We start from the raw sequence: 55,762 nt of genomic DNA on the forward strand, positions 1-55,762 counted from the left end.
GGCATGGAGCACAACCTCGGCCTGACCTGCGACCCGGTCGGCGGCCTGGTGCAGATCCCGTGCATCGAACGCAACGGCATGGCCGCGGTCAAGGCCGTGACCGCCTCCCGGATGGCCTTGCGCGGCGACGGCCGCCACCACGTCTCCCTGGACAAGGTCATCAAGACGATGAAGGACACCGGCGCCGACATGAAGGTCAAGTACAAGGAGACGGCGCGCGGTGGACTCGCCGTCAAGGTCATCGAGTGCTGACCTTCGTTGAGCCCGGTCGGCCGGGAAGCGCGGCCGGCAGTGCGGGAGTGCCCCGGAGCGGCACGCCCTCGCTCACCAGGAACCCGGCCCGACCGCCGCTCGTCGGCTTCCCCCGGGGCGGCCTGATGAGCGTGCGCACGGGCGAGGAGCGCATCGACATGACGGCCGAGGCCGTCGCGTGACCCGGCTCACGCCCCCCGGCGCCGGCACCGTCGGCCCGCCCCCTGCCCGGCCGCCGGGTGCCCACGGCCGCCCCCGCCGGGTGGCGATGCTCTCCGTGCACACCTCGCCGCTGCACCAGCCCGGCACGGGCGACGCGGGCGGCATGAACGTCTACATCGTCGAGCTCGCGCAGCGCCTGGCCGCGATCAACATCGAGGTGGAGATCTTCACGCGGGCCACCGCCGCCGCCCTCCCCCCGGCCGTGGAGCTCGCGCCCGGCGTACTGGTGCGCCATGTCGACGCCGGCCCCTACGAGGGCCTGGCCAAGGAGGAGCTGCCCGCCCAGCTCTGCGCCTTCACCCACGGTGTGCTGCGGGCCTGGGCCGGTCACCGCCCCGGCCACTACGACCTGGTCCACTCCCACTACTGGCTCTCCGGGCACGTCGGCCGGGTCACCGCGGAGCGCTGGGGCGTCCCGCTGGTGCACGCCATGCACACCATGGCCAAGGTCAAGAACGCCAGCCTCGCCGACGGCGACACCCCCGAACCCGCGGCCCGCGTCGTCGGCGAGACGCAAGTCGCCCGTGCCGCCGACCGGTTGATGGCGAACACGGAGAAGGAGGCCGACGAGCTCCTGCACCACTACGCCGCCCACCGGGGACGCGTCGCCGTCGTCCACCCCGGCGTCAACCTGGAGCGGTTCCGGCCCGCCGACGGCCGGGCGGCGGCCCGCGCCCGGCTGGGGCTGCCGCAGGACGCGCTGATCCCGCTCTTCGCGGGCCGCATCCAGCCGCTGAAGGCCCCGGACGTCCTGCTGCGCGCCGTCGCCGTCCTCCTCGACCGCCGCCCGGAGCTGCGCTCCCGCATCCTGGTGCCCGTCGTCGGCGGCCCCAGCGGCAGCGGTCTGGCCCGGCCGGAGGGCCTGCAGAAGCTGGCGGCCGAGCTCGGCATCTCCGACGTCGTACGGTTTCGGCCGCCGGTCGGCCAGGACCGGCTGGCCGACTGGTTCCGGGCGGCGTCCGTCCTGGTCATGCCCTCCCGCAGCGAGTCCTTCGGCCTGGTCGCCGTCGAGGCACAGGCCTGCGGCACCCCGGTGATCGCGGCCAAGGTCGGCGGCCTGCCGGTGGCCGTACGGGACGGCGCGAGCGGCATCCTCGTATCCGGCCACGACCCGGCGGACTACGCCCGCGCCCTGCTCGCCTTCGCCGGCGACCCGCACGTCGGCGCCCGGATGGGCCGCGCCGCCGCCCGCCACGCCCGCTCGTTCGGCTGGGACAGGGCCGCGGCGGCGACGGCGGACGTGTACGGGGCGGCGATGCGCGAACGCCGCCTGCGCCTCTCCTAGCGCTGTGGCCGGGACAGCCACGCGTCGCCGGGCTCTTGCCGGCTTTCAAAAATCCTCGGGGTGGGCGGCGGCTTCCTCGCCGTACCGGCCCTGGTGAACGTCCTCGGGCCGCGGATGCGGGCGGCGGTGGGGACGAGCCTGCTGGTCATCACCGTCAACTCCGTCGCCGCGCTCGCCCTGCGCGCGGGCACGGCCGACGGAATCGACTGGGCCGTCGTCGGACCGTTCGCCGGGGCCCGCGGTCCTCGCCGCCTGGGACGGCCGGCGCCTCGCCGCGAAGATCTCGGGGCGCTCGCTCCAGCGGATCTTCGCCGTCGCGCTGCTGGGCGTGGCGGTGCTCATGCTGATCGGTTCGGTGGTGTGAGCGCGGCCACCACGGCCCTGCGGCTCACGCCAGTGAGAGGAACAGCTTCTCCAGCCGGGTGCGCATCTGCTCCACGTCCTCGCCGTTCTTCCGGCCGGACTCGACATCGGTCAGGCACTGCTGAAGGCCGGTGGCGATGATGGCGAACCCGGCACGGTCCAGGGCCCGCGAGGCCGCGGCGAGCTGAGTGATGACGTCCTCGCAGTCGCGCCCCTCCTCGATCATCCGGATCACTCCGGCGATCTGGCCCTGAGCGCGACGCAGCCGGTTCAGCACGGCCTTCAGTTCCGCGCCCGCGAGCTCCATGTCCACGACTACTCCTCGATCCACTCATACCCCGAGGGGTACTGTACGTCCCGTTTCGGGCCGGCGTCGAACTTCCGACGAACCACCTCTCGACCCTCCTGAGGTATGGCAGAGGAACACCACTGCCATGACCACTTCTTCCACCCCCTCCGCCCTCGGCACCGGCCAGGCCCGCCCTCGGCTCCACGAGCTGACGATCACCGACGTGCGCACGCCGGGCGAGTACGCGAGCGGCCATCTGCCCGGTGCCGTCAACCTTCCGCTGGACCAGGTGAACGGCGGCCTGCCCGAGATACGGCAGGCCGCCGAACGCGGCGACCTCCTGGTCGGGTGCGCCTCCGGGGCACGCTCCGAGAACGCCCGCAAGCTCCTCGCCGAGCGGGGCGTCACCGTCGCCAGCCTCACCGGCGGCACCGGTGCCCGGGCCGCCGCGGGGCACGAACTGGACCGGCCGGCGGTCTGCGCGACCCGGGCCACCTGGGGCCTGTGCCGGGTCTGGAACGACCAAGGGTTCTCCCACTGGCCGACCCGCACACTCCACGACGCGGGCGACGACTCCGGCAGTGGCCCCTTCCAGCGCGGCCTGGCCCGCGGCCGCCTCGACCGGCTCTTCACCTCCCCGCACGCGGCCCGGGCCTTCGCCGAACTCATGACCGGAATCGACCCGGCGTAGACCCGTCACTCCGTCCCGTCACACACGGGCGCCGGGTTCCGTCAGCGAAGTGACCTGTCACCGCATCGGATCGGACACCACCATGCTGACCAACGTCATGTTCGTGACCATCTACGTCACCGACCAGGACCGCGCGCTGCGCTTCTACACCGATCAACTCGGCCTGGAGAAGCGCGTCGACGTCACGGGACCCGACGGGCGCTTCCTCACCGTGGCCGTCCCCGGCAACCCGCTGCAGTTCGTGCTCTGGGCGCACCCCGCGGCGGCGGGGCAGCCGGCCGACGTCCGGCCGGGCGCCACCCCCGGCATCGTCTTCCTCGAATCGGACGACCTGCGCAAGGACTTCACCGTCCTGCGCGACCGCGGCGTCCCCTTCGACAGGCCCGAACCCGAGGACTACGCCTTCGGCATCCGTATCGAGGCCACGGACCCGGACGGCAACCGCATCTCGCTCCGCCAGCGCAACCGGGCCACCGCTGACGGGAGTTGACGGCTCCCGGTTGTCACCTCGAGGTGCAGCGGGCACCGTCCGCCCACGTGATCACCCGCCGGACCGGTCCTCCCCGTCGAAGCGCGCCGCGCGTGCCGGCGCGGCGCGCAGCGCGAGGATCAGGTCCAGGCGGGTTCCGGGGTCGTGCAGACGGTCCCCGAAGAGCTTCTCGAGCCGGCGCAGGCGGTAGCGGACCGTCTGCGGGTGGACGTGCAGGCGGGCGGCGACGTCGGGCACGTTGCCGCCGCCGAGCAGCCAGGCCAGCAGCGTCTCGGCAAGCCGCGCCCGCTGCCCCTCGGACGCGGCGTCCAGCGGAGCGAGGACGTGCGCGGCGAGATGGGCGAGCAGCGGTTCGTCGCCGTGGAGCAGCAGGGTGGAGAGGTGGTCGGCGCAGCGGACGACGCCCTGGCGGGGCAGGACTCCGCGGCCCATCAGGGCCAGGGCCCGTGTCGCCCACCGCAGCGACCGTGCGGCCTCCGCGAGCGGGACCGTGGGGCCGATGGCCGCCGGGCGTCCGCCCAGGCCCAGGACGAACGCCCGCCCACCGAACCGTCCTGTGCCCTCCGGGTCCGGCACCAGCACGCGCGGCGGCCGGGCCTCCAGGTCCGCCAACGCCCCCGGTACGGCCGGCAGCCGGTCCTCGACGCGCGCGTCCGCACAGGACGCCAGCGCCACGACGGCCACCTGCGCGGGCACCCGCCACCGTGCCCCGTGCGCCAGGTCCCGCACCGTCTCCGGGGACACCGGCCCGTCGTCCAGCAGCAGATCGAGCAGCCGTCTGCGGCGCCGGTCCAGCTCGTGCGCGCTGCGCGCCTGTGCCTGCGCGTATCCGGCGGCGGCCGCCTCGGCGACCTCGTGCACCGTCCGGAACGCCAGTTCGCCCAGCGCCGCCACGGCGGCCGTGTCCAGGCCGAGTTCCTCCGCGGTGCGGGCCATCAGCCGCCAGGCGTGCAGACCTCCCACCCGCAGCGCCGACTGCAGCGCGTCCAGGCTGCGGCCCTCCAGGGCCTCGCCGCGCCCCAGTCCGTAGTACGTCGCCGCGATCGACGCCCCCTGGCCGCACGGATCGGCGATGCGGTCGACGAACAGGGTGAGCGCCTGCACCACCCCGGCCCGCAGATTGCGGCGGTAGGCGCCGTCGGCGGGCCGCGCGTACTCGGGAACCTGGCGGCGCACCTCCTCCTCCACCTCGTCGGCGACGCGCTCGAGCTGGGCGTACAGCAGCTCGGCCAGCTCGGGCGGGACCGCTGGGGTGCCCGGACCGCCGGGCGTACCGCGTGGGGTGGGGACGGCCACGACGGACACTCCTTTCCCCCGGAGACGGCTCCTCCACGGACCGGTGCCCATGGGCAGGGGGGAACGTCCCGTGTTCGACGCAAGCCCCCTGCGCTGCGTTCCGTGCCCCGGCTGCACCGGCCTCACTCCGGCAGTCCCAACGCACCGGCGAGCATCGGCCACGAGGCGGTGAACTCCCTTTTCCAGTACGCCCAGCTGTGCCCTCCTCCCGCGTAGTAGTGGGTGGTGACCGGGATGCCGAGCAGGGCGAGGGCGCCGGTGAAGCGGTGTGCGGAGGGCCACAGCAGGCTCTCCAGCGCTTCGGGCAGCCAGTCGCCGAGGCCGCCCGCGACACCGCTGCCGCTGGAGACGTACAGCGGGGTGCCGCGCAGCCCGGTGGCGCGGGCCCGCGGGTTGAAGTCGTGCCAGACGCGCAGATCGAGCAACGGGCTGCCCCACAGCGAGTGGGGCGCCAGGTTCTCGCGGGCCACGATCGCGTCCACCAGGGCGGGCACGCCGACGGCCGTCGTGTCGAGGATGCCGCTGTAGGAGGCCGCGGCGGCGAACGCCCCGGGATGGCGGGCCGCGTGCGCCATCGCGCCGTAGCCCCCGGTGGACACGCCCGCCACGGCCCGCACCCCGGAGGCCCGGTAGTCGCGGGCCAGCAGCGCCGGCACCTCCTGGACCTGGAACGTCTCGTAGTCGGCGCCGCTGCGCCAGGCGGTGGGAATGCCGGTGGGGCCCGCCTCCGGCATGGCCACGATCAGGTCGCGGCCCTCGGTGAAGGCTTCGATGTCCGTCTCCCGGGTCCACGACGTGTAGTCGTCGTGGGCGCCGTGCAGCAGATACAGCACGGGATAGGTGCGGCCGGGCCGCGTGCCGAAGCCGGACGGCAGGATCAGCCGTACCGGCGCGCTGCGGCCCAGCGCGGCGGAGGCCACGGACACGTCGAAGGTGCGGGTGCCGACCTGGGCCGCGGCCCGGGCGCGTCCGGCGGCCGTGACGCCGAACAGGGCGGCCAGTCCGGTGGCGGCCGCGGCTCTGGTGAGGCAGCGTCGGGAGATTCCGGGGGTGCTGTACGGCATGGCGGCTCCTCAGTCCGGTTGAGCGTCCGGCCGGGCGGTTGGGTCCGGCGGGGCGAGCACCCGCCGCAGGTGTGCGGCGATCTGGTCGACGTGCGGCGGGTCGAGCAGCGACAGGTGGTGCCCCGGGACCGGTACGACGGTCAGCCGTGGACACACCTCGTCCCAGCCGAGCGCGTCGTCGTCCCGCTCGTACGCCGGGTCGTGCACGGTGTGCGGAGCCGGTGCGGTGGCCCGGTACAGGACCACCGCCCCCTGGTAGGCGCCCGGCCGGTGCGCCTCACCGGTTCTCAGGTCCACGTAGGAGGCCCGCTGGTGCTCCAGCGCGGCGGCCGGCACCTCGACGGCTGCGCGCAGGACCCGCAGCACCCGTTCGATGCGCTCGTGGTCGTCGTCCGTCGCCACGAGTTCGTCGTAGGGCAGCCGCAGTTCGACTCCGTAGGTGTCGGCGACGTGTCCGGCGAAGCCCGTGAGGTGCGCGCGGATGCGGTCGGCCCGGGTACGGCCCGGCAGGGGCAGGGGCCGCACGGAGTCGATGAGCGCGACCAGCTCCACCACCCGTCCGGCGGTGGTCAGTTGCCGTGCCGTCTCCTGGGCGAGGAAGCCGCCGAAGGACCAACCGCCCAGCGCGCATGGCCCGTCGGGATGAGCGGTGGCGATCACCTCGGCGTAGCGGTGTGCCTTCTCCTTCACGGTGCGGGCGTCCTCGATCCGCTCCAGGCCGTACACCGGCCGGTCCCCGCCGAGCCGTTCGGCCAGCGCGCGGTAGACGCCGGTGGGCCCGCCCGCCGCGTGGAAGAGGAACAGCGGGGGCTGTGTGCCGCCGGCGCGCAGGGCCCGCAGCGGAGCGGACGTCGCCGTGCCGATCCGGTCCGCCACCTCGCCGACGGTGGTCGCGCCGAACAGTTCGCGCAGGGGCAGCGCGACCGTGAACTCCCGTTCCAGGGCGGTGCGGATGCGGACGGCCATCAGGGAGTCGAGCCCGAGGTCGGTCAGCGCCGTCGCGGCGGTGACACGGGCCGGCGGATGACCGGTGACGGCGGCGATGTGCCGGCTGACGCGGGCGGCGACCGACGTGTCCGCGACGGCGGGTGCGGCGGGCTCCTCCCAGCGTTCCGCACCCGCTGGGGCCGCTGGGGCAGCGCCGTCCGTCCACCAGAACCGGGCGTGCCGCCAGCGCGGACCGGGCAGGTCGACGACCTGCCCCGGCGGCAGGGGAAGGCGCAGACCGGCCGCGTACAAGGCGCCCAGCTCCCGCTGGAAGACGGCTGATGCGTCGGCGTCGCGGCGCACCGTGCCCACGGTCAGCGCGCCGGGCACCGTGTCGGCGACGCAGCGGCCCAGCACCGGGTGCGGCGAGATCTCGACGAAGACGGTGTGGCCGTCCTCCGCGGCCGCCGCCAGGGCCCGGTCCAGGCGAACCGGCCGGCGCAGGTTGGCGGCCCAGTGCGCGGCGTCGAACACGCAGTCGCCGCGGGGATCGTCGAGCACCGTGGAGTAGACGGGGACCCGCGGGCGGCCTCCCGCGACGTCCGCCAGGGCCGCGGCGAGATCCGGGAGGAGCGGGTCCACCTGGGCGCTGTGCCCGGCGCCGGCCACCGGCATGGCACGGGCGGTACGGCCCTGCTCCTCCAGCCGTCGCACCAGCCGCGCGACCGCGGCTCCGTCACCGGTGACGACCTTCTGCCGGGGCGAGGAGTGGACGGCGACCTGCACACCGGCGAAGTCCCGTGCCAGCATGGGCAATTCGTCGTCGTCCAGATCGACGACGGCCATCGCTCCTCCCCGCAGCCCGCCGAGCAGCCGGGCCCGTGCGACGACGACCCGCGCCGCGTCCGGCACGTCCAGCGCGCCCGCGCAGACGGCGGCGGCCACCTCGCCCATGGAGTGGCCGATGACGGCGACGGGTCGCGCACCGTAGGAGCGCCACAGCTCGGCGAGCGCCAACTGCACCGCGAACAGCATGGGTTGAGCGATGTCGAGGCGGTCGAGCGCGGCGCCCCGGGTCAACCGCTCGTGGAAGGAGAATCCGAACGCGTCGGAGGTCTGTGCGTCGAGCTTCTCCACGGCGGCGGCGAAGGCCGGTTCCTCGGCCAGCAGCCGGCGCCCCATCCCGGGCCACTGACTGCCGTACCCGGAGAACACCCAGACCGGCCCGCGCCCGACGAGATCACGGTCACCGGTCACGACCCGCGCGTGCGGCCGCCCATCGGCCAACACGTCCAGGGCCTCGGCCAGTTCGGGTGCGTCCCGCGCCACGATCGCCGCCCGTACGGGGCCACGGCCCGCGCGTCCCGCGAGCGTGCGCGCCACGTCGGCCGCGCGAACGCGGGCCCCCTCGGGCGAACCCAACCACGCCGCGAGCCGCTTCGCGGTGTCGCGGACCCGCGCCGTGTCGACGTCGGAGAGCACGTGGAGGCGGGACGCGGGCTCCTCGGCCGGCGGCCGGGGGAGGACGCCGGGCCGCCACTCCTCCAGGACGGCATGGGCGTTGGTGCCGCCGAACCCGAAGCCCGACACCCCGGCGACGGCGGTGCCGCCGTAGCGCGGCCACGGCTCGGGCTCGGTCACCACGCGCAGCCGCGGGTCGTCCAGGGCGCTGCCGTGCGCGCAGTGCAGCGACGGCGGGATGCGGTCGTGGTGGAGCGCGAGGACCGTCTTCACCAGGCCGGCGATGCCCGCGGCGGACTCCAGATGACCGAGGTTGCCCTTCACCGAGCCGAGCAGCAGGGGCTGTCCGGGATCGCGGCCCGCGCCGAGCACGGCGGCGAGCGCTCCCGCCTCGACGGGGTCGCCGAGCGGGGTGCCGGTGCCGTGCGCCTCGACGTGGTCGACGTGCGCCGGAGTCAGGCCGGCCCGAGCGTAGGCGGTGGTCAACAGAGCCTGTTGCGCGGCAGGGTTGGGGGCGAGGAGGCCGTTCGAGCGCCCGTCGGAGTTGACGGCGGTCGCGCGGATGACCGCCAGGACGCGGTCGCCGTCCCGTTCGGCGTCCGACAGCCGTTTCAGCAGGACGGCCGCGCAGCCCTCCCCGCGCCCGATGCCGTCGGCTACCGGGGAGAACGGCTTGCAGCGCCCGTCCGGCGCGAGCGCGCCCGCCCGGGCGAAGGCGACGCCGACGACGGGCGACAGCAGCAGGTTGACCCCGGCGGCGAGCGCCGTGTCGCTCTCACCGGTACGCAGACTGACGCAGGCGTGGTGCACCGCGACCAGCGAGGAGGAGCAGGCCGTGTCGACGGCCAGGCTGGGGCCGCGGGTGTCGAGGACGTACGCCAGCCGCCCCGCCGTCACGCTGAGGGCCCCGCCCGCCGGGGCCCACGGGTCGACGGCCGCCGGGTCGGCGCCGGTGAGCTGCCCGTACTCCGCGGCCGAGACACCGACGAAGACCCCGGTGGCCGTCCCGGCGAGGGCCCGCGCCGGAACGGCGGCGTGGTCGAGCGTCTCGCGCACGACCTCCAGCAGGATCCGCTGCTGCGGGTCCATCACCGCGGCCTCGCGCGGCGTGATGCGGAAGAACTCGGCGTCGAAGCCCGCGATGTCGTCGAGATAGCCGCCGTACGCGGGCGCCTCGTCGGGCGGGAAGGGCGTGAAGTCGCCCCATCTGGCCTCCGGAACGCGCCGGACGGCGTCGACCCCCTCCTCCAGCAGCCGCCAGTAGTCGGCCGGGCCGTGCACCCCGCCGGGCAGCCGGCAGCCCACCCCGACGACGGCGACCGGTTCGCCGGCCACGGCCGGAGGCGGGGACGCGACCGGCGCGGGCGCGAGGACGTCCGCCGTACCGCACAGGTGCGCGACCAGAGCGTCCCCGGTGGACACCTCCCACAGCAGCGTCGCCGGCAGCTCGCGGCCCGTCAGCAGGGACAGTTCACCGGCCAGCACGACCGCGTCCCGCGAGGACATGCCCAGGTCGGCCAGCGGGCGGTCCATCGGGACGGGCCCGGCGGCCCCGCCCTGCCAGGCGGCCACCCGTTCGCGGACCAGGCGGCGCACCGCGTCCTCGTCGACGGCCCTCATCGTGTGCGCCGCGCCGCGTAGGCGCCCTCCAGATACCGGGCACGGGTCAGCGCCCGCGACACCTTGCCGCTGGACGTCCGGGGCACCGTGCCCGGCGCGACGAGCACGACGTCGGCGAGCCGCAGCCCGTGGCGGACGGAGACGGCCGCGCGCACGGCCCGCTCCAGGGCCGGCACGTCGATGTCGGCCAGGCGCAACGCCCGCGCGTGCTCGGCCACGACCACCACCCGCTCGACGGTGTCGCCCGGCACCGCGAAGGCGGCCAGCCGGTCGCGCCGTACGGCGGGATCGGCCTCCTGCGCGGTGGCCTCCACATCCTGCGGATAGTGGTTGCGGCCGTCGACGACGATCAGGTCCTTCAGCCGGCCGGTCACGATCAACTGGCCCTCCAGCACGGTGCCGAGGTCGCCGGTGCGCAGCCAGCGGCCGTCGTGCGCCTGCCCGTCCGCCCCCTGCGCGACCGTCGCGGCCGGGTGCGCGGCCGTCGTGGCCGCCTGCGCGACCGTGGTGGCCGCCTGCGCGACCGTCGCGCCGAAGACCCGCCGCGTCTGGGGTCCGTTGTTCCAGTAGCCCCGCCCCACGTTGGGACCCTGCACCCAGATCTCCCCGACCTCCCCCTCGGCGAGGGCGCCGCAGGAGACGGGATCGACGATGCGCACCCGCTGCCCCGCCGGGGTCCCGCAGCCGGCCACCAGCACGGCTTTGGGGTCGTCCGGCCGCGCCGGCAGGGCCTTGCCGGAGGCGAGCGCGTCCCGGTCGAGGGCGAACCGGGCGACCGGCTCGCCCGGCCGGGTGGCACTGACGAAGACGGTCGCCTCCGCGAGACCGTACGAGGGACAGTGCGCCCCGGCGGGCAGCCGCTGCGCCGCGAACGCGCTGTGGAAGCGGTCCGCGGTGCCGGGCCGGACGGGCTCGCTGCCGTTGATCAGCGCGGCGACGCCGTCCAGCCGCAGGTCCGCCTTCTGCGCCTCGGTGACGGCGGAGGCGCAGTAGTCGTAGGCGAAGTTGGGTGCCGCGCTGATGGTCCGCGGGTGTGCGCCGAGCAGCCGCAGCCAGCGCGCCGGTTCGTACAGGAAGGCGGCCGGGTCCATGACGACCGACAGCAGACCCCGTACGACCGGCGCCGCGACGCTCAGCACGAGTCCCATGTCGTGGTAGAGCGGCAGCCAGCCCACGCAGGTCACCGGGTGCGCGTCGGCGCCGTAGGCGGTCAGCGCCTGGCGGGCGTTGGCGACGACGTTGGCGTGGGTGATCTCCACGCCCGCCGGGACGCGGGTGGAGCCGGACGTGTACTGCAGATAGGCGGTCGCCCCGGCGTCCGGCGCGGGGGCCCGCCAGCCCTGGGCGGCGGCATCCGGCACCTCGTCCGCCGCGAGGACCGGTATCCGCGTGCGCGCGCACAGGCCACGCACCTCCTCCAGGGCGCGGCTCGTGGTCAGCACGACGGACGGGCGCGCGTCGGCCAGGACCCCGGCGAGCCGGTCACCCTGCCCGGGCAGACCCGGCGGATACAGCGGTACGGCGACCAGCCCGGCGGCCAGCGCGGCGAGGAAGCCCGTGACGTACTCCGTCCCCTGCGGGCACAGCAGCGCGACGCGCGCCCCGGGCTCGGCCCGCTCGCGCAGCCGGGCGGCCAGCGCCCGCACCCGCACGTCCAGGCGCTGCCAGGTGAGGGTGCGATGCACCCCGCGCGAGCCGGGGGAGGGGTGATCGACGAACGTGAACGCCCTGCGGCCGGGGGCGGTTTCGGCCCAGTGCCGTACGTACTCGGGCAGGGTCCGGTGCACGGGCGCGTGCGGGGGGCGGCGGCTTTCCATACGGCGTGGCTCCTCACATGGCGGTTCGGCCGGCGGGGTCGTGCGCATGGGGGGGACGGTGCTGTTCAGAGCGGGATGTTGCCGTGCCGTCGCTCCGGCATCGGGGCGCGCTTGCCGCGCAGCGCGCGCAGGGCGCGGCAGATGTGGGCGCGGGTGTCGCGCGGGGCGATGACGGCGTCGACGTACCCGCGCTCCGCGGCGGGGTACGGCGTCCCGTGCGTGCGTTCGTACGCGGCGACGAGACGCGCGCGCAGTGCCTCGGGGTCGGCGGCCGCGGCGAGTTCGCGCCGGTGCAGCACGCCCACCGCACCCTCCGCCCCCATCACGGCGATACGGGCGGTGGGCCAGGCGAGGTTGACGTCCGCGCCGAGATGCTTGGAGCCCATCACCGCGTACCCGCCGCCGTAGGCCTTGCGCACCACGACGGTGATCTTCGGGACGGTGGCCTCGGCGTACGCGTAGAGCAGTTTGGCGCCGCGCCGGATGATGCCGGCCCGCTCCTGGCGTACGCCGGAGAGATAGCCGGGGACGTCGGCGAAGGTCAGCAGCGGTATGCCGAACGCGTCGCAGAACCGCACGAACCGCGCCGCCTTCTCGGAGGCGTCGATGTCCAGGACACCGGCCGAGTGCAGCGGCTGGTTGGCGACGATCCCGACGCTGGCTCCCTCGACCCGGGCGAGCGCGCAGATGATGTTCGGCGCGAACAGCTCCTGCACGTACAGGAGTTCACCGTCGTCCGCCACCGACTGCAGGACGCCCCGCATGTCGTAGGCCTGCCCCGGCCGGTCGGGCACGACCCGGTCGAGCGGATCACCGCCGACGGCGGCCCCGGGAGCGTAGGCGGGCGGCCGCTCGAGGTTGTTGGCGGGCAGATACGACAGCAGTTCGCGTACGGCGTCCAGGGCGTCCTCCTCGTCGGCGGCGAGGAAGTGGGCGTTGCCGTTGACGGTGTTGCTGGTGCGCGCGCCGCCCAGGTCCTCGGCGGTCGTGCGCTCCCCGGTGACCGCCTCGATGACGTCGGGGCCGGTGACGAACATGTGCGAGGTGCCGTCGACCATCACCGTGAAGTCGGTGATGGCCGGCGAGTAGGCGGCGCCGCCCGCGCACGGCCCGAGGATGACGGAGATCTGCGGGATCACCCCGGACGCGCGCACATTGCGTCGCACCAGCTCCGCGTAGAGGGCGAGCGAGACGACGCCCTCCTGGATGCGGGCACCGCCCGAGTCGTTGAGCCCGACGACCGGGCAGCCCGTCTTCAGCGCCAGGTCCATCAGGGCCACGGTCTTCTCGCCGAAGGCCTCGCCCATGCTGCCGCCGAAGACCGTGGAGTCCTGCGCGAACACGCAGATCGGCCGCCCGTCGACGGTGCCGTACCCGGTCACCACCCCGTCGCCGTACGGGCGTTGAGCCCCCTCCTGCGTGGGCCGGGCCCGCACGAACAAGCCGGTCTCGCAGAACGAGCCCTCGTCGAGCAGCCGCTCGATCCGCTCGCGTGCACCGAGGGCGCCCCGTCGTCTGGGCACCCCCGGGACCACCGCCCGGGCATGGCGGCGCTCCAGATCGGCCAGGCGCCCGGCGGTGCCGTCCGGTGCGGGTGCGGGTCCGGGCGCGGGGGCGGGTCCGGGCGCGGGGGCCGTGGGCCTCACCGTCGCCGCCGCCGTGTTCAGGGATGTTGCCGCCGTGTTCCGGGATGTCGTCGCCTCACGCGTCACAGCCACCTCCGAAGTTGCTTTCGAATATGGCAGTGGGACGGGGGAGGGTTTGGTTGATTGCCTCTCTGTTTGCGGGAGTTGAGTCCCACGGAACGACGGTTGCTCCGGACGTGACAAGGGTTGGGGCGCGCCGGGAGGTTTGCGGTCAGGAAGCGGTGGTACGGGCGGCGCGGTGGCGGCGGACCGCGTCGCGGTTGGCGCAGCGCTGCGAGCAGTAGCGCCGGCGGCCGGTACGGGAGGTGTCGGCGAAGATCGCGGTGCACTCCGTGACATCGCAGCGCCGCAGCCGGTGCATGCCGCGTCCCGTCAGGTGCAGGGCGGTGCCCACGGAGATCAGGGACAGCAGCAGCGTGCCCAGCGGCTGACGGTCGTCGCGGTAATGCACGTGCCAGCCGCTCCCGGCGTGGTTCGTCATCCGGGGATAGGCGGCGGCCGACGCCAGCATCGCGTTGAGCAGCCCGGCCCGCTCGTGCTCGTCGGCCGCGTCGACGACCTTCTCCCACGCGTCGAGCGCCTCCACGGCGTCGGCGAGGTCCTCCGGGGTGGCCGGGCGGTCCAGCACCAGTCCGGCGGCCCGGCAGCGGTCCGCGAGGTCCCCGGCGTCGGCGGGGCGCCGGTTGGCCAGGTCCGCGGCCAGCTTCACGGCATCCTCGCCGTAAGGGTTGAGATGCATAAGACCATTACATCAGGCTGGCGGGCATGGCACCACGCACCCGGACCACCAGCGCCGTACGGCAGGCCGAGGAGTACGACCTCGTGGAGCTCCTGCGCCTGCGGACCCTGCTCCTCGACGACCTCGGCGGTGACTGCTTCAACCCCGCGGCGGACGAGGGTAGTTGGCTGGACGCCCTGGCCGTGGTGCTGAGGCGGCAGCTGAGGGCGGGCGACGTGCGCATCCTGGTCGTGGACGGAGAGGGGGACCGGAATGCTGACGGTGGCCTCGCGGCCTGGGGCATCGGCCGGATCGAGCACCGGCTGCCCGGGCCGCACCTGCGCAACGGCCGCGTCGGCCACGTGATCGGCGTGATCACCGACCCGGCCCACCGGCGGCGCGGTCACGGCCGGGCGATCATGCGAGGTCTGCTCGACTGGTTCCGCGAACACGAGGTCGCCCGCGTCGACCTCTACGCCTCCGCCGAGGGCGAACCCCTCTACCGCGACCTGGGCTTCCGGGACCTCCCGGATCCCGCGCTGTACTGGCGCCCCTGACCTGAACCGCCCCGCCTCTCAGCCGATTACGCCGCCGGTGCCATTCTGGACGACACGGGCGCGTTGTATTTGACTCGGCCTCATTTCCTGTTCCCGGCCGAAGATTTTGCCATGCGCCGGGCCAACTGGCCTCCCGCGCTACCCCATCCGGTGGCATATGGCCGCCGTAGCGTTAATCCACCTTCCGATTTCCTGATTATTCCACTGTCCGGCTCTTGGTACTGACCAGCTGTCACCAAGCTCCGAACCAAGTCGAGGAGAGTGGAATCAATGACGACATCGCCGAGATGGCGATCTGTTCTGGCGTCAGCCACCATGGTCGCCGCGCTTGCCACCACCCCACTGACGACTCCGCTGTTCGCCTTCGCCCAGGACGACAGCAGCCCGATGCCCCCGCACCCGGGGCAGTCGTCCGGAACGGGCGCTCAGTCGCAACCGGCGGAGGCGGTACCCCAGGCACACCCGGCACAGTCGGCACACGAAGCCGAGCCGGAGAAGCCGGGGCACGACTCCAGGCCCGAGAAGCCCGCGCATGACGCGAAGCCCGAAAAGCCCGCGCATGCTTGGACACCCGAAAAGCCTGGGCATGAGAGCAAGCCTGAGCATGAGGGCAAGCCCGGTCAGGAGGGCAAGCCTGAGCATGAGGGCAAGCCGGGCCAGGAGGGCATGGCTGAGCATGGGGGAAAGCCAGGTCACTGGACCACGCCGGAGAAGCCGGCTCATCCGGAGAAGCCGGCCCATCCGGAGAAGCCGGAGTACCCGTCGAAGCCGGCCCATCCGGCCAAGCCGGAGTACCCGTCGAAGCCGGAACACCCGGCTCACCCGGCCAAGCCGGAGTATCCGGCTCACCCTGTGAAGCCCGCATACCCGTCGCACCCTGTGAAGCCCGAGTATCCGGCTCATCCGGTGAAGCCGGAGATGCCCGCGCACCCGGTGAAGCCCGCGTACCCAGCCCATCCGGTGAAGCCCGCATACCCGTCCAAGCCGGTGTATCCGGTCCGTCCGGCGAAGCCGGAGCTGCCTGCCTACCCGGTCAAGCCTGCCTACCCGGTCAAGCCCGCGTATCCGGTTCGGCCCGTGAAGCCGGTCTTCCCCTCGAAGCCGGTTCGTCCGATGCTGCCGCAGATGCCCGTGTACCCGGTGAAGCCGGTGTACCCCTCGAAGCCTGTGATGCCCGCGTATCCGGTCAAGCCTGAGAGGCCTGCTTACCCGGTCAAGCCCACGTATCCGGTGAAGCCGGCGATGCCTGCCTACCCGGTGAAGCCTGTGTATCCGACGAAGCCGGAGATGCCCGCGTACCCGGTGAGGCCGGTGAAGCCGGCGATGCCTACCTATCCGGTGAAGCCTGCGTATCCGATGAAGCCTGCCATGCCCGCGTACCCGGAGAAGCCCGCTTACCCGACGAAGCCGGCTTATCCGGCGCGGCCGGAGAGGCCCGCTTACCCCGCGAAGCCGGAGATGCCCGCGTATCCGTCCAAGCCGGAGCGGCCGGCGTATCCGGAAAAGCCCGCCCTGCCGGCCCACCCGGTAAGGCCCGAGAAGCCGGCCATGCCGGCCTACCCGGCAAAGCCGGAGAAGCCTGCTTATCCGGCGCGTCCCGAGCGTCCGGCTTATCCGGCGCGGCCGGAGAGGCCCGCCTATCCCGCGAAGCCGGAGAGGCCCGCCTATCCCGAGCGGCCCGAGCGGCCCGCATACCCGGCCAAGCCGGAGCGCCCCGCTTATCCGGAGCACCCTGCCAAGCCGGAGCGCCCCGCTTATCCGGAGCACCCGGCCAAGCCGGAGCGCCCCGCTTATCCGGAGCACCCGGCCAAGCCGGAGCATCCCGCCTACCCGGAGCACCCGGCCAAGCCGGACTACCCCGCGCGGCCGATGAAGCCCGATCACCCGTCGAGGCCGATGAAGCCGGACTACCCGTCGCAGCCCATGAGGCCCGACCACCCGTCGAGGCCGGACGTCCCGTCAAAGCCGGACCACCCGTCGCTCCCGTCGAAGTCCTCGTGGTAGCACCGCGTCTCCTCCCGCAGGAGAACGCAGCGAGGTGACCGCCTCGCCGCACCCGTCGGCACCGGAGACACCGACAGGGCGGCGCGGGGTGATCACGCGAAGGGCGCCTGACACGCGGTCACGCTGTCAGGCGCCCTCGCGCGTCCGGAGCCGTACGACGAGGCGACGCTCCAGCCGTTCCGGACGCGGGAGTCGGCGTTGAAGAACCGGGTAATGGTGTCCGTGATGAACATGTACTCCGCCGTGGCCGGCACGCCCGGGGACCGCCGCACGCCCGGCCGCACCGATGTCGCCTGAATTCGCCCGCATCGTGCACCGATCCCGTGTGGAGTGGTCGGACACCGATGCCTCCGGCCACTACCACAACGCGGCGGTAGGCCGCTTCGTGGAGGCGGCCGAGGCGGCGCTGGTGCGCGAGCGGGGCGTCGTCGGCTACTTCGGCGCCGCGCCCCGCGTGCGCTACGAGGTCGACTTCGCGTCTCCGCTGTGGTTCGGGCAGCAGGTGACGACCGTCCTGGCCGTGGAGCGCATCGGCACGTCGTCGATGACGTTCGGGTTCGAGGTGTGGGGCGAGGAGAGCGACGGCCGTCCGCGCGGCCTCGCCGCTTCCGGCCGCTACACGGTCGTACACGTACCGCCTCGGGACGAACGGGTCAGCGAGCCCTGGCCGGCCGCCTGGGTCGAGGCTCTGACCGGGAATCCCTGACCCCGGTGGGCAGCTCCGAGCGGACGCGTCGCCCCGCCGAGTGCTACGGCGAACTGGGCAGGTGCGGGGAGCGGAGCACGAGCAGGGTGATCTCGCTGGGGGCGAAGACGCGGAACGGCGGGCCCCAGAAGCCGGTGCCGCGGCTGGTGTAGAGGAGCGTGCGGGTGCCGTGGTGGCTGAGGCCCGCGACGGCCGGCTGGTCCAGTCGGACCAGGTGGTGGAAGGGCCAGATCTGGCCGCCGTGGGTGTGGCCGGAGAGCTGGAGGTCGACGCCGTCGGCTGCCGCCCGGTCGACGAACTTGGGCTGGTGGGCCAGGAGCAGGACGGGCAGGTCGGGGTCGGCGCCGTCCAGGGCTCCCGCGAGGTGGGCGCGGTGGCCGGCCAGGCCGGAGGACTCGGCGGTGACGTCGTCCACGCCGGCGACCACGAGGGTGTCGCCCCCGCGTTCGAGCAGCAGATGGCGGTTGCGCAGCGGCTCCCAGCCCAGCTCGTCCATCAGGTCGACCCAGCCCTGGGCCTCGCTGTAGTACTCGTGGTTGCCGGTGACGTAGACACGGGCCCGGGTGGCCCGCACGGTGGCGAGCGGGAGGGCCTGGGCGCGGCGGCGCTCGGCCGTGCCGTCCGCGATGTCGCCGGTGTGGCAGACCAGGTCGGCTTCGAGGGTGTTCACCTTCTCGCACACCCGTGCCGACCAGCGGGCGCGATCGAGTGGGCCGTAGTGGGTGTCGGTGATGAGGGCGACGCGGGTGCCGTCCAGCCCGGCACCGAGCCGTGGCAGGTGCACGTCGAGTCGGCGCACGCGCGGCACGCGGCGTGCCTCGGCGAACCCCCAGGCGAGCAGCACGGCGGTCACGCCCAGCACGGCCCACGTGACGATTCGGGCCCGGTCCTGGCTTTGGCCGACGCCCGCCACGGTCAGGGCGAGGCGCAGGAAGACGCCGAGCAGAACGGACCAGGTGAACAGCACCCAGCTGCTGCCCAGCAGGGTGGCACCGATGATCGCCGCCCAGTCCTGCTGGCGCCGGCCGTGGCCGCGCATCATCGCGAGCGGCATACCGATGAGGCCGAGGACGAACAGGGCGGTGCCGACCAGCGTGACGGGCAGCGGCCAGTGCTGGCCGCCGTACAGGAGTACCGAGCAGGGCACGGCCCACAGCAGCACGGGGGCGATGCGGGGGATGTAGCGCATCAGGCGGTGCAGCCGGCTGCGCCGCGGTGCTTGGGCCTCACCCTCGGTGGTCCGGGTGTTGCTGGTGTCGGTCACGCTTCGCCTCCCTGACCAGGCTGCCGTCTCGCGCACTGTATCCGGTCGCCTTCGGGCCGACCGGACCGGCGTGCACGGGCGCGGCCCCCTGGAGCGCGGGGTTCTGCGCGGGATGTGGAGCGTAACCCCTGGTGTCGGAGTGCCTGGAACGCATCGATGCCTCCAGGCACTCCCACTCGGCAGGCACTCCGACTCGGCGGACACTCCGACTCGGCGGATCCTGCTTGGCGGACCCGGCTCTAGAAGAAGCCCAGCTTCTTCGGCGAGTACGACACCAGCAGGTTCTTCGTCTGCTGGTAGTGCTCCAGCATCATCTTGTGGTTCTCACGTCCGATCCCGGACTGCTTGTAGCCGCCGAAGGCCGCGTGGGCCGGGTAGGCGTGGTAGCAGTTCGTCCAGACGCGGCCCGCCTGGATGGCCCGGCCCGCTCGGTAGGCCGTGTTGATGTCGCGGGTCCACACTCCGGCGCCGAGGCCGTACAGGGTGTCGTTGGCGATCTTGATGGCGTCGTCGAAGTCGTCGAAGGACGTCACGGAGACGACCGGACCGAAGATCTCCTCCTGGAAGATCCGCATGCGGTTGTCGCCCTCGAAGATGGTGGGCTGGACGTAGTAGCCGCCCTTCAACTCGCCGTCGTGCTCGATGCGTTCACCGCCGGTGAGGACCTTCGCGCCCTCCTGGCGGCCGATGTCCAGATAGGAGAGGATCTTCTCCAGCTGGTCGTTGGAGGCCTGGGCGCCGATCATCGTGTCGGTGTCGAGCGGGTGGCCCGGCTTGATCAGTTCGGTGCGGGCGACGGCGGCCTCGATGAACTCTGCGTAGTTGCCGCGCTGGACGAGCGCGCGGGACGGGCACGTGCACACCTCGCCCTGGTTGAGCGCGAACATGGTGAAGCCCTCGAGGGCCTTGTCGCGGAAGTCGTCGTTCTGCGCCCAGACGTCGTCGAAGAAGATGTTGGGCGACTTGCCCCCGAGCTCCAGGGTGACCGGCTTGATGTTCTCGGAGGCGTACTGCATGATCAGCCGCCCCGTCGTGGTCTCGCCCGTGAACGCCACCTTCGCCACCCGCGGGCTGGACGCCAGCGGCTTGCCCGCCTCCGCGCCGAAGCCGTTGACGATGTTGACCACACCGGGCGGCAGCAGGTCCGCGATCAGGCTCATCCAGTAGTGGATGGAGGCCGGGGTCTGCTCGGCGGGCTTGATGACGACCGCGTTGCCCGCGGCGAGCGCGGGCGCCAGCTTCCACGTCGCCATCAGAAGGGGGAAGTTCCACGGGATGATCTGCGCGACCACGCCGAGCGGCTCGTGGAAGTGGTACGCCACCGTGTCGTCGTCGACCTCGCCGAGCGAACCCTCCTGCGCGCGGATCGCACCGGCGAAGTAGCGGAAGTGGTCGATGGCCAAGGGGATGTCGGCGGCCAGCGTCTCGCGCACCGGCTTGCCGTTCTCCCAGCTCTCGGCGACCGCCAACTGCGCGAGGTTCGCCTCCATCCGGTCGGCGATCTTCAACAGGATGTCGGAACGCTCGGTCACCGACGTGCGGCCCCAGCCGGGGGCGGCCGCGTGTGCCGCGTCGAGCGCCCGCTCCACGTCCTCCGCCGTGCCGCGCGCGATCTCCGTGAACGGCTGCCCGTTCACCGGCGACGGGTTCTCGAAGTACTGCCCGCGCAGGGGAGGCACGTACTCGCCGCCGATGAAGTGGTCGTAGCGCGCCTGGTAGGAGACGATCGCGCCGTCGGTGCCTGGCGCCGCGTAACGGGTCATGCTGGTCTGCCTCCTTCGCAGCGCTGCCCGCCGTTGGGCAGCTTTCCCTCGGGAGGCTAGGGACGGCGACGTTGCAACCACGTTGCCGTGCGTGCGGGCGCCGGCGCGCGGACACCTGTGTGGACCTGTGCGCGGACACCTACGGGGACATGCACGGCGACATGTGCGGGGACGGATGCGGGACCTGTACGTGGACACGTACCTGGGGTGTTACGCCGATGCGCCACCCCGGCGGCCCGCGCCTCCCGGACCTCCCGGCCCTCCTGGCCCTCGCGGCCAGTCCACCGGTGCCGCCAGCTCTCCCTCCAGCGTGGCGAGCCGGGCCTGGACCGTCGCCGTCGGACGGACGGCGGCGAGCGCCCGCCAGATGTCGAGGTCGTCCTCGCCCCACGGCGCGTGCGCCCAGTCGGCCAGCAGATCGGGATCACGACGGGCGATCAGCGCGGTACGGAGACCGTCGGCGAGGCAACGCCTGAGCCGTACCACCGCCGGCGCCTGCGAACCCGGCAGCAGCGGTCCCGCGTAGGCCGTCGCCGCCGCCGTGACCGCCCCGGCCTCCAGCCGCCGTTCCACGACCGCGACATCGCTCTCGACGGGAGCCGTCAGCCGGTACGGTCGCGACTCCAGCAGCCCCGGGCCCAGCACCCGCCGCAGCCGCGCCAGTTCGGCACGCAGCGTCACCGGCGTCACCGACTCGTCCTCGTACAGTGCGCACAGCAGCTCGTCGCCGGTCAGCCCCTCCGGGTGCCGGGCCAGCAGCACGAGGATCTCGCTGTGCCGTCGGCTGAGCCTGATCTTGCGTCCACCGGTGAGCAGTTGTGCCTCGTCCCGGCCGAGTACGGCGAGTTCGGGCGTGTCGGGGGCGGGCCGCTCCGGGGCCAGCAGCGCCAGGTGGGACTCGGCGGCCCGGGCGACCGCCTGCACGAAGCCCAGGCTGTGCGGATGCGCGAGGCCGTCCCCGCCGGTGATGTCCACGGCGCCGAGCACTCTCCCGGTGCGCGGGTCGTGCACCGGAGCGGCCGCGCACGTCCACGGCTGGACATGCCGTATGAAGTGCTCGGCTGCGAACACCTGTACGGGCCGGTCGACGGCGACCGCGGTCCCCGGCGCGTTGGTCCCCATCGCCGTCTCCGCCCACCGGGCACCCGGCACGAAGTTCATCCGCCCCGCGTGCCGCCGGGTCGTCGGATGGCCCTCGACCCACAGCAGCCTGCCGTGCGCGTCGCACACGGCGAGCAGATGTTCCCCGTCCGCCGCGAACGTGCCCATCAGCTCGCGGAACAGCGGCATCACCCGCGCCAGCGGATGCTCCGCCCGGTAGCTGCCCAGGTCACCGTCCGCGAGGTCCACGGTCGCCGTGCCGTCGGGCCCCACGCCGGCCCGCGCTGAACGCCGCCACGACTCCGCCACCACCGACCGCACCGGCCGGGGCACGGTGCCGGCCTCGGTGAACGTCTCGTACGCGCGACGCAGCATCCGCGTGCGCTCGGCGGGGTCGGTCCCCGGCTCCAGGGCCACCCATGGATCGGTCAATTCACCCTCCCCGGATGCGATACGGCTGGGGACATCGTCACTCCGCGTACGCGCTCCGACAACCGTTTCGACCGCGATCAGCCCGAAGGGAAGTTGTCCCGCCGCGTCAGGCGAAGTTGACGAGTCTGATGTAGCGCGTCCAGTCCCAGCTGGGTCCGGGATCGGTGTGGTCCGTGCCGGGCACCTCGTAGTGCCCGATGATGTGCGCCCGGTCCTTCGGGAGGCCGTACTTGGTGCAGAGCGCCGCGGTCAGCTTGGCCGACTGCTCGTAGAGCGCGTTGGTGAAGTAGGCGGGCTGGTCCACCCATCCCTCGTGTTCGATGCCGATGCTGCGGGTGTTGTAGTCCCAGTTGCCCGCGTGCCAGGCGATGTCGTGCTCCCGCACGCACTGCGCGACGTGTCCGTCGGCGGAGCGCACCAGATAGTGGATGGACACCTCTTTCGCCGGATTCTGGAAGATGGACAGCGCGTCCGGATAGGTCTCCTGGGTGACGTGGATGACCACGTAGTCGATCGGATAGGACGTGGGACGGTTCGAGACCGTGTAGTTGGACGTGCTCGCCGGCTGCCACTCGGCGCCGGGGTAGTCGACGGCCTGCGCCTGAGCGTCGGCCCGTGTGTCGGGGAGTAAGGCGTACGGGACGGCGGTGAGGGCGGCGCCCTTGAGGAACCGCCGCCTGCTGGTGGTCGGTCTTGCCCAGTCCATGAGGCCGTGCCTTTCGGTGGGGGGAGGTGAAACGTCCGGCGCGACGGCGGGACGACTCACCCGGCGGGTGTGACTGTTCCGGTGGGGCGCCCCACGCTGGTGGGGTGTGACCGTTCCGTTCCGGGGGGACGGCCGACCCCGGGAGGAGCGGCTGACCTGGTGGGAGCGAGTCATCCGGTGGAGTGCTGCCCGGCTGCCAGGCGTGGCTCAGCTCCGCAGGGTGGCCGCGATCTCCCGCAGGTGCGCGTGCATCCCTCGGTGAGTCTCGCGCGCCGGCAGCCACTGCTTGCGGATCTTCGCCACGCACGTGTAGTTGGTGTCGCAGACGTTGGCCAGGGGCGACTCGACCGCCTGGGTCGCGAACTGGTAGGCGTCCAGTTCGCTGAACCCGTAGTCACGTACCAGCCACTGGACCAGGTCCAGCTGGGAGATCCGGAACGCGTCCTCCAGCGGGCGGGCCGAACCCGTCGAGACCAGGTGCGTGTCCGACTCGATGCGCGGCCACGGTGTGGCGACGCCCTTGAGCAGCTCCACGATCACCACGGTGTTCATCGCGCACTCGACGGCGACCCCGCAGGTTTCGCCCTCGCCCTGGCGCGCGTGCCCGTCGCCCAGGCTGAGCAGCGCGCCCTCCACGTTCACCCCGAGGTAGCAGGTGACGCCGGACCGCATCTCGGGCGTGTCCATGTTGCCGCCGTGGGCGTCCGGCACCAGGGCGGAGCGGACCTCGAGATTGGCGGGGGCGACGCCCATGGTGCCGTGCATCGGGTCCATCGGCAGCTCGGCCTCGATGTCACCGTCGTGCGCCTTGAACAGTGCCGTACGCCGGGTCCGGTCGAGCTGCCAGATCCACACGGTCTCCGGCAACGGCGGCTGCAGAGTGGCCGTGGTGTGGGTGGAGGTGAGCGCGCCGAACAGCGGGACCGTCGTCGACGCGGCCCAGTCGCGGGCCGGCTCGATCGACACGAAGTGCACGGCGAGGCTGTCGCCCGGCTCGGCACCCTCCACGTGGAAGGGCCCGGTCTGCGGATTGAGGAAGGGGAACTCGCACACCTCGGACACCAGGTCCTTCTCGGAACGCACCCGTCCGGCGAAGCAGTCCTCCGTGTACAGGTCGAGGACAGTGCCGGGCGCGATACGCGCCACGGGGGGTGCGCCGCCGAACGTCCAGGCGTACTCGTCCGGTCGGGGCCGGACCGTCAGGATGCGGGGGTCGCTCATGCTTGCGCTGCTCCGTTCTGCGCAGGATCGGTGGGTGCGTGGTCAGCTCGGTGACGACGTCGAAGACGGCCCTCGGGACTGGTGAGCTCGCATGTTGCGGTGTCGCGTATTCGCGAGCCGCCAGACCCGCCGGACACGGTGAGTGATCGCTTTGGGATCGTGGCGGCCGCGGGTAACTACCAGAGCCAGCGGTCGAGGAACTCGGCCCAGATGAAACCGTTGTAGCCGTCGAAGGCAGGTGGATCGATCTTCTTGAGTTCGTCAGCGAGCATGCTGAGCTCGGCCAGGGCTTCGTCCTCGAGGTCATCCGGATCGCTGAGGATCTCGGACTCGCTGACGTGCCGGCCGTAGTGGTGAAGGGTCCGCAGCCAGAGGTCGATGGAGGAGTTGGCGAACGATGCCTCGCCTTGCGGAAGGACGTAGTGGACCGTGCCTGTCCCGGGTTCGACGCCGAACGACCATTCCATGCCGGGCATTAGGTTGCCATGGTGATTCTGGGTGAGGCGGTAGAGCGACCTACCATCTGACGTCTGGAGTGCTGGAGCCGCCTCCACCTGGAACGATACGTACTCGATCAACTGATCGACGATGGGGATCCCGACATCAACCAGTAGTGCCTTCTGATCCTCGGGGATCTGCCAGCCCGACACGACTGCCGAGTCTGCCCTTGTGACGTTCCCTGTGCCGGCCCAGGCAGTGAGCTCGTCAAACGTTGTCATGTGAGAGTCCTTCCGCGGCTGGCTGCGATGCGGACCCTATCGAGCGGGGCTGACAGGCACGTGGCCCCATCGGGGACGCACTCCTTAGTGGTCGCCCGGGGCGTATCGGCTTGAAGCGCTCCGGGATCGGTGGAGGCTCTATGCGTTGACTCCAGCCGCCGGTCGGGGCTGGTGTTGAGCGTAGTAGGTGGTCTCGTGCTCGTGGGGCGGGATGTCACCGATTGCCGTGTGGATGCGCTGGTTGTTGAACCAATCGACCCATTCCTCGGTGGCGAGTTCGACGTCGGCCAGGCCGTGCCAGGGCCTGCGCAACTTGATCAACTCGGTTTTGTAGAGGCCGATCTGGGATTCCATGAGGGCGTTGTCCAGGGCGTCCCCGACGGTGCCGATCGAGGCGTCGATGCCGGCCTCGAGGAGGTGGGCGGTGAACGCGAAAGACGTGTACTGACTGCCCGCGACGCTCTCCTGAATGTCAACCTCTCTGGAGTGACCGGTTTGAGGTGTTGTCCTGCTTGATCAGGTAGTACGCCTCGCGGGCGACGTATCGTTTGAGGCAACGGATGATCTCCATCTTCGACTTGCCTTCGCTGGTGCGGCGTTCGAGGTACTCCTGAGTGGCCTTGTCGTAGTGGAGGCGGCAGACCACGGCCATGTGGAGGGCGGAGTTGGCCTGGCGGTCGCCGCCGCGGTTGAGGCGGTGACGCTGGACCTTCCCGGAGGAGGCGGGCAGCGGGGCGACGCCGCAGAGCTTGGCGAAGCGGGCCTCGTCGGTGACCCGCTGAGGGTTGTCGCCGCAGGTGACCAGGAGTTGGGCGGTGTTCTCGATCCCGGTCCGTTCCAGCAGCGAGGGCGCCAGTTCCCGGACCAGGGGCTCGATCATTGCATCGAGATCGGCGACCTCGTCGTTGAGCTCGAGGTAGCGGCGGGCCAGGGACTTGATGGCGATACGGGTGGCTGAGACGGGGTCGCGGAAGGCGGTCTCGTCCGGCCGCCAGGCGGCGCAGGTGCGGATGAGCTGCATCCGTGTCAGGTTCCGTACCTGGACACGGAGTTCCTCGGGCGCGGAGATGATCTGGCAGCGCAGCATCTGCAGGGCGACGCGGAGGGCCTTGACGGCAGTGGAGCGGGCGATCCGCAGGACGCGTAAGGACTCGACCATGCCGGTGCGGGTCTTGGGCGTGATCACACGGTTGTCGGCCAGCGCGGCGTGGGCGGCGTTCTCGGCGTCGATGGTGTCGTCCTTGCCCCGTCGGCGCCGGCCGGAGCGGTCGGGCCGGTTGACCTCGAGGATCTCGATGCCGGCCTGCTGCAGGTGGCGCAGGAGCCCGGCGCCGTAGGAGCCGGTGCCCTCGATGCCGATGCGGCGCACGTCGCCGAAGGTACGCATCCAGGCGAGCAGGGCGCGGTAGCCGGCGCGGGGGTGGAGAACGCCTGGGTGTCCAGGACGTGGTCGTCGGTGTCGATCACGGCAGCGACGTGCAGGTCTTTGTGGGTGTCCACGCCGCCGATGACGACGCGGGAGACGGGTGGGATGCTGGCCATGTCGGCCTCCTCGCGGATGAGAGCGCGGTGGGTCGGCGCGCGGTCACCGAGGCGGCGGACGAGACAGTGATGGGACCTTGGCCAGGCTCTCCTTAAGTCACTCCCGTCGGCGAGGCGAGCGCCTCGCCGGGGTGCTCCCGGGCCACCGACAAGTCCGAGGAGGGACAGCGCCGTCGATCGGAGTGCGGGTCAGGAGGCCGCGAGAGCATCCCGGCACCGGCATCCTGGCGCGTCCATCGCTGTGCGAGTCAAGAAGCCCGGGACATCCGGCACTTCACATACTCACTATCCGAATGATGAACCAGCCCCGGACCAGCGGGAGTTCCAGCACGGTCCCGACGCCACAAGGCCATGTCCAAGGCGGCGAGGACGAGCTTGGCCTGCTTGCTGGTGGAGGCGGACCAGCCGACGATCGCCCGGGAGAACACGTCGACGACGAACGCGACGTAGACGATCCCGGACCAGGTGGCCACGTAGGTGAAGTCGGCCACCCACCGCTCGTTCGGGCAGGATGCGGTGAAGTCGCGCCGCAACAGGTCGACAGCCCGCTCGTGGCCGTCATCCCGGATGGTAGTTCGGATCTTCTTCCCTCGTCGGGCGCCCTCAAGGCCGAGGTCGCCCATCAGCCGGGCGACGGTGCACCGGGCCACCGGTATGCCTTCGCGATGCAGTTGTCGCCAGACCTTCCGGACTCCGTAGACACTGAAGTTGTCCACGTGGACGTGACTGATCTGCGTCTTCAGCTCCGCGTCGCGCAGTGTCCGGGCGCTGGGAGTGCGATTCCTGGCCGCGTAGTAGGTGCTCGTCGCGATCTTGAGTCCGTGGCTGGTCAGGACTCGTCAGATCGGCTCGACTCCGAACACCTCGCGGTGAGCGTCGATGAACGCTACGAGAGCTTCGACGGCCGGTCGAGCTCGGCCGCGAAGAAGGCGGATGCCGCCTTGAGGATCTCGTTGGCCCGCCTCAGTTCGGCGTTCTCCGCCTTGAGTCGCTTGATCTCCGCGGCCTCGTCGGACGTGGTGCCGGGCCGCTGGCCGGCGTCGACCTCGGCTTTGCGGACCCACGTCCGCACCGTCTCAGCCGCACCAATGCCCAGCTTCGCCGCAACCGCCTTCATCGCGGCCCACTCAGTTGGGTAGTTGGGACGGATCTCCGCGACCATGCGCACCGCACGCTCACGAAGCTCGGGCGGATAAGGGGACGGACGTGCCATGACTCGATCCTCTCAGGGAATCGAGCCTCCATCAGACCCGGAGCGCTTCACTACGCTCAACACCAGCCCCGACCGGCGGCTGGAGTCAACGCATAGAGCCTCCACCGATCCCGGAGCGCTTCAGGCCGCCGACCGCCTAGCGTCCGGGCTGGTCAACGTTCCACTCGCGCGGCAGAGCCTCGTCACAAAAGACGCAGACGAAGTCCTCCTCGCGCACGATGTTGAGCTGTCGGCAGGAGAGGCAGTGTCGGAACACCACCTCATGCGTGAAGCCCGACGGGCGAACGATCCCGGCCTGGTCCAGAGCCTCGACGACGGCTAACCACGAGCTGACATCCGGGCAGTAGCCGGTCGACTGATTGCTGACCTCGTCGACCGCCCACCGCCCGGACTCCTCGCGGAAGCTGATCTCGCCAGCACACAGCACGGCTTCTCCACCAGCACACACCACATGCTCTCTGCGACGCGGCGCGAGACGCAGGACCCCAGCTTGATCGACAACGAAGGTGAAGGGCTCGGCCAACTCCTCCACCGTCCGAGCCGAGATCCACTCGTCGAAGTCCGCTGGCGAACGCATGCTCTGACCCTCGCCGTCCGGTCGGACCAGACTCCTCAACTCGGCCGGTCCGACATAGCGATAACTCCAACCGCGCATGGTCATGCTCGCCAACCTAAACCCGCACTGGGGCGACGACCTGGGGAATTACGTGACCGCAGACCTGGGGAATTACGTGATCGTCGACACGGCCGAATACGGGCCGCTCCAGCCGGTTTCCAACCACACCATCCGCCTGGACCGGATACGCGCCCACTGGGGCGACATGCTCCGCGTGGCAGGCTCCCTGACCCTGGGCGAGGTCCGCGGACACGACCTGATCCGCATGCTCTCCCGCGACGGCAAGCCCACCGGGCTCGGCGACGCGTTCGCCCACTACGCGCGGATCTTCAAGACCCTGCACCTTCTCCAGTTCGTCTCCGACGAGGGATACCGCCGGGTGATCGGCGCCCAGCTCAACGTCACCGAGGCCCGCCATCGCCTCGCCCGGAAGATCTTCTTCGGGCAGCGCGGCGAACTGCGCCAGCACTACCGCGAGGGCATGGAGGACCAGCTCGGCGCCCTCGGACTGGCCCTCAACTGCGTAGTCCTGTTCAACAGCCTTTACATCGACGCCGCCGTCAAACAACTGGCCGCTGACGGCTTCCCCGTTACCGACGAACTGCTCGCCCGGCTCTCCCCACTCCAGTACGACCACATCAACTTCCTCGGCCGCTACGCCTTCACCCGACCTGCCGCGCCGGGGCTGCGAAAGCTACGCGACCCGCACACGGACGAAGATGACGACAACTGCGGGCAGAACTGAGCGTCAAGAGTCGACAGGGCGCTGATCACTGTGCGGGCCAGCGCTTTCGTTCTTGCCGTGCTACTCGCGACGGCCATCGACCCGCGATGTCCGGCCGCTTTCAGGCGGTGCTGATTGGCGCCGGGTTCTCGGGGAGCTCCCAACTGCCGCCGCGGTCCTCCGCTGAAAAGCGCGCGGCGAGATCGGGCACGTGCAGGAAGCAGGCCAGCGCGGTGGCGGCCTGGAAGGCGTCGATCGCACGCTGGGTCATTGGCATACCCAAGCGCAGGAGACGCGGATTCACCTCGCCCTGGATCTCGTCGACGAAGGGTCGCAGCACGCGGTCGTAGTTCGCCAGTGCGGTCGGCAGATCGCCCGGGTGCCGGTTGATCTCGCCGGCCAGGACGTAGGCGCCCACCAGGCCGCCGGAGGTGCCCATGCCGCTGTACGGGGAAGCACAGTGGGCGGCGTCGCCGGCGAGGACCACGCGGCCCTTGGACCAGGTGTCGGTTCGGACCTGGACGATCTCCTGGGAGTAGAAGAAGGGGCTCGTCCACATACCGCCGATGAAGCGCTCCGTCTGCCACCCCGCGTCGCGGAACCTGCCGGCCCAGAACTCCCGCTGGCGCTCGACGGGCTCCCGGTGGATCGCCGAGGCCTCCTCGGACTCCTCCCGCATCACGAAGTACACCTGGGTCTCGGTCGGGTTGTGGCTGCGGCGCATGATCTGACGGCCGCCCGGGACCATGTAGGTGTCCCGGATGTTGCTGTCGGACGCTATGCGTGGCACGAACCAGTAGGCCATGTGGATGCCGACCCGCCAGTACGGGTCGAAGTCCGCGGGGAGGATCGCCCGACGGATGCGCGATCCCTGCCCGTCCGCGCCGACCAGGAGGTCGAACTCGCCGGAGGAGCCGTCGGAAAAGTGCGCGACGACCTTCTGTTGGTCCTGCTCGAAGCCGTCCACGCTCACGCCGAAGACGTACTCGATGTCGTCCTTCGACGCGTCGTGCAGGATGCGTACCAGGTCACCGCGCATGATTTCGTACTCAGACGTGAGGCTCTGCCGGCCACGGCCGGAGGTGTTGGCCATGATCGTCGCCTTGGCCCTGCCGCGCGCGTCGACGAAGGCGACACCCGCCTCGTCCACCAGCTTGCCGCGGACGGCGTCCAGAAGCCCCATCCGCTCGATGGCCTCGATGCCCTGCCCCCGGAGGTCGACCTGCGCCCCGGCGGCCCGCAGCGCCGGAAAGCGTTCGGCGACGGTCACCCTGTGGTTGCCCCGCGTGAGCCAGAAAGCCAGCGCCTGCCCTGCTATCCCGCCGCCGGCAACAAGAACCCGCAGGGGGCGCGCTCCCGATCCGTAGGCCATACCCATCACCCCAAAGAAAATCTATCAGTGAATGATTCCTCTCCAGAGTCTCTATCGGTGATAGATTTGTCAACGTGACCAAGGTGAACCGGGAGATCGTCGTCTCCGAAGCACTCGACCTGCTCGATGAGGTCGGGCTGGACACGGTCAGTACACGACGGCTGGCGAAGCGGCTGGGTGTCGAACAGCCCTCGCTCTACTGGTACTTCCGCACCAAGAAGGACCTCCTCGCGGCCATGGCGGAGGCGGCGATGGCACCGCATACGGCCGCCCCGCTGCCAACGCCCGACGACGACTGGCGCGACTGGTTCCTGGACAACACGCGAAGCTTCCGGCGCACCCTGCTGATGCGCCGGGACGGCGCACGCCTCCACGCAGGCAGCACCCCGGCAGGCGACCTCGACCGGATCCGCCGCAAGATGGACTTCCTGGTCACCTCGGGAGTACCTGAGCGGGACGCGCAGATGGCGATGCTGGCCGCCAGCCGTTTCACGGTCGGCAGTGTCCTGGAGGAACAGGCGGACGCCGGCTCCGGCGACGACTCGGATCCGCAGGTGGACATGCCTGTGATCGACCACGAGTCGGCATTCGAGGCTGGCCTGACCCTCATCCAGGACGGCCTGGTGCACCGCACCGCGATGCGGGCCGCCTCCACCTGTCGACAAACGATCGTTTGACGACAGGCAGACGGCGCGTCCAATGAACCCGTGGAATCCGGGGGTTCACGGCGGCCCGAATCCAATCAGATCCGATGGTGATTGCTGACAGGGTTTGATGACAAATAGGGTCCATTCCTCCGTACGGAAGGGGCCCCACGGTGGCGAACCTGGTTTACAAGCGAGTCTCGACCGACCAGCAGTCGACCGCCCGCCAGGACCTCGTCCTGGACGAAGCCGGGATCGAGGACCCGGTCGTCTTCGAGGAGGACCCCGGCACCTCCAGCCGCCTCCACCCGCTCCAGCGCCCGAAGTTCCGCGAACTGCTCACCTACGCGCGGCCCGGCGACACCGTGCACATCTCCGAGATGTTCCGCCTTGTACGCGGCACCGGCCACATCCTCGACGTGCTCGACGTCCTCCACCGCGACCGCCTCGCCCTGCGCATCCACGACGGCGCGTTCTCCGCGATGGACCTCACCGCCCGCCACCCGCGCACCGGCGAGCTGCTGTCCACCGTGAAGTTCATGGTGCAGACCCTCGCCGCCGCCGGCGAACTCCAGCGAGACCTCCAACGCGAACTGACCTACGACGGGCTGCGCGCCGCAGAGGCCAGGGGCAGCAAGGGCGGACGCCGCCCCGCCGTGGCGGCCGACAGGACCGACGCCGTGCGCACCGCGTACCTGGAAGGCCGCTCCATCGCCGGCCTCGCGCGCGACCACGGCGTCAGCCGCGGCGCCATCCGTACCGCCGTCGCCGACCTCCAGCCCGAGCACGCCTCCGAGGGCCAGGAAGATGTCCCGACCCCGGAGCTGCCGGTCACCCTCGACATGCCGGGCAAGGTCGCCGACTTCCTCCGCGCCATCGAGCTGGAGCCCGACGAACGAGCCGCGCTCGACCAGGGCGTCACCGTACGGCGCGGCCAGGGCTACACCCTGCGAGTCAGCACCACCCGGGCCGTCCACCGCCAGCTGCTCGCCCGCTGCCAGCTCCTCGGCGGCGGCCAGGGCACCTCGACTGTCCCGGCACAGCGCAAGGCCCGCCGCGAGTACGAGAACCGCGTCAGCGCCCTCATCCCGACCGGACCATGATCCGGGTCAGCGGCTACCGCTAATTTCCGTTCGGATACTCCCCGAGGGCCAAGACGGGGCGTTCCGCGGCGGTCTGGAGCGCCCGCACGAAGGCCACGATGCCGAGGACGGGCAGCAGCAGATGCCTCTCCGGGGTGAACGACTCCGGTCTGGAGCAGCAGCAGCGGCGGCGGCCCGAGGGCCTTCCCGAACATATGGCCCCGGCCGACGAGGAAGCCGACGGCCCGTTGCGGGCCGCGCGCCGCACGAGTGGAGTGGACACCGCCCCGGCACCCGGCAGCTCACGCGCCGGCCCTCACGCGGGCCGATCGCGTCGCGCCTGAGACCTGCCGCCGCTTCCCCCGCCATGTGAATCCCCCTCAATTCACCTCGACATACCCTGCGTCGCCCGTCTCGACGGGTGCGCCTCGCGTGATTCACGGTACGGCGCTTGCGAGGTGGGCAGAAGGGCGCCGAGTGCTTCGGTGGACGGAGGCGCCGATGTGGACAACTCCGCCACCCTTGTGGGTGATGGCGCCGCCGAGCGGGTGCCGGTGCGCCCTACCGCACGCGCCGAAGGCTTGCCGAGAGATGGTGCTGCAGCTCCTGGCCGACCGCGGCGAGATCGAACATGAAGGTGAGGGTGTCGGAGCCGGTCAGGGTGTAGTGGCGGCGGGTGGCGTCGACCTGCTTGGCCGTGGGAGTGAGGGCCACCTCGTGGGTGGACAGGTCGATCGAGTCCCCGGCCGCCTGCCCGACCATGATCTCCGCGATGCCGGTGGGCTGGGTGATCAACGCCTCCACCCGTCCATCGGGCTGGAGCCGCCACCAGCCGCTCTCGCGGGCCGCCGGACGCAGGGGCGCGTTCTCGGCGTCGAGGAGCCACGCACGGGCCTCGTAGCGGAGGAAGGGGCGCCCGTCATGGCTGAAGGTGATCTCCTGCCCGTAGGTGAAGTCCGCGTCGAGGGTCGGGTACTCGCCCCGGCCCCGGCCCCTCCACGTGCCCAGCAGACCGAGCACGGGCGTGAGCAGCGCGTGCGGTGCGGGCGCCCCGTCCGGTCGGTGGCTGTCGGGGTAGGGGAGTTCCGCTGCGAGGTCGAACACGATGGTGCTCCTCTGGAGGCGAGGTGGGGTGGGGCGGGCGGGGCCGGCGGGGTGAGACAAGATGTGACGAGGTGAGACGAGGCGAGGCGGATGCGAGTCGGGTGCTGGTGCCGGCCGACAGCCTAGGCGCGCGCATGGTCACGCGCGTGCGCCCACCGCCGCGGGATCGTCCAGCACGGCCCGCACCACCGAGTGCGCCGCGCCCAGCAGCGGCCCCTCGGGGCCCAGACGCGACACGGACACCGGACAGGCCGGCCCGGCCGTGCGCCGGTCCAACTCGGCCTCCAGCGACGGCAGCAGCCAGGGCGCGAGCCCGGCCAGTGCGCCGCCGAGCACGACACTCTCGGGGTCCAGCAGATTGACCGCCCCGGTCAGCGCGACGCCGAGGGCCGTGCCCGCGTCGCGCAGTGCGCCTCGTACGTCCTCGTCGCCCCCGGCGGCCCGGCCCGCGAGCAGTCCGACGCGGTCCTCGCCCGGCTCCAGCCCGGCGGCGCGCAGGACGGCCTCCTCGCCGGCGTACTGCTCCAGGCAGCCGCGTCCGCCGCACGGGCACGCCGGACCCTCCGGCTGCACCGGTACATGCCCCAACTCGCCCGCGAATCCGCGTGTCCCGCGCAGCAGCCCGCCGGCCACCACGAGCGCCGCGCCGATGCCGATCTCCGCCGACACGTGCAGGAAGTCCTGCGGGGTGCCCTCGCCGAGCCACAGTTCGGCGAGGGCACCGAAGTTGGCCTCGTTGTCGACGGTCAGCGGTATGTCCCCCGGCAGCAGGGCGCCGAGGTCGGTGTCGTGCCATTCGAGGTTCGGGGCGCGTACGACGGTGCGGGCGTCGCGCGCCACCAGGCCCGGCACCGCCACGGCGAGCCCCGCGGGCCACAGCCCCTCGCCCTGCGCCCGGGCGACGACCTCGCGCACCAGGCCGGTGAGTTCTTCGAGCACCGGCCCGGGGGCGCGCCCGCGGTTCGCGCCGTGCCGCACGGCACGCGCGCGTACCCGTCCGCGCAGGTCGACCGCGCAGACCGCGAGGTGATCGACGCCGACCTCGGCGCCGATCCCGGCCGGACCGTGTCCGCTGACGGCGAGCGCCGAGCCGGGACGGCCCACCCGGCCGGGCCGTTCCGGGCCCAGTTCGTCGAGCAGCCCCGACCGGATCAGCTCGTCGACGAGGGTGGACACCGCCGCCCTGGTCAGCCCGATGCGCGAGGCGACGGCGGCGCGGGAGAGCGGTCCCTCGGCGCTTACGGTGTGCATCACCCGGGCGAGATTGCGGCGGCGCATGCCCTGCTGGGTGTCGGGCAGCGCCCGCCCCGGGCCGGCCGGGTGGGCCTCGTGCAGCGGTGCGCTCATGCCCCCGTCCTCAACGGCTCTCCGTGCTCCGCTCCAGCAGCGGGGCCGCGTCGGAGAGTACCCCGGCGATCCTCGCCAGCGTCTCCTCGTCCCGCTCCACCGCCTCCAGCACCGGGCCGGCGGCGGTGTTCCAGCGGCGGGCCACCGACGCCGGGTCCTCGCCCGTCAGCAGGCCCGCCGCCTGCGCGGCGGCGCCGAGCGCGACCAGTTCCCTGGCCTCCGGGACCTGGACCGGGCGGCCCGACAGCCGACGAACGGTCTCCTGCCAGGCCGTGCCGCGGGCGCCGCCGCCGATCAGCAGCAGCGGGACCGAGAGGTCCGCGTCCTCGTCGAGAACAAGGTCGAGCGCGCCGAGCAGGGAGTGGACGGCGCCGTCGTAGGCGGCCTGCAGGAGCTGTCCGCCGGTGGTGTCGTGGCGCAGGCCGTGCAGCAGGCCGGACGCGTTCGGCAGATTGGGGGTGCGTTCCCCGTCCAGATACGGGAGCAGGGTCACGCCCGTGGTGGGCTCGACGGCCTCGCGGTCCAGGTTCAGCAGCGCCGCCACCCGGTCGACGGCGAGCGTGCAGTTCAGGGTGCAGGCCAGCGGCAGCCAGTCGCCGCGGGCGTCGGCGAAGCCCGCCACGGTGCCGGTCGGGTCGGCGGGGCGGCGCTTGGTGACGGCGTACACCGTGCCGGACGTGCCGAGGCTGAGCACGGGGGTGCCGGGCCGCAGCCCGAGGCCCATCGCGGCGGCCGCGTTGTCGCCGGTCCCGGGTGCGACCAGGGTGCCCTTCGAGAAGGGCAGGTCGTGGCTGTCGCGGACGGTGCCGGCCACCTCGCCGGGGCGTACGACACGGGGGAGCAGCGCCGGATCGAGCCCCACGTGGGCGAGGGTCTCGTCGTCGTAGGACTCCGTCCCCGAGGCCCACCAGCCGGTGCCCGAGGCGTCACCGCGGTCGGTCGTGCCCTGGCCGGTCAGCCGCTCGGTGAGGTAGTCGTGGGGCAGGCGCACGGCCTTGGCGGCGCGGGCCGCCTCCGGCTCGTTCTCGGCGAGCCAGGCCCACTTCGTGACCGTGAAGGACGGGCCGGGCACGCTGCCGGTGCGCTCGGCCCAGGCCTTCGGGCCGCCCAGCTCCTCGACCAGGCGGCGGGCCTGCGGCGCCGAGCGCACGTCGTTCCACAGCAGCGCCGGGCGCACCGGCTCACCCCGCTCGTCCAGCGTGACCAGGCCGTGCTGCTGTCCCCCGATGGACACCGCGGCCGCCTCGTGCGCCGCGTCGCCGCACTGGTGCAGGGCCTCGCACAGGGCGTCCCACCACTGGCGCGGGTCGCTCTCGCGACCGGCCCCGGAGGAGACGGTGTGCGGTGCCTGGCCGCTCGCGACGACCTGCCCGGTGGCCGAGTCGACGACGAGCGCCTTGGTGGACTGGGTGGACGTGTCCACGCCGACGACGAGCGGACCCTCGGCAGCTGACATCGGACTCTCCCTTTTTTCCGCGGCTCCGCGGGACGAAGACATGGGCTCTGTGGTGACAAAGACATCTTGTCTCTTCCCAGAGCTGCGTCCGCATACTAATTTGTAAACTGCCATGACGAAATAGTCGGAGCAAGCAAGTCGAAGCAGCAAGGAGTCGCGGCATGAGCTACCAGCCCACCCCCGAGGACAGGTTCACCTTTGGGCTGTGGACCGTCGGCTGGCAGGGAAGGGACCCGTTCGGCGACGCCACGCGGCGTGCCCTCGACCCGGTCGAGACGGTGCAGCGCCTGAGCGAGCTCGGCGCGCACGGCGTGACCTTCCACGACGACGACCTGATCCCCTTCGGGTCCTCGGACACCGAGCGCGAGTCGCACATCAAGCGCTTCCGCCAGGCTCTCGACACGACCGGCATGACCGTGCCGATGGCCACCACCAACCTCTTCACGCACCCTGTCTTCAAGGACGGCGCGTTCACCGCGAACGACCGTGACGTGCGCCGGTACGCGCTGCGCAAGACGATCCGCAACATCGACCTCGCGGTCGAGCTGGGCGCCGAGACCTACGTCGCCTGGGGCGGCCGTGAGGGCGCCGAGTCCGGCGCCGCCAAGGACGTGCGCGCCGCCCTCGACCGCATGAAGGAGGCCTTCGACCTCCTCGGCGAGTATGTCGTCTCCCAGGGCTACGACCTGAAGTTCGCCATCGAGCCCAAGCCGAACGAGCCCCGCGGCGACATCCTGCTGCCCACGGTCGGTCACGCCCTGGCCTTCATCGAGCGCCTGGAGCGCCCGGAGATGTACGGCGTCAACCCCGAGGTCGGCCACGAGCAGATGGCCGGGCTGAACTTCCCGCACGGCATCGCGCAGGCCCTGTGGGCGGGCAAGCTCTTCCACATCGACCTCAACGGCCAGTCCGGCATCAAGTACGACCAGGACCTGCGCTTCGGCGCCGGTGACCTGCGTGCCGCGTTCTGGCTGGTCGACCTGCTGGAGAGCGCCGGTTACGCCGGTCCCCGCCACTTCGACTTCAAGCCGCCGCGGACCGAGGACCTCGACGGTGTGTGGGCGTCGGCCGCGGGCTGCATGCGCAACTACCTGATCCTCAAGGAGCGCGCGGCCGCCTTCCGCGCCGACCCGGAGGTGCAGGAGGCCCTGCGTGCCTCGCGTCTGGACCAGCTCGGCCTCCCCACCGCCGCCGACGGCTTGCAGGCCCTGCTCGCCGACCGCGGTGCCTTCGAGGAGTTCGACGTCGAGGCGGCGGCCGCGCGCGGGATGGCCTTCGAGCCCCTCGACCAGCTGGCCATGGACCACCTGCTGGGCGCTCGCGGCTGAGTGCACGCGCGCGTGACCCTCGCCGCGGCTTGCGGGAGGCGCACGCGCGTGCGGCCGCCGTGCGGAATACCCCGGAATCATGCCGTCCACGGCATGGATCCGTATCAAAGTCCGTACGGGGGTCGCCTGCTGCCCGATGTGCGGCGACTCTGGACGGTATGGCCATGCCTCCCGCACCGCCTCCGCCTCCCGGACCGCCGCCTTCGGGCGGCGGTTTCGGACCGCCCTTCGGCAACCACAGCTCCGGTCATGGAGCTGGAGGGGGCCATGGGTCCGCAGGAGGCTACGGCCCGCCTCCGGGAGGCAACGAGCCGCCCACCCTGGGAGGTTGGCAGCCCCCGCCGGAACCGCCGAGGAGGCGCGGACGGCGGCTTCACATCCTGCTCGCCCTGTTCGCGGGGTTCGCGGCCGTCGCCGTCGTGATCCTGCTGTCCCGCTCCGGGAGCGACGGCTCGCCCGGCAAGCAGTCGCCCGCGGGGAACAGCACGAGCGCCGAACCCTCGCCCTCGCTGAGCATTCCGACCGCGTTGCCGAGCGAACTGCCCAGCAACCTCCCGTCGAAGCTGCCCAGCGAGGTCCCTAGCGATCTGGAGTCGCTGATCCCGTCCCTGGGGGATGTCCAACTGCCGTGATCGCCGCGATCTCGGGTCGTGTCGGCCCGGTCAGATGCCGTGCGACAGCCGCAGGTAGGTCAGCGTCGTCTCGATGCCGCTGTCGATCAGCCGGCCCTGTGCGTCGAAGGCGCCCGCGCCGTCCGTCATGCCGAAGTCGTTGTCGTTCATGAGGGCGAGCGTGTCGTGATCCACGCGCGCGATGCCCTCGATCTTCTCCGGCACGCCGGCGACCTTGCCCAGGTCGACGAGCAGTCGCTTCCGGAGTACCGGAACCCCGGTGGCGGCCGGGTCGTCGAGCTGCTCCAGGGACGGGGACGTCGTGTCGTCGTCGTACGCGCCACCGAGGATGCTGGAGTGCCGGTCCAGCTTCACCAGCTGCAGCCGGGCGGCCCGGTCGGTGCGCTCCTCCACGAGCAGCCGGTCGCCGCCCACGGCGACCACCGAGGAGATTTTCAGCTCGGAGGTGTCGTCCTCACCGGGATCCACCACGTTCACCGGGTCGAAGCGGTACGCGTACTCGGCGGTGACCGCCTGCTTCTTCGGCGAGAAGCGCACCAGGCGCGTGGTGCGCGAGGCTTCACCGGCATCCTTGTCCGGCAGCGACAGCGGGCTCTGCAGGGCCATCACCAGGTCCCCGCAGGGGAGTTGGGCGAGCCCCTCGAAGCCGCGGTTGGTCTTCCGGTGCAGGAAGACCGCGGGCAGCGCCTCCACCACCGGGTAGTCCGTGCCGGTCAGGTGGAGCCCCTTGGGCACGTAACGCGTGAGCACCTTCCCGCGCGCGGAGACGTGCACCAGCGAGGGTCCGTACTCGTCGACGAGCCAGAAACTGCCGTCCTTCGCCCGCACGATGCCCTCGGTGTCCAGCCCGTTCGGGTTGTACGGCAGGAGGGTCGTGGCGTCGTAGGTGTACGGCGCCTCGTCCCGGCCGGCCTGGTTCGACAGCCCGGTGACGGCCTTGCCGGAGGAAGTGGTGATCGGGATGGCCTCCAGCACCTTCACGGTGTCTTCGGAGACGCGCACCTTCACGATCGCGGGATCGAAGCCCGGCACCGGGAAGGTGCGGCGCTTGGTGCCGTCGACCTTGATCCGGCCGTTGGGCCCGCGGTCGCTGACCGTCCAGAACTCGCCCTTGCGGCCCGCCGGGTAGATGTCACTGCCGATGCCGCCGAGGTCGATGCCCCGGTCGTCGTCCACCGTCCCCGGCAGCAGCGCGTTGCTGAAAGCGCCGAGCGGGATGTCGCCGAGCGTCGCGGTACGGACGACTTGCGCGTCCTGCGACGCGGCACTCGCGGGCGGGCAGGCCGCCACAAGGGCCGCGATCACGGCCAGCGGAACGCCTGCTGCGACGGAGCGCCGGACGCGGGACCGGCCGGTGACGTGCGGGGACATCGAGCCTCCTGAGGAGCAAGTACGTTGACAGTGGCCAGATTTGGGTCCTGCGGCGAACGTCTCGCTCCCCCTGGGTGAACGGGGGGCGTCGGGTTTTCGAGCACATGAGCGACCCGTGTCGGCGGGGTCCCGGGTACCAGGTCCATCGGACCGTCAGAAGTCGTACGGCTTCTCGGTGTTCCAGTTGAACACGTCGGCCTCGTTCCAGCTGAACTGCGGCTTCTGGCCCTTGGTGTCCACGGAGTAGTAGGGGCCGGTGCGACCGTCGGCGCCGCGCAGGGCGATGGCAAAAGACTGCGCCGTGTGGTTCTTCGAACCGTAGTCGAACAGGCTCACCGCGCTGTACACCTTGCCTCCGGGCCGCAGCGTGATGTGCTTGTCGCCGCCCGGGTTGTCCTTCTTCGAGTGCGGCAGTGCGGCGCCGTCGACGTCCCCGCCGAGCTTCACCGCCGGGTACGAGGTGACCCAGCACGGCTCGGTGCCCTTGTTCGTCGCGGTGACCAGCAGGTGGTCGCCCTGCTGGCCGGCGAACCGGTGCACCGCGGTGACCAGCGTCTCGTCTCCGCGGCACCGCGGGGCGCCGGCCGTCGTGCTCTCGCTCGCGGTCTCGGCCGTCCCGGTCCCGCCCGAGGCGTTCGCCGGGCGCGCCTCCTCCTTGGCGCCGCCACCGCTGTGGGCCTGCTCCACGCCGCCCCTGCTCTTGCCGCCCCCGTTGGACGCGGACGGGCTCTGCGCGGTGCCGGCGGCGTGGTCGCCACCTGCCGCCTTCGAGCCGCCGTCCGCCCCGCCGCAGGCGGTCAGACCCAGCGCCAGCGCGGCGGTGACGGCGGCCAGAGCGGCGGAACGGGCGGTACGGCGGGCGCGGTGCGTGGTCATGTTGAAGGCTCCCCCATGGTCGGTCAGAACGCGGCACCTTCCCCTGCTCCCGCAGGGCTACCGGCCGCATCGGCTGTTCGGCTGCACCCCATGAGATGACGCCCGGACGGGCATCGTTCACCCGGGTCTGTCCGCATTCGGTAACAAGGGAACTGGGCACAGGCGCAATGGTTTTCACGCCGTGCCGGTCAGCGGCGCGGCGTCTCCGGCCGTCGCGACTCGGGGGGAGGCTCGGGGCGGCAGGCCCAGTCCGGGGGCGGCACCGGACACGCCTCCAGACGGCCCGGCGTCGCCGCAGCGGGACTCAACCGGTTCGCCCGGAACTCCCGGAGCCCGTCTCGACCGGTCCCCCGGAACTCCCCGAACCCCGTCTCGACCAGGTGCCCCCGAACTCCGCGAAGCCCGTCTCAGGTGGGTCGTCCGGGCCTTCTCACAGCCGTCTCAGGCGGGCTCCTGACCGCACGCGGACTCCATCGAGGCCAGAGCCGTCGCGGGATCCTGGCACGCCGCCCCCGCGGGCACCCAGCGGCCCCGCACCATCCGGTACGGCCACCAGCGACCGTCCCGCCCCAGACGCAGCTGGGCCGGTGTACCGACGACCGTCCAGCGGTGGCCCTTCACCCGAAGCGACGGCCGTTCGTCCTCCTCCCAGGCCAGCTCCAGCGCGGCACGCGCGCGTGCGAGCACCTCGCCCGCGGGCGTCCACTCCTCCTCCAGGGCGGCGAGTGCTGCCGCACCTCCGAGGCACCACGCGCGCGTGGCACGCGCCATTTCCTCCCCGTCCCGTCCCGAGCCGTCGGCAAGCCGGTCCGCCGCAGCCCGCTCCGGCGTCCCCAGGGCGAGTCGGACGGCGTCCTGCGAGGCCGTCAACTCCTCTTCGGCGCCCACCTCTTCCGCCCTTCCGCTGAGGGCACGGGCGAGCAGACGCCGTGCCTCCACGGCGGTCCGGGCCGCCAGATGGCGCAGGGCGGCCGGGTCGACGCCGGCTGCCGGCGCGGTCTCGGTGTCCAGCGACGGCGGTGACCCGGGTTCCGGCGGAAGCTCCGGGGGCGCGGGCAATGGCGGCAGGATGCGGCCGGTCCGGTACGCCTCGGCGGCGTCCACCGCGTCCACTTCCTCCGGCACCGAGGCCGCTTCGGCGTGCTGCGTGCTGCGTGCCTGCAGATCGTCGAGCAGGGCGCGTTCTTCCCGTCCGCGCATCAGCAACAGCACGAAGGGGTCCTGGTCCAGCAGCCGCGCCACCTGGTAGCACAGGGCTGCCGTGTGGCCGCAGTGGTCCCAGGTGCCGCAGTCGCACTCGGGCTCCAGATCGCCCAGGCCCGGCAGGAGTTCGATGCCCGTACTCGCCGCGTCCTCGACGAGATGCGGCGGCATGTCCCGGTCGAGCAGCGCCGCGACGTGTCCGGCCCGTGCGGCGGCCAGGTCCAGGAAGCGGTCCCACTGCTCGCCGTCCAGCCGCTCCAGCAGGACGTCGGCCCGATGCGTCGTGCGGTCGCGGTCCTGGACGACGGCGGTGATGCGTCCCGGGCGCACGGACACCGCGCCCACGGCCCCCGCGCGTGCGAGCCTGCGGCCCGCCTTGAGCTGCTGCGAGTCGAGCGCGGTCTCCTCCAACGCCTTGAGCCAGGCCAGCCCCCACCACGTCTGCGCGAACCCTTGCCCGCGCGCGGGCGGCAGCGCGGCGAAGGTGCGTTCCATGTCATCGCCGTTCATCGCGCCCCACCTCGCAGTTCCACCAGATCGGCCAGCTCCGTGTCCGTCAGTTCGGTGAGCGCCGCCTCGCCGGAGCCCAGGACGGCGTCGGCCAGCTCGCGTTTGCGGCCGAGCATCTCGGCGATGCGGTCCTCGATGGTGCCCTCCGCGATCAGCCGGTGCACCTGTACGGGCCGGTTCTGGCCGATGCGGTGGGCGCGGTCGGTGGCCTGTGCCTCGACGGCCGGGTTCCACCAGCGGTCGTAGTGCACGACATGTTCGGCCCGTGTCAGGTTCAGCCCCGTGCCCGCGGCCTTCAACGAGAGCAGGAACACGCGGACCTCGCCGTCCTGGAAGCGCCGCACCATCGCCTCCCGCTCGCCCACGGGTGTGGCGCCGTGCAGGAACTGCGAGGCGACGCCGCGTGCCGTCAGATGGCGTTCGATGATGCGCGCCATGCGCACGTACTGCGTGAAGACCAGGACGCCCGCCCCCTCGGAGAGGATGGTGTCGAGCAGTTCGTCGAGCAGTTCCAGCTTCCCCGAGCGGCCGGGAATCCGGGGCCGCTCCTCCTTGAGGAACTGCGCCGGGTGGTTGCAGATCTGCTTGAGCCCCGTCAGCAGCTTCATGATCAGCCCGCGCCGGGCCATGCTGTCGGCGCCGGAGATCTCCGCCAGGGTCTCGCGCACCATCGCCTCGTACAGACCGGCCTGCTCCGCCGTCAGGGGCACGGCACGGTCGGTCTCGGTCTTCGGCGGCAGCTCCGGTGCGACGCCCGGGTCCGATTTGCGGCGGCGCAGCAGGAACGGCCGTACGAGACGGGCCAGCCGGTCCGCGGCTGCCGGGTCCCGACCGCTCTCGACGGCCTGCGCATACCGGGCCCGGAAGGTGTGGAGGCCGCCCAGCAGCCCGGGCGTCGTCCAGTCGAGGATCGCCCACAACTCCGACAGATTGTTCTCCACCGGGGTGCCGGTGAGCGCCACGCGCGCGCGTGCGCCGATGGAACGCAGCTCCCGAGCGGTCGCCGAGTAGGGGTTCTTGACGTGCTGTGCCTCGTCCGCCACGACCATGCCCCACGACACCTCGGACAGCCGGCGCGCGTCGAGGCGCATCGTTCCGTACGTGGTGAGCACGAACTCCCCGTCGGTCAGGGCGTCCAGAGCGCGCCGCGCCCCGTGGAAGCGGCGCACGGGCGTGCCGGGTGCGAACCTCTCGATCTCGCGCTGCCAGTTGCCCATCAACGACGTCGGGCACACCACCAGCGTCGGACCGGCCGTCGACGCCTCGCCCTGCCGGTGCAGATGCAGAGCGATCAGGGTGATCGTCTTGCCGAGGCCCATGTCGTCGGCCAGACAGCAGCCGAGCCCCAGGGAGGTCGTCCGGGCCAGCCAACTCAGGCCGCGCAGCTGGTAGTCACGCAACGTGGCCGCGAGAGCATCGGGTTGCGCGACCGGCTCCTGCGCCTCGGGGGACGCGAGCCGCTCCCTGAGGGCCGCCGGCCACCCGGTGGGTTCCACGTCGACCCGATGGCCGTCGACCTCCGTCGAGCCCGTCAGGGCGGCGCTCAGCGCCTCTACGGGGCTGACCTTCCGGTCCCGCCGGGAGCGGGCGCGGTGCACCTCCTGCGGGTCGACCAGGACCCATCGGCCGCGCAGGCGTACGACGGGGCGACCCGCCTCGGCGAGGTGGTCCAGCTCCTCGCGCGTGAGCTGCTCCTCACCCAACGCGAAACGCCAGTCGAAGGCGAGCAGCGCGTCGGCGGACAGGAGGGCGGGTGTGTCCGCGGCGGCCCCGGCGGCCGTCTGCCCCTCGTCCGGAGGGCCGATCACCGCTCGGGCGGTCAGCGTCCGGAACAGATCCTTCGGCCAGTGCACTTCCACCCCGGCTGCGGCGAGCGCTCGGGCGCCCTGCCCGAGCAACTCGGTGACATCTTCGTCGGCGAGTTCCACGGCGTCCGGCACGCCCGCCGAGAGGAGCGGTGTCAACGCCGGCCAGGACCGGGCCGCCCGGCGGAGCGCGAGCAGGACGTCCACACGCGCGTGCGCACCAAGACCTCCGCCCCCGGCGTCGCCCCAGACCGCGGAGGCGTCCGCCACGAGCGCGGGGTCGCCGACACTGTGCACCTGCAGCACGGCCCGGAACCGCACCGCGGCGTCGTCCTGCGTCACCTCGGCCAGACCGGGGGCCTCGATCCGCAGCGACAGCCGTACGGCCGCGTCGTGGCCCGCGGCGACATCGGCGGCCCACGCGCGCTGTTCGGGCATGTGCTGCGGTTCCCACGCCGCGTAGGCGGGCCCGCCCGTCACCAGGGGGGCCGCGGGAGAGCGAGGGAGGCAGTCGGCGACGGCGTCGAGGAAGGCGCGCAGCAGCCGCTCCGGCGCGGGCAGCCGCGGCGGCTGCACCCGCCCGACTCCCGGTACGGCGCCCGTCTGTACCGCCACCGCGCCCGTCTGCACCGGCACGGTGCCCGTCTGCACCGGCACGGCGTGCGCCTGCGGCGGCATCGAGGCGGCCAGCCTGCGGACGCGGTCGATGTCCTCCGGGGCCAGCGGGCCGATGCGCCAGGCGTCGTGCTCGCCGGGCGACAGCCCTGGCAGCAGCAGGCCGCGTGCCACGAACTGCAGAGCCAGCACGGTGGCCGCGCCCCAGAACGCGGCTCCCGGGTGTCCGTGCGCGTCGGTACGGGCGCGCGTGAGCACGGGCAGCGCGGCCCGTACCGGCAGCAGGAGTGCGGGGACTCCGGCCACCTCCACGTCGCCGTCGTCGCCGCGGGGCAGGACGACGCTCAGCTCCTCGACCGATCCGGCAGCAAGAGGCGCGGGTACGGTGCCGTCGGGGCACCAGAACGCGATCCGGCCGGTGCGGGCCGGATCGCCGGGCAGAAAGACGGCGTTGCAGTGGGCCAGTTCGCCGCAGTGGGCCGGTTCGGAGATCTCGGAGGGCGTTGCCGCGGGGAACGTCTGCACAGCGAAACTGCACTCCTCAAATTTGACTACTGGAGCTCGGAGTCGCCGAGGGTACAGCAACTCGGCACGTCCTGGGCGCGGGCGCGGCCGGTCACGGCCGAGAGCACTCACCGACGCCCTGGCCCTCGAGCGCTGGGGTGCTGTCAGCCCCCCTGCGCGCCACGGGCTGGCCCCCGCCCGTAACCGGGGGGTGGCGTCATGGTCGCGGAGGGTTGCTGATTCGTACGTTTCCTCAGGTCAGCCCGTTGCCTGAGAGAGTCGGAGTCCGGACATGCCCGAGCCCACCGCCGCCGTCGCCGAACCCCCGCGGAAAATCCGCGACGCTCCGCCCGGCGGAAGCGAGTTCGCACCTCTCCTGCGCACGGTCCGGAGCCAGGGCCTCCTGGAACGGCGTCCGCTCTGGTACGCACTCCGCATCGCCGCCAACGCACTCGCCCTGACCGCCGTCGTCACCGGTGTCGCCCTCGTCGGCGACTCCTGGTGGTCGCTCCTGCTGGCGCCGCCGCTGGCCGTGTTCTGTGCCCGCGCGGCCTTCATAGGCCACGACGCGGGCCATTCCCAGATCACCAACGGCAAGGCGGCCGCCCGCGTCATCGGCCTGATCCACGGCAACCTGCTGCTGGGCATGAGCTACGCCTGGTGGAACGACAAGCACAACCGCCACCACGCCAACCCCAACCACATCGACAAGGATCCCGACGTCGTCGCCGACGTCCTGGTGTTCACCGGTGAGCAGGCCAAGGAGCGGTCCGGGTTCAGGCGCTGGCTGACCCGCAACCAGGCCTGGTTGTTCTTCCCGCTCACGCTCCTGGAGGGCGTCGCCCTGAAGGTCCACGGCTTCCAGGACCTGCGCCGGCAGCCTCCCCGGGAGCGGACGGTGGAGGGCCTGCTCCTCGTGGCCCATGTGGCCGCGTACACGACCTTGCTGCTCGTCTCGCTCTCTCCGGGCAAGGCACTCGCGTTCGCCGCCCTCCACCACGCGCTGTTCGGCCTGCACCTGGGACTGGCCTTCGCTCCCAACCACAAGGGCATGGAGATGCCCGACCCGGACGGCGAGCGCTGGGGGCATCTGCGCCGGCAGGTGCTGACCTCGCGCAACATCCGCGGCGGCGTCCTGACCGACTGGTTCCTCGGCGGCCTCAACTACCAGATCGAGCACCACCTCTTCCCCAGCATGCCCCGGCCTCATCTCCGTCGCGCCCAGCCCCTGGTGCGCGCGCACTGCCTGGAGTTGGGTATCTCCTATGCGGAGACCGGGCTCGTCGATTCCTACCGGCAGGCACTGCGTCATCTGCACGAGGTGGGAGAGCCGCTCCGGGCGCGATGACCGGGCGGTCTCTCAGGGACGAGTCGGGGTCGCGCATCAGGGACGTCTCAGGGTCGCGGTCAGGAACCGCGGGCCGCGCGGGTCCGTTCTCAGGACAGAGAGCGGCAGTGGCCGCGAAGGAGGCGACGCACATGTCGAAGAACGCGAAGATCGCGGCGGGGGGTGTGGCGGTCGGGATCATCCTGCTGATCTGGCTGCCGTGGTGGGCATCGCTCCTGATCATCCTGGGAGTGCCGGCCGCCGCCTACCTCACGCTGGACCCCTCACAGCGGCGCAGGCTGCGCCGCGTCACCCGCAAGGAGCTCGGCCGCTGACGTCCTGCCGCACGTCTTGGGGCACGGGATCGGCCGGGCCGGCTACCCCGCAGGAGCAGACCCCGTCCCCGCCCGCGGACCGCGCGACCGTGTGGTCCGCGGGCGGCCGGGTCTCCTGTTCCGCTGCTCCGCCAGGAGGGCAGGGCGCCGAAGGCCGAGCGGCAGCAGCCAGGATCGGCCGCAGCCGGTCCGGTACCCGACGGCCCCGGCACCTCAGGTGGGTCACCCGCATAGGCGGCTCACCCGAACGGGGACTCAGATGGGCCGCACGGCCATCTTCTCGAGGGCGTCCAGGAGCCCGGGCAGCTCCGGTCCGCGGCCGACCGGCAGCACCTCGCCGGGCTCCGCGTCGAGCAGCACGAACGCGATGTCGTCGGTCCTGGCCACCAGCGACCAGCCGGGGCCGTCCGCGCGCAGCGTCCGCGCGTCCCCCGGGGCGAACGAGGACCGGACGCGGCCGAGCGGCGGCGGCGATTCCACGTACGCGCGGACTTCGGCGAGCACGCGGCGCACTCCGCCGTGCCCCTTGGACCCGCCGGCCTGCTCGTCCTGGTCGGCCCGCTCGTCCATCACTGCCACGGCCACGGCTTCTTCCGCGTCCTCGGCGGACCCGGGCGCGGGTTCCGCGCTGCCGGAGGTGTCCGCACCGTCCGGGACCGAGAAGTCCGAATCGCTGATCTGCTCGCGCCAGACCGCCCACTGGAGCGCGATCTCGTCGGCGCCCAGCCGCCGCTGGGCCGGTCCCCACGTGCTCGTGTCCGGCGGCGTCAGCGGCGGCCCCTCCGCGGCCTCGGGGCCCGGGTCGTGCGGCGCGGGCACGTTGGGCGCCGCGACGGCGACCGCGAGGGGCCAGCCCGGCAGCGCGGCGACGACCGACCGCTCGTCGGGCGAGAGGTCGTACTCCATTCCACAGTCCCAGGAGGCGATGGCCACCGCGACCAGGGAGACGTCGTCGACCACGACGGTCCACCGGGCGCCGTCGCCGTCCTGGCCGAGCACCAGGCCGTACCCGTCGGCGAGCGGCGCGAGTCCGAGGGCCGCGCAGGCCTCCGGATAGTCGTCGCCGAGCACGCTCGGGAACTTCGCCGGCGTCAGAAGTACCGCCGTGAGCACATAAAGCGCCTCGTCCGCGGCGGCGACGGCGTCCTCGTCCGTCCCGGCCATGCCAGCCTCCCCATCGATTCATCCGATCGCGCGCACCCTAGTGCGAGTGGAAGCAGCTTGTCACGACTCGCAAGAACACGTGGACCTGCAGTTTTCCGGCTGGACGGGGCGAATCGACCACCTGTGCCCCCTGCACGTGTCAGGCCGCCGGGAGCCCCAGCAGCGTGCGGGCCACCGTGCCCGGTGACTCGTCGCGCTCCCGCGCCAGGGCGATGACAGCCCTGCAGGCCAGCTCGTTGACCCCGAACGACAGGGCTTCCGGCGAGACCCAGCCCGCCGCCTCGTCGATGCGGTCCTGGTCGTCCTCCGCGCAGGCCGAGACGTACGCGGCGGCCGCTTCGAAAAGATTGTGTGTACGTTTGTCCCGGCCGTTGCTCAGGTCCGCGCGAACGGCGTTGAGGAATCTTGTACAGAACTTGCGCACCCTGCCCCACATGCTGACCGCCTTCCCCCGGCGTGGTAGCCCGCGGCTGATCGTTCGATCGTCCATCTCCTGCTACTCAAAGTAGAGTTGGAGTTCCGGCGGCAGAAGGGGGACCGGACGGTGAAGCAGAAGTGGATCAGCCGTCCAGCGCCCCGATCGTCTCGCGCGGCCGGCTGACCTCGGCCCGGGACGTGGCACGCGCGATGGTCAGCAGCCCGGGGCGGAAGGGGTCGTCGAGCTCCTCGGCGCGCACCGGCCGGTCGCGGTCGTAGAAGAAGCCCGCCGGTTCCTCCAGGAATGCCGGGCTGCTCCGGGGGCCGACACCGCCCGTGCGGCAGGTCCTCGAAGGTCTGCCGATGGAGCGCGCGTATCTGCAGGGCGAGCTGAGCGGCGCACTCGCGGGCAGCCGGGCGCTGAGGCCTCCGGGGTGCGCGTGGTGACGGTGGCCGGAGCGGGCCACAACGTCGTGTTCGACAACCCCGACGTCTTCGCGGCGGCGGTCGCGGGTCGCTCCTGAGGCTCAGCCCTCCCCGTGCGGCGGCTCGGCCGTCCGGTACGGCGGCTCAGGTCTCGCGCAGGGCGGCTCAGCCTTCCCGTACGGCCAGTGCCAGGAACCGGGCGTCCTCGTCGACGTAGGACGTCATGCGCCAGCCCGAACCGGCCAGCAGCGGGCGGAGGTTGGGCTCCGCCCGCAGGTCGTCCGGTGTGATCCGGCGCCCCTGCCGGGCCGCCAGCGCCGCCCGGCCGATGGGGTGGAACAGCGCCAGCTTGCCGCCCGGGCGTACCACCCGCGCCAGCTCCCGCAGGTTCGCGCCGGGCTGGGGCAGGTGGGGGATGAGGCCGGCGGCGAACACCGCGTCGAGCGTGTGCGAGCGCAGCGGCAGCGCGGCCACGTCGGCGAGCAGCAGCCGGCCGTCGTCGTCCCTCCCGGCTCGTACGGCGGCCTGCAGCATGGCCGGGGTCAGATCGGCCCCGACCACGACTCCCGAGGGCCCCACGGCAGCACGCAGCGGCGGCAGGGCCCTGCCGGTGCCGCAGCCGGCGTCGAGCACCCGGTCGCCCTCGCGCAGTCCCAGATCGGCGACCGCCGCGGCATAGGCGGGGCCGTCGTCGGGGAACCGGCTGTCCCAGTCGGCGGCACGGGCGCCGAAGAACTCTCGGACGTGTGTGTGGTCGTCGCTCATGTTCCGCATGATTCCTCACCGCCACGGATGACGCCGCAGTGCACACGTTCGAGCGTGACGCGGTCGTTCAGTTGCACCTCTGCGTCATCTTCCAACAGCTTTCGAAATGCGTCCCCTGGGAGCACCCTTGGGGGGTCTAGCGTCCCTGGGCCATGGAACACCTGGACCATGCCGCGTTCGCACGGCGGCCCCCCGTGCCGTCGTACGCGATGGCGTGCACGGGCGCCGCGCCGGAACCGCGCTGCACCCTCCGCGCGCCGCTGCTCGGCGGACTCGTCACCGGGCTCGGTGTGTCGGGCGCGTACCACCTGGGCGCGGCGGCGCTCCAACTGCAGGGCCAGGGTTGCTACGCCGCCGCACTCGTCGCACTCTCCGTCGTGATCGCCGGGCTCGCGGCGACCGCGGCCCTGTGGGCGGAAGCCGACGGCAGGCCGCCGCTCGCCGTCACCGCCGCCTCGCTGATCACGGGTGCCGCGGTGAACGGCATGCACCACACCGGCATGCGCGCGGTGAGCGTCCGTGTCACGCCGTCCGACCGGCCCCTGCCCGGGGCCAGGGCGGTGCAGTTCGTCTTCCCGCTCGGTCTCGGTTCCTGCCTGTCCTTGACCTCGGCCTTCGCCGCGCTGTCGCCGACGACCGGGGAGCGCGAGGCGTCCGCCTCCTGCCGGTGGCCGGTCGAGAGCACCGCCCACTAGGCCGGTCCCCACCACCTGCCCGAGCGAGGAGGCCATGCGTACACCCCGATGGACACCGGGCGCCTATCCGTCGCCCCCACCTGCGGTGCGCGGCCGTCGCGCCCATGCCGGTCCACCCGCCGACGAGGACCAGGAGGAGCCCGAGGACGGCGCCACGGGCGGTGCGCCCGCGCCGGACAACCGCCGGCGGATACGGCCGCGCACGGTCCGCGCGAAGATCGTCTGCTTGTTGATCGTGCTGGTGGTCCCGCTGCTGGCGCTGTGGTCGTACGCCGCCGTCACCACCGCGCAGGACATCGCGCGCCTGAGGCAGGCGCAGCGCGTCGACACCCGGATCCGCACCCCGCTCGCCACGGCCGTCGCCGCCCTGCAGGCCGAACGCACGGCCGCCGTGCGCTGCGCGAGCGACCCGGCATCGGGACAGTGCGGCGCCTACCGGAAGCTCACCGCTCGCACCGAGGTGTCCATCGACGGACTCCGGCTCGGGGACGACCACACGGTCGCCGACGGCCAGGAACTCCCCGGCGGAGCGGCTCGCAGGCTCGCGGACTTCGTCGCCGGTGGCGATGGACTGCGTTCCCTGCGCACCTCCGTGCGCGACGGCCGAGCGGACTGGAAGGTGACGTACGCGCAGTACACCAAGATCATCGAAGCTGCCTTCGGCGTGGACGGCGCGCTCACCGGCATCCAGGACCGCGGTACCGGCTCCGACGCGCGCGTGCTGCTCGAACTGTCCCGCGCGGGTGAGGCGCTGGCGCAGGAGGACGCGCTGCTGGCCGGCGTCCACCCGGCCGATGCCCTCGGCGGTGAGCGGCTGCGGCTGTTCACCGGGGCCGTCGCCACCCGCCGTGCCCTCACCGACGCAGCCGTCGCCGACCTGCGCGGACCGCAGCGCGCCGCCTGGCACAGGCTCGCCGGCAGCGGCGCGTACGCGGCCCTCGGCACCACGGAGGCCGCGACCGTCGACGCCACCCTGGGTCCGCTGACCGCCGCACCCGGCACCACCTGGAACGACGCACACGCGCGCGTGCAGGACGGGATGTGGGGCATCGAGCGGAACGCGGCCCACGCCGCCGTGGACCGGGCTGCACCTTTCCGCCAGGCCCTGCTCACCCCGGCCGGTTCCGCCGTGCTCTTCGGTCTTCTGGCGATCATCACCGCTCTCGCCGTCTCGCTGCGCATCGGACGCGGCATCGTCGTCGAGCTGGTGGACCTGCGGGACAACGCCCAGGAGATCGCGCGGCGCAGCCTGCCCGAGGCGATGCGCAAGCTGCGCGCGGGCGAGGAGATCGACGTGCGGGCCGAGGCCCCGACCGGGCGGCCCGCCCAGGACGAGGCCGGACAAGTCGCGGCGGCTCTCGCCTCGGTTCACCGCGCCGCTCTGCGGGCCGCCGTCGAGCGCGCCGAACTCGCCGACGGCATCTCCGGGGTCTTCGTCAACCTCGCCCGCCGCAGCCAGGTGCTCGTCCACCGCCAGCTCAACCTGCTCGACAGCATGGAGCGCCGCTCCGGCGACCCGAACGAACTCGGCGACCTCTTCCGGCTCGACCACCTCACCACCCGCATGCGCCGCCACGCCGAGAGCCTGATCATCCTCTCCGGGGCGGCACCGGGCCGGGCCTGGCGCAGGCCGGTTCCGCTGACGAGCGTGGTGCGCGCGGCCGTGTCCGAGGCCGAGGACCACGCGCGTGTGGAGGTACGGCAGTTCCCCGTGGCGTCCGTCGTCGGTGCGGCCGTCGCCGACCTCACCCACCTGCTGGCCGAACTGATCGAGAACGCGGCACTGTTCTCGCCGCCCCACACACGCGTACGCGTCATCGGCGAACCCGTCGGCAACGGCTACGTCATCGAGATCGAGGACCGGGGCCTGGGCATGGGCACACAGACCCTGGCCGAGGCCAACCGGCGCATCGAACAGCCCGCGGCACTCGACCTCTGCGACACCGACCGGCTCGGCCTCTTCGTGGTCGGCAGACTCGCGGCCCGCCAGGGCATCAAGGTGCACCTGCGCACGTCGCCCTACGGCGGCACCACCGCGGTCGTGCTGCTGCCCACGGCACTGCTGCGGGCGGGTGCCGCCGAGCGCGCGGCGGACCAGGTCGCGGAGGCGTCGCCTGCCGTGGCACGCACGTACGCGCGCACATCCGATGCCGCACCGCACCAGGAGTCCGTCCCGGCGACGGCAGAACGGCCCGCACTGGTGGCGCACCCGCCGGGCGCGGCGGAGACGACGTCCGACCCTCAACCTCCCGGAGTCACCACCTTGCGCCTGCACCGTCCCCCGGTGGACACCGAAGAGTCCGAAGACCTGCCACGCCGCGTACGCCAGGCGCACCTGGCCCCACAGTTGCGCGCCCGGAGCACCGAGGAGCCGAACGGGACATCGGCCTCCCCGGCCTCCCCGCGCGAGGACCGGCGTACCCCCGACGTCGTCCGCGAGCGCATTACGGCCTACCGGGACGGCTGGCGGCGCGGCGGCGGCAGGCAGCCCGGCCGTGGCGCAGGCCCGGATCCCGCACCTCGCAGCGACAGCAGCGAAGGAGACCGCGCGTGATCCAGGACCCGAACCCGAGAGCCGCCCGGCGGTCCGGCGAACTGGACTGGCTGCTGGACGACTTGGCCATGCACGTGCGCGAGGTGCGGCACGCCGTGGTGCTCTCCAACGACGGCCTCGCCGTGGGCGCCTCGACCGAACTGCGCCGCGAGGACGCCGAACACCTCGCCGCCGTGGCGTCCGGCTTCCACAGCCTCGCCAAGGGGACGGGGCGGCACTTCGGCACCGGCGAGGTGCGCCAGACCCTGGTGGAGATGGACGACGGCTTCCTGTTCGTGGCCGCCGCGGGTGACGGCTCCTGCCTCGCCGTGCTCACCGCCGTGACGGCCGACATCGGCCTGGTCGCGTACGAGATGGCGCGGCTGGTCAAACGCGTCGGTGAGCACCTGTACACGCCGACGCGCGGCATCGCGCACCCGCCCGCCGGCCGGTGAGGCGGGGTGGTGTGGGGCGCGGGGTGGGGCCGGTGAGGCGCATCCGTGCGCCAGGACAGGACCGGCGGCCCGCGCGTGCCGTGCGGCCGGTGAAGCGGACGACGTCGTGATGATGCCCAGTTGCGCCGGCCAGGGCCGGCACTCCCGAGAGAAGTGATCGATGGTCTTCGAGTACTCCGATGCGGCCAGCGGCGAGACGGCCCCGCTGGCCCTGAAGATCCTGGTCGCCGGCGGCTTCGGCGCGGGCAAGACGACCCTGGTGGGCGCGGTGAGCGAGATCAGGCCGCTGTGCACCGAGGAACTCCTCAGCGAGGCCGGCCGGTCGGTGGACCGCACCGGCGGCGTGGACCAGAAGGTCACCACGACCGTCGCCATGGACTTCGGCCGCATCACCATGCGGTCCGGCCTCGCGCTGTACCTCTTCGGCACGCCCGGCCAGGACCGGTTCTGGTTCCTGTGGGACGAGCTGGCACACGGTGCGCTCGGCGCCGTGGTCATGGCCGACACACGGCGACTCGCGGACTGCTTCCCGGCGGTGGACTTCTTCGAGCACCGGAGCATCCCGTTCGTGGTGGCCGTCAACTGCTTCACGGGCAGCCGCACCTACGAAGCCGAGGACATCTCCTGCGCGCTCGACCTCGACAGCGGAACACCGGTGGTGCTCTGCGACGCCCGAGACCGTGCGTCCGGCAAGGACGTGCTGATCAGCCTCGACGAGTACGCCGGGCGGATGCACACCGCCCGGCTGCTCAATTCAGTCGGCTGACAGGTGATGTCCCCCGGCCGGGGAGCGTCCGCCCCACAGACACCCTCAGTTGGCGACGCCGTTCAGGGCCAGGACCTTGTCGATCGCCACGCGGACGAGGAGTTCCCCAGGCACGCCGTTGCGCTCCCCGAACTCCTCGGCGCGGTCCTCACCCATGTACCGCGCGCCGATGCGGGCTGCCCAGTGCCGCAAATCCTCGGGATCCTCCGAGATCCGGGCACGGCCGTGCAGCACGACGAAGTCGAAGGGCGGCCGGTCGTCGTCGACACACAGGGCGACCCGGCCGTCCCGGACCAGGTTGCGCCCCTTGACGCTGGTGCCGGCGGTGTTGAACACCAGGTCGTCGCCGTCGAGCACGAACCAGATCGGCGTCACGTGCGGGCCGCCGTCCGCCCGTACGGTCGCCAGCTTCGCGGTGCGGGTGCCGTACGACAGGAACGCCCGCCACTCTTCCTCGGTCATCTTCTGAGCCATGGACCTATCCTCCTTGCCCGTGGGCCGGTGGTGGTGAAGGCTGGCGAAGAGATCCTCCGGCCAGGGAGGATTCGTCACACGGGGAGACCGGAACATGGCGCACAACCAGGGACTTGACTGGCTGCTGGACGATCTGACCGAGCGTGTCGAACATGTACGGCACGCCTTGGTCCTGTCCAACGACGGGCTGGTCACGGGAGCGAGCACGGGGCTGCGGCGTGAGGACGCCGAGCACCTCGCCGCCGTCTCGTCCGGACTGCACAGCCTGGCCAAGGGCTCGGGACGCCACTTCGGCGCGGGCAGAGTGCGCCAGACCATGGTCGAGTTCGACGACGCGGTGCTGTTCGTCACCGCCGCCGGGAACAGCAGCTGTCTGTGCGTGCTGGCCGGTGCGGAGGCCGACATCGGCCAGATCGCCTACGAGATGACCCTTCTCGTCAACCGGGTCGGAGAGCACCTCGACGTGGAGACCCGGCAGGCCGAGATATTTCCGACCTCAGACTCCTGACCTGCAGTTTCGTCGCCTCCCGTGGAGTTGTCCACAGGCCCGCCACAAGATCCGCCGAAACGGCTACGGTTTTTCCGAGGCCGCGCGGACGGCGCGGACCAGGCACTCCACGGGGGAGACCGACCATGTCAGGCAACACCGTCACACAAGCGCCCAGCACGTTGTGCACACCGAGCCGGGCGGCGCGCGAACTGGGTCTCAGGCGGGGGGAGTTCGACCTCGCCGTGAGTCTCGGGCACATCCGCGCCGTGCCCGACGAAGGAGGCGGGGGCCTGCGGGTCGCCCGCACCGAGATCGACCGACTGCGCGCCGAGGAGGGGTGTCCCGAAGCGTTGAGGAAGCGTGTCGAGGCCGTGGGCACCAGGGAGGGTGCGGAGCTGCTGGGGGTCTCCTACGGCAGGTTCACCCGGCTGGCCCGGCTCGGCGTCGTCGTGCCGGTCAGGTTCTACCTCAACCGCTACCGGGCCGTCGTCTGGCTCTATCTGGCCGAGGAGCTGAGGCAGTTCGCGGCCGACGAGACCAACGCATCGCTGCTGGGCGGCCGTACGCCCTCCGATCAACGGGAGCGGCTGGAGAGGGGGCTGGATCTGCGGCCCCGGACCTGGCGGGGCCGGCACCTCGGATTCCTGCGGCGGCAGGCCGGCGACCACCCGTGGGCCTGTGCGGCGGCCGTGGCCTCACAGCTCGACGACGTACAGGTCGCGGAAATCGTGCAGGATCCCTATGACCGCGCTCACTTGAACCGGTTCCGGCCCAGGCCCGCCGCGCACAGCACCCCCGGCTCGCCCGCCGCCCAGCTGGCCGAGAGCCTCACCATGGCCCAGGACCCGGACGAGATCGGCTGGCTGCGAGCGGATCTGGCCCAGGCGGTGAAGGAGGCGCGCGCACTCCAGCCTGCGCCGCGCCCGGCTGACGGATCACGCCCGGCCACCCCATCACGCGCGGCTTTCGCAGCAGTCCCGCCTTCCGAAGCGCTCACGAGTGCCGAGGTACGTCCGGCTGCCGAGGCACGTCCTGCGTCCGGATCGCGCCCGGCCCCTGGACTACGCCCGACGCCGACGCCCTCGTGCTCGGTTCCCAAGCCACCGCGTGCCACGCTCGCACCGTCCGCGGACCGGATTCCGCCGGTCCCCGAGGAACCGCCGCGCTCACGCGGCTTGCTGCGCCGGCTGCGTCGCAGGACTGAGTGAGCTCCAGCGCGAAAGCCGCGGCACGTGAACCGAAATTGCGTGAGCCGCACCGCGTGCGGCACGGCGCGTGAGCCGCACCGCGTGCGCCCTGGCGCATGACCTACAGCGCCCGGAACAGCCCTTCCTGCACCACGGACACGAGCAGCCGG

At 72.2% G+C, this 55,762-nt stretch carries 51 protein-coding genes and 4 pseudogenes (1 of these 55 cut by a window edge); 23 read left to right on the plus strand and 32 right to left on the minus strand.

Features of this window, described 5'->3' with window-relative positions; all coding sequences use genetic code 11:
- From ACIRPX_RS37545 to ACIRPX_RS37560, 4 genes and pseudogenes are all read left to right on the plus strand, one after another.
- The coding region (locus ACIRPX_RS37545) for an L-serine ammonia-lyase, iron-sulfur-dependent, subunit alpha (RefSeq protein WP_404203795.1) at positions 1-252 on the plus strand (252 nt) is incomplete at its 5' end.
- Positions 246-434 carry a hypothetical protein gene (locus ACIRPX_RS37550; protein ID WP_404203797.1) on the plus strand — a complete coding sequence of 63 codons (189 nt, stop codon included), beginning with the start codon at positions 246-248 and terminating at the stop codon, positions 432-434. The genes ACIRPX_RS37545 and ACIRPX_RS37550, both read left to right, overlap by 7 nt.
- Positions 431-1,759: a D-inositol-3-phosphate glycosyltransferase gene (gene mshA, locus ACIRPX_RS37555; protein WP_404203799.1), complete on the plus strand. Its 1,329-nt coding sequence runs from the start codon at positions 431-433 to the stop codon at positions 1,757-1,759. Before ACIRPX_RS37550 ends, mshA begins: the two co-directional genes overlap by 4 nt.
- A 51-nt stretch (positions 1,760-1,810) precedes the next feature.
- Positions 1,811-2,123, plus strand: a pseudogene (locus tag ACIRPX_RS37560) (TSUP family transporter); the annotation flags it as partial.
- Between the two features lie 24 nt (positions 2,124-2,147).
- Here the strand turns inward: ACIRPX_RS37560 and ACIRPX_RS37565 are convergent.
- Positions 2,148-2,435, minus strand: a complete 288-nt coding sequence (locus ACIRPX_RS37565; RefSeq protein WP_404203801.1) for a metal-sensitive transcriptional regulator — start codon at positions 2,433-2,435, stop codon at positions 2,148-2,150.
- Positions 2,436-2,556: 121 nt separating this feature from the next.
- Between ACIRPX_RS37565 and ACIRPX_RS37570 the strand changes: the two genes are divergently transcribed.
- Both ACIRPX_RS37570 and ACIRPX_RS37575 read left to right on the plus strand, forming a co-directional pair.
- A complete protein-coding gene (locus tag ACIRPX_RS37570) occupies positions 2,557-3,102 on the plus strand; it encodes a rhodanese-like domain-containing protein (protein ID WP_404203803.1) in 546 nt (181 codons plus the stop codon).
- Between the two features lie 49 nt (positions 3,103-3,151).
- Complete coding sequence (locus tag ACIRPX_RS37575) at positions 3,152-3,592, plus strand: VOC family protein (protein WP_404203805.1); 441 nt, start codon at positions 3,152-3,154, stop codon at positions 3,590-3,592.
- A gap of 51 nt (positions 3,593-3,643) precedes the next feature.
- Here ACIRPX_RS37575 and ACIRPX_RS37580 read toward each other — a convergent pair whose 3' ends face one another.
- From ACIRPX_RS37580 to ACIRPX_RS37605, 6 genes are all read right to left on the minus strand, one after another.
- Complete coding sequence (locus tag ACIRPX_RS37580) at positions 3,644-4,888, minus strand: PucR family transcriptional regulator (protein ID WP_404203807.1); 1,245 nt, start codon at positions 4,886-4,888, stop codon at positions 3,644-3,646.
- Between the two features lie 122 nt (positions 4,889-5,010).
- Complete coding sequence (locus ACIRPX_RS37585; protein ID WP_404203809.1) at positions 5,011-5,952, minus strand: alpha/beta hydrolase; 942 nt, start codon at positions 5,950-5,952, stop codon at positions 5,011-5,013.
- Between the two features lie 9 nt (positions 5,953-5,961).
- Positions 5,962-9,960 carry a beta-ketoacyl synthase N-terminal-like domain-containing protein gene (locus tag ACIRPX_RS37590; protein ID WP_404203811.1) on the minus strand — a complete coding sequence of 1,333 codons (3,999 nt, stop codon included), beginning with the start codon at positions 9,958-9,960 and terminating at the stop codon, positions 5,962-5,964.
- Positions 9,957-11,777: a fatty acyl-AMP ligase gene (locus ACIRPX_RS37595; RefSeq protein WP_404203813.1), complete on the minus strand. Its 1,821-nt coding sequence runs from the start codon at positions 11,775-11,777 to the stop codon at positions 9,957-9,959. Before ACIRPX_RS37595 ends, ACIRPX_RS37590 begins: the two co-directional genes overlap by 4 nt.
- 65 nt (positions 11,778-11,842) lie before the next feature.
- Positions 11,843-13,423 (minus strand): acyl-CoA carboxylase subunit beta, encoded by a 1,581-nt coding sequence (locus ACIRPX_RS37600; protein ID WP_404203815.1) that lies wholly within the window; start codon positions 13,421-13,423, stop codon positions 11,843-11,845.
- 211 nt (positions 13,424-13,634) lie between these two features.
- Entirely contained in the window at positions 13,635-14,162 is a 528-nt protein-coding gene (locus ACIRPX_RS37605; protein WP_404203817.1) for a CGNR zinc finger domain-containing protein, read from the minus strand.
- Positions 14,163-14,188: 26 nt separating this feature from the next.
- On the opposite strand from ACIRPX_RS37605, the gene ACIRPX_RS37610 reads away from it, so the two are divergent.
- The 3 genes from ACIRPX_RS37610 (at position 14,189) to ACIRPX_RS37620 (ending at position 17,408) form a co-directional block, all read left to right on the plus strand.
- Complete coding sequence (locus tag ACIRPX_RS37610) at positions 14,189-14,698, plus strand: GNAT family N-acetyltransferase (RefSeq protein WP_404203819.1); 510 nt, start codon at positions 14,189-14,191, stop codon at positions 14,696-14,698.
- A 315-nt stretch (positions 14,699-15,013) separates the two neighbouring features.
- Complete coding sequence (locus ACIRPX_RS37615) at positions 15,014-16,702, plus strand: hypothetical protein (protein ID WP_404203821.1); 1,689 nt, start codon at positions 15,014-15,016, stop codon at positions 16,700-16,702.
- Between the two features lie 310 nt (positions 16,703-17,012).
- Positions 17,013-17,408, plus strand: coding sequence for an acyl-CoA thioesterase (locus ACIRPX_RS37620; RefSeq protein ID WP_404203823.1), 396 nt, complete (start codon positions 17,013-17,015; stop codon positions 17,406-17,408).
- 43 nt (positions 17,409-17,451) lie between these two features.
- Here ACIRPX_RS37620 and ACIRPX_RS37625 read toward each other — a convergent pair whose 3' ends face one another.
- From ACIRPX_RS37625 to ACIRPX_RS37675, 11 genes and pseudogenes are all read right to left on the minus strand, one after another.
- Positions 17,452-18,672 (minus strand): metallophosphoesterase, encoded by a 1,221-nt coding sequence (locus ACIRPX_RS37625; protein WP_404203824.1) that lies wholly within the window; start codon positions 18,670-18,672, stop codon positions 17,452-17,454.
- 239 nt (positions 18,673-18,911) lie between these two features.
- Positions 18,912-20,435 (minus strand): aldehyde dehydrogenase family protein, encoded by a 1,524-nt coding sequence (locus tag ACIRPX_RS37630; protein ID WP_404203826.1) that lies wholly within the window; start codon positions 20,433-20,435, stop codon positions 18,912-18,914.
- A 210-nt stretch (positions 20,436-20,645) separates the two neighbouring features.
- A complete protein-coding gene (locus ACIRPX_RS37635; RefSeq protein ID WP_404203828.1) occupies positions 20,646-21,968 on the minus strand; it encodes a GAF domain-containing protein in 1,323 nt (440 codons plus the stop codon).
- Positions 21,969-22,074: 106 nt separating this feature from the next.
- A complete protein-coding gene (locus ACIRPX_RS37640) occupies positions 22,075-22,674 on the minus strand; it encodes an N-acetylmuramoyl-L-alanine amidase (protein WP_404203830.1) in 600 nt (199 codons plus the stop codon).
- Between the two features lie 207 nt (positions 22,675-22,881).
- A complete protein-coding gene (locus ACIRPX_RS37645) occupies positions 22,882-23,895 on the minus strand; it encodes an acetamidase/formamidase family protein (protein WP_404203832.1) in 1,014 nt (337 codons plus the stop codon).
- Between the two features lie 176 nt (positions 23,896-24,071).
- On the minus strand, positions 24,072-24,614 hold the full coding sequence (locus ACIRPX_RS37650) for an SUKH-4 family immunity protein (protein ID WP_404203834.1): 543 nt from the start codon (positions 24,612-24,614) through the stop codon (positions 24,072-24,074).
- A gap of 138 nt (positions 24,615-24,752) precedes the next feature.
- Complete coding sequence (locus ACIRPX_RS37655) at positions 24,753-25,085, minus strand: integrase core domain-containing protein (protein ID WP_404203911.1); 333 nt, start codon at positions 25,083-25,085, stop codon at positions 24,753-24,755.
- Between the two features lies 1 nt (position 25,086).
- Positions 25,087-26,156, minus strand: a pseudogene (locus tag ACIRPX_RS37660) (IS110 family transposase).
- Positions 26,157-26,404: 248 nt separating this feature from the next.
- Positions 26,405-26,989: an IS3 family transposase gene (locus ACIRPX_RS37665; RefSeq protein WP_404203913.1), complete on the minus strand. Its 585-nt coding sequence runs from the start codon at positions 26,987-26,989 to the stop codon at positions 26,405-26,407.
- A 53-nt stretch (positions 26,990-27,042) separates the two neighbouring features.
- The gene (locus ACIRPX_RS37670; RefSeq protein WP_404203836.1) at positions 27,043-27,369 is read right to left on the minus strand and encodes a transposase; all 327 of its coding nucleotides are present in this window, start codon (positions 27,367-27,369) and stop codon (positions 27,043-27,045) included.
- A 136-nt stretch (positions 27,370-27,505) separates the two neighbouring features.
- Positions 27,506-28,030 (minus strand): hypothetical protein, encoded by a 525-nt coding sequence (locus tag ACIRPX_RS37675; protein ID WP_404203838.1) that lies wholly within the window; start codon positions 28,028-28,030, stop codon positions 27,506-27,508.
- A 46-nt stretch (positions 28,031-28,076) separates the two neighbouring features.
- Here ACIRPX_RS37675 and ACIRPX_RS37680 point away from each other — a divergent pair, with 46 nt between their 5' ends.
- A complete protein-coding gene (locus ACIRPX_RS37680) occupies positions 28,077-28,730 on the plus strand; it encodes a Tn3 family transposase (protein WP_404203840.1) in 654 nt (217 codons plus the stop codon).
- A gap of 100 nt (positions 28,731-28,830) precedes the next feature.
- Here the strand turns inward: ACIRPX_RS37680 and ACIRPX_RS37685 are convergent, their stop codons facing one another.
- Positions 28,831-30,087, minus strand: a complete 1,257-nt coding sequence (locus ACIRPX_RS37685) for an FAD-dependent monooxygenase (RefSeq protein ID WP_404203842.1) — start codon at positions 30,085-30,087, stop codon at positions 28,831-28,833.
- A 68-nt stretch (positions 30,088-30,155) separates the two neighbouring features.
- On the opposite strand from ACIRPX_RS37685, the gene ACIRPX_RS37690 reads away from it, so the two are divergent.
- Positions 30,156-30,758 carry a TetR/AcrR family transcriptional regulator C-terminal domain-containing protein gene (locus ACIRPX_RS37690; protein WP_404203844.1) on the plus strand — a complete coding sequence of 201 codons (603 nt, stop codon included), beginning with the start codon at positions 30,156-30,158 and terminating at the stop codon, positions 30,756-30,758.
- Positions 30,759-30,898: 140 nt separating this feature from the next.
- Entirely contained in the window at positions 30,899-31,828 is a 930-nt protein-coding gene (locus ACIRPX_RS37695; RefSeq protein ID WP_404203846.1) for a recombinase family protein, read from the plus strand.
- Positions 31,829-32,368: 540 nt separating this feature from the next.
- Here ACIRPX_RS37695 and ACIRPX_RS37700 read toward each other — a convergent pair.
- The 3 genes from ACIRPX_RS37700 to xylB all read right to left on the minus strand — a co-directional run bounded on the left by ACIRPX_RS37700 (position 32,369) and on the right by xylB (position 35,714).
- On the minus strand, positions 32,369-32,911 hold the full coding sequence (locus ACIRPX_RS37700; protein ID WP_404203848.1) for an FABP family protein: 543 nt from the start codon (positions 32,909-32,911) through the stop codon (positions 32,369-32,371).
- A gap of 138 nt (positions 32,912-33,049) precedes the next feature.
- Positions 33,050-34,258, minus strand: a complete 1,209-nt coding sequence (locus tag ACIRPX_RS37705) for an ROK family protein (protein ID WP_404203850.1) — start codon at positions 34,256-34,258, stop codon at positions 33,050-33,052.
- 10 nt (positions 34,259-34,268) lie between these two features.
- Complete coding sequence (gene xylB, locus ACIRPX_RS37710; RefSeq protein ID WP_404203852.1) at positions 34,269-35,714, minus strand: xylulokinase; 1,446 nt, start codon at positions 35,712-35,714, stop codon at positions 34,269-34,271.
- Positions 35,715-35,875: 161 nt separating this feature from the next.
- Here xylB and xylA point away from each other — a divergent pair, with 161 nt between their 5' ends.
- Complete coding sequence (gene xylA / locus ACIRPX_RS37715) at positions 35,876-37,042, plus strand: xylose isomerase (RefSeq protein WP_404203854.1); 1,167 nt, start codon at positions 35,876-35,878, stop codon at positions 37,040-37,042.
- A gap of 419 nt (positions 37,043-37,461) precedes the next feature.
- Entirely contained in the window at positions 37,462-37,674 is a 213-nt protein-coding gene (locus tag ACIRPX_RS37720) for a hypothetical protein (RefSeq protein ID WP_404203856.1), read from the plus strand.
- A 30-nt stretch (positions 37,675-37,704) separates the two neighbouring features.
- Here the strand turns inward: ACIRPX_RS37720 and ACIRPX_RS37725 are convergent, their stop codons facing one another.
- The 4 genes from ACIRPX_RS37725 to ACIRPX_RS37740 form a co-directional block, all read right to left on the minus strand.
- The gene (locus ACIRPX_RS37725) at positions 37,705-39,045 is read right to left on the minus strand and encodes an esterase-like activity of phytase family protein (RefSeq protein ID WP_404203858.1); all 1,341 of its coding nucleotides are present in this window, start codon (positions 39,043-39,045) and stop codon (positions 37,705-37,707) included.
- A 153-nt stretch (positions 39,046-39,198) separates the two neighbouring features.
- Positions 39,199-39,921 carry a DUF4232 domain-containing protein gene (locus ACIRPX_RS37730; protein ID WP_404203860.1) on the minus strand — a complete coding sequence of 241 codons (723 nt, stop codon included), beginning with the start codon at positions 39,919-39,921 and terminating at the stop codon, positions 39,199-39,201.
- Between the two features lie 441 nt (positions 39,922-40,362).
- Positions 40,363-41,634: an SWF or SNF family helicase gene (locus ACIRPX_RS37735; RefSeq protein WP_404203862.1), complete on the minus strand. Its 1,272-nt coding sequence runs from the start codon at positions 41,632-41,634 to the stop codon at positions 40,363-40,365.
- Positions 41,631-44,579 carry a DEAD/DEAH box helicase gene (locus ACIRPX_RS37740; protein WP_404203864.1) on the minus strand — a complete coding sequence of 983 codons (2,949 nt, stop codon included), beginning with the start codon at positions 44,577-44,579 and terminating at the stop codon, positions 41,631-41,633. The genes ACIRPX_RS37735 and ACIRPX_RS37740 overlap by 4 nt, the downstream gene beginning before the upstream one ends.
- A 271-nt stretch (positions 44,580-44,850) precedes the next feature.
- Between ACIRPX_RS37740 and ACIRPX_RS37745 the strand changes: the two genes are divergently transcribed.
- Both ACIRPX_RS37745 and ACIRPX_RS37750 read left to right on the plus strand, forming a co-directional pair.
- On the plus strand, positions 44,851-45,906 hold the full coding sequence (locus ACIRPX_RS37745; protein WP_404203866.1) for a fatty acid desaturase family protein: 1,056 nt from the start codon (positions 44,851-44,853) through the stop codon (positions 45,904-45,906).
- Between the two features lie 131 nt (positions 45,907-46,037).
- Complete coding sequence (locus ACIRPX_RS37750; RefSeq protein WP_404203868.1) at positions 46,038-46,220, plus strand: hypothetical protein; 183 nt, start codon at positions 46,038-46,040, stop codon at positions 46,218-46,220.
- 255 nt (positions 46,221-46,475) lie between these two features.
- On the opposite strand, the gene ACIRPX_RS37755 is transcribed toward ACIRPX_RS37750, so the two are convergent.
- From ACIRPX_RS37755 to ACIRPX_RS37765, 3 genes and pseudogenes are all read right to left on the minus strand, one after another.
- Complete coding sequence (locus ACIRPX_RS37755) at positions 46,476-47,384, minus strand: hypothetical protein (RefSeq protein ID WP_404203870.1); 909 nt, start codon at positions 47,382-47,384, stop codon at positions 46,476-46,478.
- A 139-nt stretch (positions 47,385-47,523) separates the two neighbouring features.
- Complete coding sequence (locus tag ACIRPX_RS37760; RefSeq protein ID WP_404203915.1) at positions 47,524-47,820, minus strand: hypothetical protein; 297 nt, start codon at positions 47,818-47,820, stop codon at positions 47,524-47,526.
- Positions 47,821-47,944: 124 nt separating this feature from the next.
- Positions 47,945-48,109, minus strand: a pseudogene (locus ACIRPX_RS37765) (PadR family transcriptional regulator); the annotation flags it as partial.
- Here ACIRPX_RS37765 and ACIRPX_RS37770 point away from each other — a divergent pair.
- A pseudogene (locus ACIRPX_RS37770) lies at positions 48,102-48,325 on the plus strand (alpha/beta hydrolase); the annotation flags it as partial. The pseudogenes ACIRPX_RS37765 and ACIRPX_RS37770 overlap by 8 nt on opposite strands.
- A 67-nt stretch (positions 48,326-48,392) precedes the next feature.
- Here ACIRPX_RS37770 and ACIRPX_RS37775 read toward each other — a convergent pair.
- Positions 48,393-48,992 carry a class I SAM-dependent methyltransferase gene (locus ACIRPX_RS37775; protein ID WP_404203872.1) on the minus strand — a complete coding sequence of 200 codons (600 nt, stop codon included), beginning with the start codon at positions 48,990-48,992 and terminating at the stop codon, positions 48,393-48,395.
- Between the two features lie 152 nt (positions 48,993-49,144).
- Here ACIRPX_RS37775 and ACIRPX_RS37780 point away from each other — a divergent pair, with 152 nt between their 5' ends.
- From ACIRPX_RS37780 to ACIRPX_RS37795, 4 genes are all read left to right on the plus strand, one after another.
- Complete coding sequence (locus ACIRPX_RS37780) at positions 49,145-49,687, plus strand: MHYT domain-containing protein (protein ID WP_404203874.1); 543 nt, start codon at positions 49,145-49,147, stop codon at positions 49,685-49,687.
- A gap of 34 nt (positions 49,688-49,721) precedes the next feature.
- Positions 49,722-52,241, plus strand: a complete 2,520-nt coding sequence (locus ACIRPX_RS37785; RefSeq protein ID WP_404203876.1) for a nitrate- and nitrite sensing domain-containing protein — start codon at positions 49,722-49,724, stop codon at positions 52,239-52,241.
- Positions 52,238-52,675: a roadblock/LC7 domain-containing protein gene (locus tag ACIRPX_RS37790; protein WP_404203878.1), complete on the plus strand. Its 438-nt coding sequence runs from the start codon at positions 52,238-52,240 to the stop codon at positions 52,673-52,675. Before ACIRPX_RS37785 ends, ACIRPX_RS37790 begins: the two co-directional genes overlap by 4 nt.
- 160 nt (positions 52,676-52,835) lie before the next feature.
- Positions 52,836-53,441 carry a GTP-binding protein gene (locus tag ACIRPX_RS37795; protein ID WP_404203880.1) on the plus strand — a complete coding sequence of 202 codons (606 nt, stop codon included), beginning with the start codon at positions 52,836-52,838 and terminating at the stop codon, positions 53,439-53,441.
- 45 nt (positions 53,442-53,486) lie between these two features.
- Here ACIRPX_RS37795 and ACIRPX_RS37800 read toward each other — a convergent pair whose 3' ends face one another.
- A complete protein-coding gene (locus ACIRPX_RS37800) occupies positions 53,487-53,915 on the minus strand; it encodes a PPOX class F420-dependent oxidoreductase (RefSeq protein WP_404203882.1) in 429 nt (142 codons plus the stop codon).
- A gap of 94 nt (positions 53,916-54,009) precedes the next feature.
- Here ACIRPX_RS37800 and ACIRPX_RS37805 point away from each other — a divergent pair, with 94 nt between their 5' ends.
- Entirely contained in the window at positions 54,010-54,423 is a 414-nt protein-coding gene (locus tag ACIRPX_RS37805) for a roadblock/LC7 domain-containing protein (RefSeq protein WP_404203884.1), read from the plus strand.
- A gap of 125 nt (positions 54,424-54,548) precedes the next feature.
- Positions 54,549-55,613 carry a DUF6397 family protein gene (locus ACIRPX_RS37810; protein ID WP_404203886.1) on the plus strand — a complete coding sequence of 355 codons (1,065 nt, stop codon included), beginning with the start codon at positions 54,549-54,551 and terminating at the stop codon, positions 55,611-55,613.
- A gap of 100 nt (positions 55,614-55,713) precedes the next feature.
- Here the strand turns inward: ACIRPX_RS37810 and ACIRPX_RS37815 are convergent, their stop codons facing one another.
- A protein-coding gene (locus tag ACIRPX_RS37815) for an acyl-CoA thioesterase (RefSeq protein WP_404203887.1) crosses the window boundary here: on the minus strand, positions 55,714-55,762 show its end. Its footprint extends 818 nt past the window's final position; 49 of the gene's 867 nt are visible here — the last part of the coding sequence; its start codon lies beyond the right edge, outside the window; it ends in the stop codon at positions 55,714-55,716.

The organism is Streptomyces sp. NPDC101225 (genome assembly GCF_044767585.1).
In the GTDB taxonomy this organism is placed as follows: Bacteria; Actinomycetota; Actinomycetes; order Streptomycetales; family Streptomycetaceae; genus Streptomyces.

Excerpts from the sequence above, each read along its gene's own strand:
- ACIRPX_RS37570 (WP_404203803.1), top strand. The coding sequence starts at position 2,557 with ATGACCACTTCTTCCACCCCCTCCGCCCTCGGCACCGGCCAGGCCCGC.
- ACIRPX_RS37585 (WP_404203809.1), bottom strand. The coding sequence starts at position 5,952 with ATGCCGTACAGCACCCCCGGAATCTCCCGACGCTGCCTCACCAGAGCC.
- ACIRPX_RS37590 (WP_404203811.1), bottom strand. The coding sequence starts at position 9,960 with ATGAGGGCCGTCGACGAGGACGCGGTGCGCCGCCTGGTCCGCGAACGG.
- ACIRPX_RS37595 (WP_404203813.1), bottom strand. The coding sequence starts at position 11,777 with ATGGAAAGCCGCCGCCCCCCGCACGCGCCCGTGCACCGGACCCTGCCC.
- ACIRPX_RS37605 (WP_404203817.1), bottom strand. The coding sequence starts at position 14,162 with ATGCATCTCAACCCTTACGGCGAGGATGCCGTGAAGCTGGCCGCGGAC.
- ACIRPX_RS37610 (WP_404203819.1), top strand. The coding sequence starts at position 14,189 with ATGGCACCACGCACCCGGACCACCAGCGCCGTACGGCAGGCCGAGGAG.
- ACIRPX_RS37615 (WP_404203821.1), top strand. The coding sequence starts at position 15,014 with ATGGTCGCCGCGCTTGCCACCACCCCACTGACGACTCCGCTGTTCGCC.
- ACIRPX_RS37630 (WP_404203826.1), bottom strand. The coding sequence starts at position 20,435 with ATGACCCGTTACGCGGCGCCAGGCACCGACGGCGCGATCGTCTCCTAC.
- ACIRPX_RS37640 (WP_404203830.1), bottom strand. The coding sequence starts at position 22,674 with ATGGACTGGGCAAGACCGACCACCAGCAGGCGGCGGTTCCTCAAGGGC.
- ACIRPX_RS37645 (WP_404203832.1), bottom strand. The coding sequence starts at position 23,895 with ATGAGCGACCCCCGCATCCTGACGGTCCGGCCCCGACCGGACGAGTAC.
- ACIRPX_RS37650 (WP_404203834.1), bottom strand. The coding sequence starts at position 24,614 with ATGACAACGTTTGACGAGCTCACTGCCTGGGCCGGCACAGGGAACGTC.
- ACIRPX_RS37670 (WP_404203836.1), bottom strand. The coding sequence starts at position 27,369 with ATGGCACGTCCGTCCCCTTATCCGCCCGAGCTTCGTGAGCGTGCGGTG.
- ACIRPX_RS37675 (WP_404203838.1), bottom strand. The coding sequence starts at position 28,030 with ATGACCATGCGCGGTTGGAGTTATCGCTATGTCGGACCGGCCGAGTTG.
- ACIRPX_RS37685 (WP_404203842.1), bottom strand. The coding sequence starts at position 30,087 with ATGGGTATGGCCTACGGATCGGGAGCGCGCCCCCTGCGGGTTCTTGTT.
- ACIRPX_RS37705 (WP_404203850.1), bottom strand. The coding sequence starts at position 34,258 with ATGAGCGCACCGCTGCACGAGGCCCACCCGGCCGGCCCGGGGCGGGCG.
- xylB (WP_404203852.1), bottom strand. The coding sequence starts at position 35,714 with ATGTCAGCTGCCGAGGGTCCGCTCGTCGTCGGCGTGGACACGTCCACC.
- xylA (WP_404203854.1), top strand. The coding sequence starts at position 35,876 with ATGAGCTACCAGCCCACCCCCGAGGACAGGTTCACCTTTGGGCTGTGG.
- ACIRPX_RS37725 (WP_404203858.1), bottom strand. The coding sequence starts at position 39,045 with ATGTCCCCGCACGTCACCGGCCGGTCCCGCGTCCGGCGCTCCGTCGCA.
- ACIRPX_RS37730 (WP_404203860.1), bottom strand. The coding sequence starts at position 39,921 with ATGACCACGCACCGCGCCCGCCGTACCGCCCGTTCCGCCGCTCTGGCC.
- ACIRPX_RS37735 (WP_404203862.1), bottom strand. The coding sequence starts at position 41,634 with ATGAACGGCGATGACATGGAACGCACCTTCGCCGCGCTGCCGCCCGCG.
- ACIRPX_RS37745 (WP_404203866.1), top strand. The coding sequence starts at position 44,851 with ATGCCCGAGCCCACCGCCGCCGTCGCCGAACCCCCGCGGAAAATCCGC.
- ACIRPX_RS37750 (WP_404203868.1), top strand. The coding sequence starts at position 46,038 with ATGTCGAAGAACGCGAAGATCGCGGCGGGGGGTGTGGCGGTCGGGATC.
- ACIRPX_RS37755 (WP_404203870.1), bottom strand. The coding sequence starts at position 47,384 with ATGGCCGGGACGGACGAGGACGCCGTCGCCGCCGCGGACGAGGCGCTT.
- ACIRPX_RS37760 (WP_404203915.1), bottom strand. The coding sequence starts at position 47,820 with ATGTGGGGCAGGGTGCGCAAGTTCTGTACAAGATTCCTCAACGCCGTT.
- ACIRPX_RS37775 (WP_404203872.1), bottom strand. The coding sequence starts at position 48,992 with ATGAGCGACGACCACACACACGTCCGAGAGTTCTTCGGCGCCCGTGCC.
- ACIRPX_RS37780 (WP_404203874.1), top strand. The coding sequence starts at position 49,145 with ATGGAACACCTGGACCATGCCGCGTTCGCACGGCGGCCCCCCGTGCCG.
- ACIRPX_RS37785 (WP_404203876.1), top strand. The coding sequence starts at position 49,722 with ATGCGTACACCCCGATGGACACCGGGCGCCTATCCGTCGCCCCCACCT.
- ACIRPX_RS37795 (WP_404203880.1), top strand. The coding sequence starts at position 52,836 with ATGGTCTTCGAGTACTCCGATGCGGCCAGCGGCGAGACGGCCCCGCTG.
- ACIRPX_RS37800 (WP_404203882.1), bottom strand. The coding sequence starts at position 53,915 with ATGGCTCAGAAGATGACCGAGGAAGAGTGGCGGGCGTTCCTGTCGTAC.
- ACIRPX_RS37805 (WP_404203884.1), top strand. The coding sequence starts at position 54,010 with ATGGCGCACAACCAGGGACTTGACTGGCTGCTGGACGATCTGACCGAG.
- ACIRPX_RS37810 (WP_404203886.1), top strand. The coding sequence starts at position 54,549 with ATGTCAGGCAACACCGTCACACAAGCGCCCAGCACGTTGTGCACACCG.